This window comes from Lentzea alba, from assembly GCF_047445655.1.
GTDB classification, from domain to species: domain Bacteria; phylum Actinomycetota; class Actinomycetes; order Mycobacteriales; family Pseudonocardiaceae; genus Lentzea; species Lentzea alba_A.
The window spans coordinates 1-56,437 of the sequence record NZ_JAJAEG010000034.1; the positions used below are offsets into that span (position 1 = coordinate 1).

A 56,437-nucleotide genomic window follows, 5' to 3' on the forward strand; every position below is an offset into this window, starting at 1 on the left:
GTCGAGTACGCCCTGCAACACGAACCCCGCTCAGCCAAAGCGTTCTGCAAGGAACTGGCCTACCGCCTGGACCAGGACGGCCCCGAACCCAAAGACCCCGAGCCGGTCCAGCCGCGCAACATCGTGCGACGCAAGTGGGAAGGCGGCCGCTACCTGCTCTCCGCCGACCTGGACGCCGAAACCGGCGCGAAGCTGGACGCGTTGATCGACCCGCTCGCCAAGCCCGAACCCAACGACCTCAGGTTCGCCCCCGAACGCGAGGGCGACGCCCTGTGCGAGATCGTCGACCTGGCAACGCGCGCCGACTCTTACCGCATCCACGGCGGCGAACGCGCCCAGCTCACCATCACCGTGGACTACGACAAACTCCGCACCGCCATCGGCACCGCCCGCCTCGACAACGGCGAACACATCCCGATGGACAAGGTCCGCAAGATCGCCTGCGACGCCGGCGTCATCCCGATGGTGCTGGGCAGCCGCTCCCAGATCCACGACGTGGGCCGCAAAACCAGAGCCCTCAACGCAGGCCTGCGCCGCATGCTCGTCGCAAGAGACAGCGGCTGCGCCTTCCCAGGCTGCACCAGACCACCAAAACACTGCGAAGCCCACCACATCCACCACTGGTCCGACGGCGGCCCCACCAACCTCACCAACCTGGTGCTGCTCTGCCGCCGCCACCACGACCTGATCCACCACTCCGACTGGCAGATCAAAGTGATCGCAGGCGTCCCAACATTCCTGCCGCCAGCCTTCATCGATCCCGCCCGAAGACCCCGACGCAACAAGATCCACGTCGCCTAACCGACCCCGCGGCAGGCAAGCCCACCTCGCCGCCGGCTACCCACGACCATCGGCCGACGACAAAGACCACGCACCAGCCCGATCCACGTCGCCCAACCGGCCTGCGGTGGGGAAGCCAACCTCGTCGCCAGCTCTCCGCGTCCGTCGACCGACGCCGAAGACCACGCACCTGCCCGACCCACGCCGCCTAACGGGGGCACCAGCGGACCGCATCCGCGCTGGACCGGCCTCCTACGCAACCCGCACCCCTGCAACCACGCACGCATCCGGCGCCGACCGCACGCAACAGGACCACGCCCCGCAACCACCGCCGCCCAACCCGCGTTGCAGAGACCGGCCACCCGGCGATAGCAGTAGGTGCCCAGAAGATGCGCGCCGAACATCCTCGCGCCAGTCGGTGGAATCGCGTTGCTGTCCGCGATCGTGTGGTCAGCAGTAGGACTCGCCCTCTACGGCAGCCAGATGACGCCCGACCTGCTGGCCGAGCTCGCCGGCGTCTCGTTCGAGGTCGCAGTCGCCGCGCTCATCGTGGAACGCGTCATGAGCAGGCGGCAGCGACGCGAGTGGGACTTCGCCTACCGCACTCGACTCGAAAACACACGACCAGTACAGACGTGTGGAGCGGAGGCTCGCGTGGTGTCTCAGCAGGCTTCGCGTCCCTCCCCGCGTCGGTGACCACGAGGACCTCCTGCCGTTGTTGCGCGCCACCGCGATCCTCGTCTTCGACCCGCTGGCCAAAGACGGTCACCAAGCTGAACTGGCGGCGGCAGAGGCTTCCCTGAGCGAGGTTCGGGCGTCCGCCCACGCATGAGCCAGGACGTCGACAACGAGCACTCGATCGCATACTTCATGATCGACTACCTGCTTCTCACTGCAGCCGAACCCGCACCACACCCCTAGCAACAGAAGAGCCGCCGAAGCCAAGAAGCTGGCTCCGGCGGCTCAGGAAGCGCGCTAGACGACCTTCAGGCCGTCCGGGGTCTCCTCGTGCCGGGTACCGCACTCAGAGCACGTGAAGGACTCTGAGAGCCGCGCACCACACGCACAGACCCAGCCCTTCACGACCGCCGGGTTGCCCGCGACAAAAGCATGCGCAGGCACCGACCGCGTGACCACCGAGCCCGCCGCCGCGAACGCGTACGAACCGATCTCGATGCCGCACACCACGACCGTGCCGGCGCCAAGCGTGGCACCGCGACGGACCAGCGTGGTCTCCAGCGCGTCGCCGGTCTTCTTCACATGAGCGCGAGGCCGCAGGTCGTTGGTGAACAACACGTTCGGCCCGAGGAACACGTCGTCCTCGCACGTCACGCCGTCGAACACCAGCGTGCCGTTCTTCACCGTCACGTTGTTACCAAGCACCGCGCGGGACTCGACGAACGCGCCGTCGCAGATGTTGCAGTCACGGCCGATGCGCGCGCCCGGCAGCACGTGCGCGAAAGCCCACACGCGCGTGCCGTCGCCGACGTCGGATGACTCGCACAGCCCCTGAGGGTGCACACGCACGCCACTCACCGCAGGGCCTCCGTCAGCGCCTCGACCACGCGTGCCTGCTGCGCCTCGGTGATCTCCGGGAACAGCGGCAGCGACAGCAACTCCGAAGCAGACTGCTCGGCGACCGGGAACGAGCCGGCCAAACCAGCGAACGCGCCGGTCTTGTGCAGCGGCGTCGGGTAGTGGATGCCGGCGCCGATGCCCGCGGCGTGCAGCGCGGACAGCACGCGGTCGCGCTCAGGCACGCGCACGACGTAGAGGTGCCACACGGGAAGGTTGCCGTCCAGAACCACCGGAACCCGAACGCGTGAAACGTCAGCCAGCATCTCGGTGTACCGCAGGGCAGCGGCGCGGCGGGCCTGGTTCCAGCCCTCCAGCCGGCGCAGTTTCGCGGACAGCACCACGGCCTGCAGCGTGTCGAGGCGGCTGTTGAAGCCCAGCACCGGGTGCTCGTACTTGCGCGGCGACCCGTGCTCACGCAGCAACCGAACCGACTCAGCGACGGCGTCTGACGTGGTCAGCACCGCGCCACCGTCGCCGTAGGCGCCGAGGTTCTTACCGGGGTAGAAGGAGGTCGCGGCAGCAACGCCAAGACCACCGACAGCCACCCCGTTGCGACGTGCGCCCTGGGCCTGCGCGGCGTCCTCGACGACCGGCAGACCGGCGGGCAGCAGCTCGACCGGCGCGGCCTGGCCGTAGAGGTGCACGGGCACAACGGCCTTGGTGCGTGAAGTGACCACAGAGGACACCGCGTCGACGTCGATCAGCAGTGTGTCGTCGACGCAGTCCACCAGCACCGGCGTCGCGCCACAACGCGCGACAGCCTCGGCGGTGGCGATGAAGGTGTTGGCGGGCAACACGACCTCGTCGCCATGACCCACACCCAGCGCACGCAGCGCGAGCTCGATCGCGTCGGTGCCGTTGCCAACACCGATGGCGTGCGGAACTTCCTGGTAGGCAGCGAATTCCGACTCGAACCGGGCGACCTGGGGGCCGTTGATGAAGGCTGTCGTCTTGAGCACCTCGGCCCAGCCGTCAGCGACCTCGTCGGCCACCTGCTCGTGCTGGGCACGCAGGTCCACCAGCGGAATCTCGATCACGCGCTCTCCCCACGCAACGGGCGGGCCGGCACGCCGGCCCACGTTTCTCCTGCAGGCACGTCCTGCAGAACCACGGCGCCCATGCCCACCACGGCACCGGCGCCGATCTTCAGACCCTCGCGCACCATCGCTCCCTGCCCGAGGTACGCGGACTCCCCCACGAAAACCGAACCGCCCAAGGACGCGCGGCCGGCGAACGTGACGCCGTCCGAGACAACGTCGTCATGGGTGATCAGCACGTGGGGCATGGCCACCACGTGCCGACCGACGGACAGCGGGGTCGTGATCACGACGCCCGCCAGCAGAACCGTGCCGCAGCCCAGAGAAGCTCCGGACGTGACGGCCGCCGGGTGAACGACGGTCGCCCACCGCTCGTCCGGCAGCCCGAGACGTGACACCAAAGACAGCCGGGACAACGGCCGCCGAGCGTTGGCGATGCACGCCACGACGGCCGCGTCCGGATGTGAGGCCAGCTGATCAAGCCCGCCCAGCACCGGCACCCCGTCGATCAGGGTGCCGTGCAGGGCTGCGGAGTCGTCCAGCGCGCCCACCAGCCGCCAGGACTCCGGGAGGAGGCGGGCCGCCGCGATCACCTCGCGAGCGAGCCCACCTGCCCCGATGAGCAGCAACGGCCGAGAACTCACTGGAAGACCACGTCCACCCAGTAGTTGCCACCGTTGTAGGTCGACGTCGGGAACCCGGACCCGGCGGTGAACACGCCGGCCGACGGGCTCGCGCCCAGCGGCGGTGAGGTCACCGAGCCGAAGTAGCCGGCGTTCATCGAGTAGTGCCCCGTCGTCGTCGTGTACGAGGCCACGTACGTGGTCCCCGCCGTGATCGACACCGGCGTCGTGAACGTCAGCGTCTGCCAGCCCGACTCGGTCTCGTTCGAGAACGTGCCGGTCGCCAGACGGGTGCCGTCCGCTGACCAGAGCGACCCGGTGTGGGTGCCGGTGTTGCCGGCGCCCTTGTAGAACTTCACCGCGGTGACCTGGCCGTTGGCCGTGGACGTGAACTTCACACCCAGCTCGTACGCACCGTTGTCGTCAGCCGAAGTTACCGTCGGCACGGTCGCGGCGCTGAACAGCGAGCACGGGCAGGTCTGCGTCGTCGCCGAGGTGAACGACCACGTGACCGGGTTCGCCATCATGTTGCCGAACGTGTCCGACATCCTGACGCTCACCGAGTACGCGGTGGACGCGGCGAAGCGAGCAGCCGGCGTGAACGTGACCATCCTGCTGTCCGGCGACAGCGACAGCGTGCCGGCGATGCGAGCGCCACCGGGGTCGGTGACGGTGAACTGCGCACCGTTCAGGTCGACCGCCTCGTCGAACGACGCGGTGACCGTCGACGTCAGGTCCACTTCGGACGCACCGGACAGCGGCGTGCGCGACTGCAGGACAGGCGCGACGTTGTCCGCGTTCGGCTGGTAGACGACGTCGACCCAGTAGTTGCCGGAGCCGTACGTCATCGTCGGGAACCCGTTGCCCGGAATGAACACGCCGTTCTGCTCCTGCGGCGCCGACAGCGGCGGCGAGTCCACCGCACCGGTCCCGAAGTACCCGCCGTTCACCGCGTAGTGGCCGGTGGTGGTCGTGTACGACGCGGTGTAGGTCTGCCCGGCGCTGACGATCACGGGCTGCGAGAACGTCAGCGTCTGCCAGCCGGTCGCGGTCTCACCGGTGAACGTGCCGGTCGCCAAGCGCGAACCGGAGGCGTTCCACAGCGAACCCGTGTGCGTGCCGGTGTTGCCCGATCCCTTGTAGAAGCGGACACCGGTGATCTGGCCGGACTGCTGCGGCGTGAACCGCACACCCAGCTCGTACGCGCCGTTGTCGTCAGCGGACGTGATCGCGGGCACCGTCGCCGTGCTGAACAGCGAGCACGGGCAGGTCGGCGTGGTCGTGGTCGTGAAGCCCCACTCCGCGGGCGTCGCCATCGCGATGCCGTTGACGTCCGCGATGCCGACGTGCGCCTGATAACGCGTGCCGGCGACGAGCTTGCCGGACGGCGTGAAGGTGACCGTCTTCTGGTCTGCGGACAGCGACACCGAGCCGACGAGCTTGCCGCCCTTGGGGTCGTTCAGCCAGATCTGCGCCGACGCCGGGTCGACCGGCTCGCTGAACGTCGCCGTCAGCGCGGTCTGCAGGCCCACGTTCGTCGCGTCGACGGCCGGCGTGCGGTTCGTCAGCGTCGGCGGCGTGGTGTCGCCGTTGAGACCGTTGCGGTAGATGACGTCGACCCAGTAGTTCGTCGCGTTGTACGACGAGGTCGGGAAGCCGCCACCACTGCCGTAGCGGTAGACGCCGTTGCCGCCGTCCGTGCCGTTCTGCAGCGCGTGCAGTGACTGGTAGTCCGCGCCCTGGCCGTTGAAGTAGCCGGAGCTGACCGAGTACCGGCCGTTCGGGGCGTAGTACGACACGACGTAGGTCGTGTTCGCCTGCACCGCGACCGGCGAGTTGAACATCAGCTTCTGCCAGCCGGACGTGGTCTCCGCGGTGAACGTGCCCTGAGCCAGCAACTGGCCCGTGGAGGTCCACAGCGAACCGATGTGCGTGCCGGTGTTGCCGGTGCCCTTGTAGAAGCGGACGCCGAGCACCTCGCCCTTGCCGTCGAAGCGGACCTTGGTGCCGAGCTCGACCGCGGTGGTGTCACCGGCGTCGATCACGGCCGGTGCCGCGAAGTCGTCCCAGATCGTGCACGGGCAGGTCGCCGGACGTGGCGAGCCCGTCGTGAACGTCCAGTTCGCCTGCGAGGACAGGTTGTTCGACGCGTCGGCCGCCCTCATGGTCACCGTGTAGGCCGTTGCTGCCGCGAGCGGAGCGGACGGCGTGAAGGTGATCGTGCGGGCGTCGTTCGAGATCGTCTTCGTGCCGGTCACCGCACCGGACGGGCCGGTCACCGTGACCTGGGCCGAGCTGAGCGTGACGTTCTCGTCGAACGTGCCGGACACCGTGGTGTTCAGCGCGACGGAGCCGGCGTTGGACACCGGGTTCATCGCGGTCTGGATCGGCGCGCGGGTGTCGGGACCGGGGTCCGGCGCCCACACGACGTCCACCCAGTAGTTGGTGTGGTCGAACGTGTTGTTCGGGAAGCCGGCGCCGAAGCGGAAGACACCGTTCGGACCGTCCACACCGGACTTCAGGCCGGTGACCGGCTCCATGTACGCCTGCTGGCTGTAGAACCCGCCGGTGTCGTACGCGAAGTGGCCCGTCGGCGTGAAGTACGAGACGACGTAGGTGGTGTTGCCGGTCACCGCGATCGGCGACGGGAAGAGCAGCGTCTGCCAGCCCGTGGCGCTCTCGTTGGTGAACGTGCCGGTCGCGAGCAGGTCACCGTTGGCGGACCACAGCGACCCGGTGTGCGTGCCGGTGTTGCCCGTGCCCTTGTAGAACTTGACGCCGCGGACGTAACCGCTGCTGGCGGCCCTCCACTTCACGCCGAGCTCCAGCTGCGAGCTGTCGTCCGCGGAGGTGACCTTCGGGACCTCCTGGCCGGAGAACATGCCGCACGGGCAGGTGCGGGCGGCCACGTTCGGCGTGGCCTGCACCGGCGTCGACAGGTTCAGCGAGTCGTCGACCGCGCGGACCCGCAGTTGCGCGGCACCGGACTGCGACGGCGTGTACGTGTAGCTCCACGTCGTCTGCCCGGCCTGCCAGTTGGCGTAGTGCCAGCGGTTTCCGCCGTCGGTCGAGACCTCGACGCCCGCCACACGGCCGGACGCGTCGATCACGGTGCCGGAGAACGTGTAGGGCTGGCCGACCGTCGACTGCGAGGGCAGCGTGGTGATCTGCACGCCGGGTGCCGCGTTGTCCGAGATGGCACCGGAGATGGTGAGCTGGTCGGGTCCCCACAGCTGGTAGGGCTGCACGCCCATGTCCGCGAGGAAGTTGACCGTCGCCTGCTTGATCCGCTTGTCCGAGGTCGGGGTGTTGGTGAGGAACGCGTGTTCGTCGTCGACGCCCCACGCCCACTGCACCGTGCCCGCGCCGAACACCAGCGCACCGGACGGCGCGCGGTAGTACGTGATCGCGTGCGTCTCGGTGCTCGAACCGTACTCGTCGCCGTAGTTCTTCAGCGCGTAGTAGCCGTCGAGCTGCACGGTCGTGCGCGACATCTGGGCCACGCCGGCGGGCTGGTAGCCGTTGTCGTACACGGTGTTCCACTCGTAGCCCAGCGTGCCGGGCTCGAAGGTGTACGTGCTGCCGGCGACCATGTTCTGCAGGTCGGTGTTGCGCCAGAGCCGCATCTTGCCGTACGCGGCCGGGACCTGCAGCGAGTCGTCACGACGGCCGTTGACGGTGAACATGTTGCCCAGCAACGCGTTCTCCGGCCTGCCGCCGTCCTGCGGCGGGCTGTAGCGCGGGTCGCGCCACGTGCCGGTCCAGTCGCTCAGGCCGTCGTTCTGGGTGCCCTTGGTCTCCTTGAAGCAGGCGATGGTGCGCCAGTCCGTCTGGGACGAGTCGATGCTCTTCTCGTAACGGGTCTTCCAGAAGATCTCGTTGCCGGTGAGGAATGCCATGTGGACACCCGCGTCGCGGGCCGCCATGACGTTCGCCATCTGCTCGTTCGACCAGTACTCGTCGTGGCCGACGGCCATGAACACCTTGTGGTTCTTGATCAGGTGCCCGCGCCGCGCGGAGTCCACATCGGTCGTGTAGCTGAGGTCGTACCCGTTGCGCTCCAGGAACCTCAGCATCGGGTACTCGGCGTTGAAGATGAAGTTCTCGTCGCCGTCACCACCGGTGTACGGGCGGTTGTAGCTGACCTTGTACGAGCTGCCGCCCTGGCCGGGGCCGTCACCGAAGTAGAGGCTGTTGCCGCCGTAGCGGTTGTACGCGACCCAGGTGGCGTCGGAGGTCTGGAAGAACACCTTGGAGGTCGAGCTGTCGTCGCGGACGACGAACGCCATCTCGTTCTGGGCGCCGGTGTCGTTGCGCGTCATGCGCACGTAGTAGATACCGGAGACCGCGGTGGACGGGATGTTCCAGGTGACCGACACGGCCCAGTTGCCGCAGTCGATGAGGGCGGTCGGCGCGTCCCGCAGACACGGTGGCTGGTTCTGCGGGGTGTTGCGGTTGACGGTCCCCATGTACCGGGCGCCCTTACCGCCGTACCAACCCATTCGGTAGATGTCGAGCTTGTACGACGACGCGGAGGTCAGCATCTTGAAGCTGACCGTCTGACCGACGTTGTAGCTGATGTCGGTCGTGTAACCGAGGATCGCGTCGTCGCGGTACTGCGCCTGCCAGTTGTCGGCACCGGGCTGCGTGTTCTCACACGCGACCTTGTTGGTGACCGGGAAGTCACATGGAGCAGCGTTGGCGTTGGGGGCGTTGAAGACCCCGAGCACGAACATCGTGGATGCCACTAATGCTGTGATCACAAGCACCCGCACGAGACGCGAGTCCTGAGCCACCATTGGGTTTCACCTCTCGGACGGAGTTACCGTGTGTGATCCGCGCACTACGCTGGACAGCACAGGGCTGCTACTCCGAACGTCGGCGATCCGGTTGAAGCTGTTACGTGCCAACACAAAAATGTTCCGGTTCTGGCTCAATCTTTATCTTTCAACCACGTACGGTCAGATGGAATGTGTGGAGAGTTTCCGACAACGCTGACACGACGGTGTCCTGCTCGTCGTACGTCATGTCGTGGAACAGCGGGAGAATCAGCGTCCTGGCGGTGAAAGCCTCCGTCACCGGCAGCGGTGCGCTGGGGTGACCCTCGTAGGCGGGTTCGAGGTGTGACGCCATGATTCCGCGCCGTGCCGAGACTCCGCGTTCGGCAAGGCCCGCAAGGATTTCCTGGCGGTCCGGCGCGCCTTCCGGCAGCCAGACCCAGAATGACTGGTAGTTCGTTGTTCCGTACTCGGGGTCACAAACCGCTGTGACTCCGGTGCCTTCGAGCAACTCGTGGTAGCGCGCGGCCAACTCTCGGCGACGGGCGATGATCGCGTCCAGTTTGGACAGCTGCACCAGGCCGACAGCGGCCTGGATGTCCGTCATCCGGTAGTTGAACGCGGTCTCCAGGTACTGCTCGATGACCGCCGAGCCGCCGTTGTGGCGGTCCGCCGCCGAGACGCTCATCCCGTGTTCCCGCAAGCGCTTGAGCCGAATGGCCCAATCCGCGTCGTCGGTGGTGACCATGCCGCCCTCACCGGTGGTGAGGAGCTTGCGCGGGTGGAACGACCAGGCGGCCAGGACGGCGTTCGTGCCGACCGGCTTGCCCTTGTAGGTGGAGCCGGCCGCGCAGGCCGCGTCCTCGATGACGACGATGCCCTTCGGCTCGCACAACGCCTTCAGCGCGTCGACGTCCGCGGGCACGCCGGCCTGGTGCACGACCATCACCGCGCGGGTCTTTGCCGTGAGGACCGGTTCCACCGTCTCCGCGGTCAGATTGCCGGTTGCGGCGTCGACATCGGCGAACACCGGGGTCGCGCCGGTGTAGCGGACGGCGTTGGCGGTGGCGATGAACGACAGCGACGGCACGACCACCTCGTCACCGGGGCCCACGCCGAGCAGGTGCACGGCGAGGTGCAGGCCGGTGGTGCAGGAGGAGACCGCGACGCCGTGCGCCGCGCCGACTGACGCGGCGAAGGCTTCTTCGAACTGGCGGACCCGCGGGCCCTGCGCCACCCAGCCGGACCGGACGGCCTCGGCGGCGGCGAGCGCTTCTTCTTCGCCGAGCAACGGCCGCATAACCGGAATCAAGGCTCTACTGCCTTTCATTGGCGTGCGCCAGGCCGCACGCGACCTGGCGGTTGGTGGATCTGCCGTCCGCGAGCACCGGCCTGGCGGTGGTGCTCACGAACGTCCTTGTGGTGCTGTCGTCCGCGAGCGCCGACCCGGAGGCGGCGCCCACGAACGTTCCTGCGGTTCTCCCGTCCGCCGGCACCAGCCAGAAGGCGGTGCCGACGAACGTTCGTGCGGTGCAGTTCGTGCTTGGGGTGCGGCTGCAGCGCCGGCCTGGCCTGGGGGTGCCGGCGGGCGCCGCAGCCGCGGTCTGGAGGGTCAGGCGTTCTTCTCTGCGCGCCACCACGCGACCAGGTCGCGCAGCCCGCCGTCCATCTCGATCTCCGGCTTCCACCCGAGGTCGCGCGCGGCGGCGGAGATGTCGGCGAGCCGGCGCGTCACGCCGTTCACCTTCCGCTCCGGGCCGTGCTCCAGCGGCAGGTCGGAGTCCATCGCGGCAAGCAACGCGAGGGCGAGCTCCTTGAGCGATGTCTCCTTGGCGGACGCGATGTTGTAGACCGCGTCCGTGACCGGCGCCTTGGCCGCGAGGATGTTCGCGCGGGCGATGTCGTGCACGTGCACGAAGTCCATCGTCTGCGCGCCGTCGCCGAAGATCAGCGGCGACTTGCCGTCGACGATGCGCTCCATCCACCGGATGAGCACCTCGGTGTACAGACCGTGGACGTCCATCCGCGGGCCGTACACGTTGAAGTAGCGCAGCGCCACGTAGTCCAGGTCGTACATGGCCTTGAAGCTGCGCAGCATGCTCTCGTTGAACGCCTTGGCCGCACCGTAGAACGTGTCGTTGTTGTACGGGTGGTGCCGCTCGTTCGTCGGGAACGACTCCGCGAGGCCGTAGATCGACGCCGAGGACGACGCGATGACCTTCTTCACGCCGGCGGCCGCCGCGGCCTCGATGACCGTGAACGTGCCGTCGACCAGACACTCGAGCGCCAGGCGCGGTTCCTCGGCGCACTGGGTGATGCGGATGGCGGCGAGGTGGAAGACGAGGTCCTTGCCCACGGTGAGGTCGTGGACCAGCGTCTTGTCGTTGATGTCGCCCTCGACGATGCGGACGACACCGGACTCCAGCGCCTGAGCCAGGTTCTCCCGGCGGCCTCGCACGAAGTTGTCCAGCACGACGATCTCGGCGGCGCCCGCCTCGACGAGCTGGTCCACCACCGACGACCCGATCGTGCCCGCGCCACCCGTGACGAGGACGCGCTGACCGGTGATCGGCTGAGCCAGATCATTCTGGGCAGTCACGAACTGACCCTGCTTTCCACTTGTTGAACGGGAACGAAAACTCCGCCGGAGCGCAGCGACTCCGACGCCGCCTCCAGCACCGCCAGCACGCGCAGGCCCGCGCGACCGTCGGTGAGCGGTGGGCGCTTCTCGGTGATGGACGCCGCGAACTCGGCCATCATCGTGCGCAGCGCCTCGCGTTCCACCAGCGCCGGCGCCACCATGTCGCCGGTGCGGTAGGAGATCTTCTGCTGCTCTTCCGAACGGTCGACACCGCGGTCGTAGATGGACAGACGCTGCGCCGGGTTGTTGTCGTCCCACACGACCGTGCGCTGCGAGCCGCCGATGACCATCGTGCGGATCTTCGTGGGCGACAGCCAGTTCACGTGCACGTGCGTGATTGCCCCGTTGGACAGTCGCACGGTCAGGTGGCCGACGCACGCGACGCCCGCGCCGATCGGGTCCGAGCCGTGCGCCGCGACCTCGACCGGGTGCACGTCGTCGGGCAGGATCGCCTCGAAGATCGACAGGTCGTGCGGAGCGAGGTCCCACAGCACGTCCACGTCCGGCTGCACCAGACCGAGGTTGATGCGCACCGAGTCGATGTACTGGATGTCGCCGATCTCGCCACCGCGGATGATCTTCCGCAGGTGCTGCACGGCGGAGGTGTACGCGAACGTGTGATCCAGCATCAGCGTGAGGCCGCGCTGTTCGGCGGTCTCGACGAGCTTCAGGCCGTCCTCGAAGTTGGCCGCGAGCGGCTTCTCGACGAGAACGTGCTTGCCGGCCTCCAGCGCCGCCAGCGCGACGGGCAGGTGCGTGGCAGCGGGTGTGGCGATGGCTACCGCGTGCACCTCGGGGTCGGCGAGCACCTCGTCCAGCGACGCCGTGGCGCGCACGGTCGAGTACTGCCCCAGCACGCGCCGGGCCTTCTCGACGTCGAGGTCGCACAGGTGGCGCAGGTGCAGCGAGGGCGTCGCCTGCGCGTTGCGGACGAGGTTCGGGCCCCAGTACCCGGCACCGATGACAGCGATTCCAACCACAGGAGATTTCTCCATCAGTAGGCCCCCTGACCGCCGAACACGGCGCGGAAGGTCTTCCACAAGATCACGGCGTCGAGGGCGAGCGACCAGTCCTCGACGTAGCGGAGGTCGAGGCGGATCGACTCCTCCCACGAGAGGTCACTGCGTCCGCTGACTTGCCACAAACCGGTCAAACCGGGCTTCACGAGCAGGCGGCGCCGCACGTCCGAGGAGTACTTCGCGGTCTCCTCCGGTAGCGGCGGGCGGGGGCCGACGAGCGACATGCTGCCCGCGAGGACGTTGAACAGCTGCGGCAGCTCGTCGATCGAGTAGCGGCGCAGGAACGTGCCGACCCTGGTGATGCGCGGGTCCTTCTTCATCTTGAAGAGCAGACCGTGACCCTCGTTCGCCGCGGCGAGCCTGGCGCGCAACGCGTCGGCGTTCGTGACCATGGTGCGGAACTTGATGATCGTGAAGGGCTGGCCGCCCTTGCCGACGCGCTTCTGGCGGTAGAACACGGGGCCGCGGCTGTCGATCATCACGAACGCGGCGACGGCGAACATCAGCGGCGACAGCAGGACGAGCAACACGAACGCGCCCACCCTGTCGACGATGTCCTTGACCAGACGGCGGAATCCGCTCAGTGCCGGTTCGCTCACCCGGAGCAGCGGCATGCCGAGCACGGCGCTCATGTGCAGACGAGGACCGGCGACCTCCATGAGGCCCGGCGAGACGACCATCTCGGCACCGGAACCCTCCAGCGCCCACGCGAGCTGCTGGAGACGGCGAGGTGTCCAGTAGGCGTCCGGTGTGACGGCGACGATGCGGTAGCCACCGCGGCGGACGTGCTCGGCGAGCTCGCGCAGCTGTCCGACGACGGGGACACCGTCGACCTGGGTGCCGGAGCGGCCGCGGCCGTCGATCGTGCAGATCGCGTCCACGCGCCAGCCCAGGTGGGCGACGCGCTTGGTGCGGTGGATGAGGTCCTCGACGGTGTCCAGGTTGCCTGCGGCGAGGACGGAGAGCAGGAAGCGGCCTTCACTGCGGCCGCGGTGCAGCGGGCGGCGCAGTAGGTAGCGCATGGGGAACGCGACCAGGGCGATCGCGGGAACTACGACGAATACCCACAGGCGGGCGCCGGGGATGTCGACGGCGAGCGCTCCGAGGCCGAGCGCCACGACGGCACCGAACAAACCCCGGCCGAGTCTTCGGAACTCCTCGGCGCCCTGACCGAGGACGGTCGGCGTCCACACGCGGTTGATCGCGAGGGAGCCGACCACGACAACCACTGTGAGTATGTCCAACAGGGCAAGGGAAAGCGGGCCGAAGGCGGCGTGACGCATGCTCATGAGGGCACCGACGGCGATGACGACCAGGGCAACGGTCAGCACATCGGCGGTGATGACGGCGTAGCGGTAGCGGCTCTCCCAACGGGCAACAGGTGGGTGCGTCTGTCTGTGTTCGGACAGAGGATTGAGCGTGGAGCGCAGCCCATCGACGTCACGGGCAGCGCGGACCTGCTCACTCATCGTTCTGATCTCCCCGGCTCAGCGGCGATTCCGGACGTGCACGTACGCAGGTCACCCCGAGGACCTTGAAACTTCGCTCTCCGGCAAGCCTTCATTCGTGCGCGGCGGCCGAAGCTCGCAACCGGTGATTCGTACGTTCAGGCATCCGCGTTACAGGCCCTGGAAAAAAGTTTCCCCGGTGCCCGAATATCGGACGTGACGCGCGTCTCACCGTCTGGAAACCTCGGCCACGCAAGACGATTCCACGTGTCCACAAGGGACATAATGGTTACGTATGTCGCGGGGGAATCGTTCAGAACAGGTCTTCAGACCCTAGTTCGATCGACTGCTGTTGTGCATGCTCTTACCGCTGAACGGAGTAATGCTCTACGGCCGGACGGAAATGCGCACCTCGTCACCGTTGACCACTACTACGTCGCCGCGGCGCAGCTGTGCCCCGCGGCGCACCTCCACAGAGCCGTTGACGTGGACTTCCCCGTCCTCGATCAGCTCCTTGGCGTGCGCGCCGTCCTCGGCCAACTGAGCCAGCTTGAGGAACTGCCCTAGCCTGATCGGCTCTTCGGAGATCTCGACCGTCCGCATGCGCCCATCTTCCAGTAGGGCGTACCCCACCGCGCGCTCGGGGGCGAACCCCAGCGCGTTCGAGTGAAGTCGTTGACAGGCTTGAGGTTATGAAAACTTCGAGGGGGTACGTCGCCTGGTTGGCGGTGTCGGGACTCGTCTGCGTCGCGATAACGATCTTCGCCGCCAGCGCCTACGTCACACTGGACATGAGCCAGGCCAGGCCGCCGTTGCACGGACCGGTCCACTACGGCCTTCTGGTCGCGCACATCTTCACCGGAACGGTCGCGGTCCTGGCGGGTGTCTCGCAGTTCTGGCCCGGGCTGCGCGCGCGGCATCCGCGGGTGCACCGGGTGATGGGCCGCGTCTACTTCGCGGCGGTGCTGCCGTCGTCGTTGCTCGGCGTCGTGTGCGCCCAGCTGTCGCTCGCCGGGCTGGCGTCACAGGCGCCGCTGACGGTGCTGTCGGCACTTTGGTTCATAAGCGCCGTCTATGGGTTGCGGACCGCACGGCAGCGCAAGTTCGGCGAACACCGCATCTGGATGATCCGCGGGTTCGCGTTGACCAGCGCTGCCGTGACCGGCCGGCTGTGGGGCCTGCTGCTCGGCGCACTGATGCCCGAGGGGGACGGGCTGCTCATCTTCGCCACCGCGAACTGGCTGTCGTTCGTGGTGAACCTGCTGGTGGCCGAGTGGTGGATCGGGTCCCGGGGCTACGCCCGGACCTTGCCCTCCGCAGCGTTGAGACCCAGCATTTCGAGCAGGTCAGCGCAGTCGAGCGCGTCCGTGGCGTGACAGGCCACGGTCCGTGCCGCCTTGCTGTTCTGAATCGTGCTGTGCTCCTTTTCCAGAGCCTTTGCCTCGGCGAAGGTGCCGGTTTCGGGCTCGGCGATCGCGGGACGCGCCCAAGTCATGTCGTGCCTGCTTCCGCATCGGGGGATGTGGTCATCATGGCAACGGGGTGACCGAAACACCAGAACTAGTGCTTTCCGTAATCGATCACCCACAGAGCGTGCAACAGCCACATTCGTGCAGAAAGCGTTTTCCTGGCTCCAATCTTGATCAATTGTTGCCAGGAATTCGCGTCATCGGCCGTACCGCAGCACGGACTCCACTTCGGTCACAAATGCAACGAGCCTTTCTCCGTCCACATCGTCCGGCGTGGGACCGTCCACCGCGAGCCGTTGCAGGGCAACGGAAGTGGTGGCGTTCTCCCGCGCCAGGCGGCGGAACCCGAACGTGGCCTCGTACAGCGACACGGCGGTGGCCAGAGCGGCCAAAGTCGTTGCGGCGAAACCCCAAAGTGCCCGGCGGGGGCCGTCCGCCATCCCCACGGCCGCCGCTGCGGCCGCTGCGATGAACAGACCCGCCGCGATCGCGACCGTCCACGTGCGAGCGCTGGAGTAGCGCTTGCGGCCGCGTTCGAAGTGGTCGAGGCGGTCGGAGAAGCGGTGCCTCAGGTAGGCCTCGACGAACTGGGCCTGCCGTTGCTCGACAGTCACCTTCCTCGCCACCCCGGCGCTCGCGGTGTCGTCCGCGGCCCCGTTCTCGCGCTCCAGATCAGTAGACGCACTCATGTCCTGACCACCTCGTGCTTGCGGTCGCTGACCGCGGCCTCCAGGTCCGCCACCTTGTCCTGGCGTTCCTCTTCCGTCGCGGGCGCGGGGGCCGCGAGATGCGCGAAGTACAGCGCCCTGAGGCGTTCGGCCCGCGACCGCGCGGTGAGGTACTTGTCGAGCGACTCCCGCTTGCGCGCCACGATCGTGATGGCCGCGGCGAAGGCACCGCCTGCCACGACGAGGACTCCGGGCCACGGCGTGTTGTTGAGCCACGTCTGGAGCGCGCCGAACACCGTCGTCGTGAGCCCACCCGCGATCGCCAGCACGGCCATGAGCCGGTAGCGGTTCTGCTCGACGTCGGCCTGCGCGTCGAGCTCGTGGAACGCCGGCGCGACCACCTGGTTCGCGTCGTGGATGGCGTCGGCGAGCAACGGGTACGCGACGACGAAGCCGGGGTCGACGAGCGGCCGGGGTTCCGGTGCCCGGTAGCGGATCTTGGGCAGGATCTTCGGTGGCTTGACGGGCTTTTCCTTGCCCAGCAACCGTTCCAGGGCGGTGACGGTCTTGCCGGGACCCTCGTCGACGTGGACGATGAAGATCTTGCCGCTGCGCACCAGCACCGCGAGGTCGCCGGTGAGGTCGCCCGTCGCGATGCGGTCCGCGAGGCCACCTGTGCCGGCGAGCACCAGGAGTGCGTTGTCACCGCTCAGATGATCGACGACCTCCTTCTCGCTCTCGCCTCCGACGACGAGTGCGATGACCGGCTTCTTGTGCCGGACGGCGTCGATCGTGCGAAACAGCACAGGTGTCGCGTCCGTCCACTCCGAACCGGGGACGATGACGGCGACGCTGTGGTTGGGTTCCAGCGCGATCTGACCGTTGGTGGAGGTTTCGGTGAGGTCGTGCACCTTGCTGCTGGGCGCGACACCGACCACGACGGGCCAGCGTTGCTCGCACGCCTGCAAAGCCATGCCCAGCAAGTGGACAACGCCTCTGTCGGTGCCTTCGGTGACGAACACCGCGCCGTTGCGGGCCGCGGTCACCACGACGGACCTGAGCACCGGCAACAACTTCGCGGCGAGATCCGTCTCGATGTCTTGTGTGGAGCCGAAGACCGAGATCACCGTCCGCCCCCGGGGCAAGCCGAGGGCCTTGGGTTTGATGTCGGCGTCCGGCTGGGACAGCCGTTTGACTGTCGGGCCGCCTGCTGTGGGCATGCCGCGCACCATAACGCCGTGATCGATCGCAGACCAGAGCCGTTCAGACCCCGGACAGCGCCGTCAGGCTTGGTCTTCCTCGTCCAGTGGTACTTCCTGCTGCTGCTCGTAGGCGTCGACCTCGTTCGCCTCGAACGGCGTCGTCAGCGTCTCAGGTGGCTCCTGCGGGACGACTTCCCGCTGCTGCTCCTGCACGTCCGCCTCGGGTGCTTCGGGATTCATGCTGTGCGGTTTCCCTGTGTTCGGGCCGCCCACACCTGCCTGGTCAGCTCTTCCAGGTCGCTCAGGTCGTCGAGGACGGTCTTCGCGCCGACCTGTTCGAGGTCTTCCTTGCTGCTGCGGCCGGTCGCCACCGCCACCAGCCGCGCCCCGGACTTCGTGGCGGCGTAGACGTCGTTCGGGGTGTCGCCGATCAGCACGACCTCGTCATGGGTGAAGGGCCGGATGTGCTGGGCGCGGTGTCTCGCGAGCGTCACGAGCTCGGCCCGGTCGGCGTGGTCGTCGCCGAACGCGCTCACGTCCCAGTCGACGAGATCCGCGAGCCCGAACGCCTCCAGCTTGATCTTCGCGACGCTCTTGAGGTTGGCCGTCAGCACCCCCTGGTGGACGCGCGGGTCGTTCGCGAAGTGGTGCAGCGCCTGCTGGGCACCGGGGAGCACCTCGCCGTGGCCGGGAAGCTCGCTGCGGCGGCTTTCGAAGGAGTCGGCGAGCGCGTTCGCGAGGAGCTGGGACGCCTCCTCGGTGTGCTCGATGCCGTGCTCGCGCAGGGTCACCGCGATGATGTCCAGCTCGGTGCCTCCGCCGAGGTCGACGCGCTGCAGGTCCCTGCCGAACGCCGTCTGGAAGGCGTCGCGGTACATGAGTCCGCCGAAGCCGCGCGCCGCGATGAGCGTGTTGTCGATGTCCCACAGAACCAGCAGTTCGGGCCCGGTCACCGGACCACCACCCCTCACACCGTAAAATGCCTGCTCATGACCTCGATCGACCCCGCAGAGCTGGAAGTCTGCCTGCGCGTGCTTGCCCAGGTCGAGGACCTGCCCGCGGAGCACGAGGACGCGGTGCGCGTCCGCCGGGCCACCGCGAAGATCTTCAAGGCCGCGAAGAAGTTCCGGAAGACCGAGCGCCGGGCCGCCATCACGGCCAACGACCGCGCGGTCACCGCGCTGACCGCCACCGGGTCGCCGGACCGCATCGACGACGAGACGCAGGGCCTGCCCCTGGTGTCGAACGCCGCCGGTGCCACTGCCGGCACGCTGCTGCGCGCACGCTCGTGCTACACGTGCCGCAAGCGGTTTGTCGAGGTAGACGCCTTCTACCACAACCTGTGTCCGGCCTGCGCCGCCTTCAACCACAGCAAGCGTGACGCGCGCACGGACCTGACCGGGCGCAACGCGCTGTTGACCGGTGGTCGCGCGAAGATCGGCATGTACATCGCGCTGCGCCTGCTGCGTGACGGTGCGCACACCACGATCACCACCCGGTTCCCCAAGGACGCCGCGCGCCGGTTCGCGTCGATGCCCGACTCCGCCGAGTGGATCGACCGGCTCAAGATCGTGGGCATCGACCTGCGCGACCCGGCCCAGGTGCTGGCGCTGGCAGACGAGGTGGCTGCGCACGGCCCGTTGGACGTGCTCATCAACAACGCCGCGCAGACCGTGCGCCGGTCTGCTGGTGCTTACGCTCCGCTGGCTGCCGCCGAGCACGAGGCGTTGACCGGGGACGCTCGGCGGCCCGAGCTGATCTCGTTCGGTGGGCACGGGCAGCTGGCGTTGCCCGGGACCGCCGTGCCCGAGGCGCACTCGGTGACGACTTTGGCATTGATGGCCGGGTCCAAGGACATCGACGCCGGTGGGTTGGTGCCGGACACCGCCGCGGTGAACTCGTGGATCCAGAACGTCGACGAGGTCGATCCGGTGGAGCTGCTCGAGGTGCAGCTGTGCAACTCGACGGCGCCGTTCCTGCTCATCTCGCGGCTGCGGTCGTCGATGGCCAAGTCGGCTTTCCGTCGTAAGTACGTGGTGAACGTGTCCGCCATGGAGGGGCAGTTCTCGCGTGCCTACAAGGGTTCCGGGCATCCGCACACGAACATGGCCAAGGCCGCGTTGAACATGTTGACCCGGACCAGTGCCGAGGAGATGTTGCAGGCGGACGGGATCTTGATGACCGCCGTCGACACCGGGTGGATCACCGACGAGCGGCCGCACCCGATGAAGATGCGGCTCGCCGATGAGGGGTTCCACGCGCCGTTGGACCTGGTGGACGGGGCCGCGCGGGTGTACGACCCGATCGTGCGCGGTGAGGCCGGGGAGGACCTGTACGGGTGCTTCCTGAAGGACTACGCGACTGCGCCCTGGTAGCTGTGTTCATTTCCCCCGCCCACCACCCCCGCCTCCGGCGGCTCTGAAGAACGGCGCAGCCTCCGGCCGCGCCGCCAAAGAAGCCGCAGCCTTCGGCCGCGTCGTGTGGGTCTGACCGGCACCCACAGGCGCCACCATCAGCGCACCGGCACCACCTCTAACAGCGGCGTTGGTGGCGCACGTGTCCGGGGTACCCGTCGGACGCACCCGAACGAGCCCTTTCGTCAGGCCAGGGGCATATTCGACCACGTGTTCGAGTACCCATTTGTCATGAGAACTGTGTGGCGGGGAGCACTTCGGTTCGGGATGACGACGATGGCGGTGCGGCTGGTCTCGGCCGCCACCGAGCACCGCAGCAGGGTGCATCTGGTGCACCGCGAGGACAGCGGGCGCGTGCGGCACCAGCAGGTGTGCGGTGAGTGCTCGCTGCGGCTGACGCCGGAGGACATCGGGCGGGGGTACGAGCTCGACGACGGGCGCATCGTGCAGATCGATCCGGGTGAGCTGCCGGAGCCGGAGCCGAGTGTCATCGACGTGCAGCAGTTCACGCCGCAGACCGATGTCGACCCGATCGCGTTGCACCGCAGCTACTACGTCGAGCCGGACGATCTGTCGGTCCGCTCGTACGTGCTGCTGAGGGAGACCCTGGAGCGCACCAAGACCGCGGCCATCGTGAAGTTCGGGTTGCGCGGCAAGGAGACTCTCGCCGCGATCCGGCCACAGCAAGGCGTGCTGGTGCTGCACACGTTGCTGTGGCCGGACGAGGTGCGCGAGCCGCACTTCGCGTTCCTGCACCGGGACACCGAGGTGCGCACCGGTGAACTGGCTGCCGCGGCGGCGCTGGTGCGGGCGCAGACACGGCCGTTCCGGCCGCACGACTACCCGAACCAGCACCACGAGGCGCTGCTGCAGCTGGTGGACTACCAGTTGGCGGGCTCTGCCAACGCGTAGCTCGTCGCGATGCGGTGGTGGTCGTGGTAGATGGACAGGGTGGACTGTCCCGCCGGCTTCCCGGTGCGCCACGCCGTGCAGTAGATGCCGGAGGACCACCGCATCGTCTTCGACGTCTTGGGCAGCACGGTCTGGGTGCGGGAGACGACGCGGGTGCCGTTGATCCAGACCTCGAACTTGCCGGTGTCGCGCGCCAGCTTGAAGCGCGTGACGATGCGGGTCCACTCGCCGCGCTTGATCTTGCCTGCGGTTCCGGAGATGCCGCCGGAGCCGCCGAAGCGGATCTCGTCGTTCTGCACGAACATCAGCAGCCACGGGCCTTCGGGGTCTTCCGGTGACCACTGCTGGAACGTGACGTTCTGGTTGTGGAACTGCCAGTTCGCCGGGAGCATGATCGCCTGGCCGTAGTAGCGGTCCTCCCCGACCGACTGCGCGCCGCGGTCGATGGTCTCCGAGTGGTAGCCGCCGGTCTCGCCGATGTAGGTCTGCCGCGCCTCGATGGCCGTGGAGCCCTTGTACTTCACGTTCGTGACGTCGCGGATGACGCCGTTCTTCTGGGTGTAGTGGTAGTCCCAGCCGTTCAGGGTGCCTTCGTTCTGGAAGTCCACACCGGGCAGGGGCTGTGCCGCGAGCAGTGCCGCCATGAGCAGGGGGAGCATGAAAACGCGCCTTCCACGGGTGCCGGGTGGCGGCGGCGCAGCACACTAACATCAGTGCCCATGCTCGCCAGCCCGTCCGATCTCGTCGACCTGCTCGAGTGCGAGCACCGCAGCTACCTGGGACGCAACGACCGGCAGGGCGAGCCGGACCGACTCCAGGCCGAGGCCGACCGGACCGCCGCTGAGATGCGCGCCGGCCGGGACATCATCGAGAACCCCGTCTTCTTCGACGGCGAGTTCCACTGCACGGCGCAGACGCTCATCAGGACCCCGGACGGCTACGAACCCGTCGCCGAGGCCCAGGAAGCCACGCCGTTGGCGGTCCTGAGCCTGACCGCGGTCGCACAGGCACTCCAAGCCTCAACCGCTCACCTGGTCGTCGACGGCCGGCGCAGCTCGTTCCGGGTCGCCGACTTCATCCCGCTGCTCAACCGCCTCAAGGCCCGGCTCCCGGCACCGGTGCCGAAACGGTCGTGGGGCGACGTCCGGGCCGCGTGCAACGGCTGCCGGTTCGCCTGTCACTGCGCGACCGGGCGTGAAGAGGCACGTGACCTGTCGCTCGTGGCCGGGTTGCGGGCGGACCAGCGCAGGAAACTGGTTTCGGCCGGCATTGAAACGATCGACGAGCTTGCACGGACCGAGGAACGGCCCGCCACCCTGTCGCCCGCGAGCTTCACCGCGTTGACCGCGCAGGCGAGGCTGCAGGTGCAGCAGGAACGCACCGGCGTCACCACGTACGAGGTCGTCGCGCCGGAAGCGCTGCAGAACCTGCCCGAACCGCAAGAGGACGACGTGTTCCTCGAAGTGGACGGCGACACGTTCCGCACGCCCGGCTGGGAAGGCACTTTCGCCGAGTTCGTCGACCGCACACCGGCCGGCACGGTCTACCACTTCACGCCGCACGACCTCGCCGCGCGAGCCGCCCGCAGCGCGACCAAAGAGTCCGAAGTGGACGAACTCGTCAAGCGCTGCGTGGACCTCGGTGCGCTCACCCGCCGGGTGCTGCGGATCTCCACCCGCGAGTACACGCTCGCAGCGCTGAAACCGTTGGTGCAGGACGAGATCCCCACTCGGGGCCTGCGCGACCTGCTCGAAAGGATCAAGCGCGAGCACGGCGTCGAGACCGCGCCACCGCAGGAGCAGGACGAGGCCGCACGAGAGAAGGCGGCAGAGCGCGCGAGAAGAATGGCTGCGCTCACCGAGCCGTTGATCGCAGAAGGCCACACGTTGTTCGCGGCCACGGTCGGCTACCACCGGCGCGAGTCAAGTCCCGCCTGGGGGGACTTCTTCCGGCAGGCCGCAGCACCGATCTCCGATCTGGAGACCGACTCCAACTGCGCGGTCCCGATCACGCTGCGAGCTGAGGACTGGGTGCCGCCGAGCGGGCGGATCCGCACCCACAAACGTCAGGTGCACGCGCGGATCGACCCGGAGCGCCCTCATCCGTTCGGGCAGGGCGAGCAGGTCCGGCTCCTCTACCCCGGCAACGTCACGCGCAACGCCGCCGTGGCGGACGACAACCCGTACGAGCTCGTGATCACTGAGAGCGCTTCCGCGGAGCACGCCGAACTGCCGATCGCCGTCCTCCCCGGTAGTCCCGTTCCCGCGTCACCGAAGGACGAAGCCGTCGCGGAACTGGCCGAGCAGGCGATCCACCTGCTGCCGCTGCTCCCCCGCAACCCCGGCATCGACCTGCTGCTGCGCACCCCACCGGGCCAGCTGCCGCAGCACCCCGACGTCGTGCAGGCCGTGATCAAGGCGGTGGACCAGCTCGACGGTGGCACGCTCGCCGTGCAGGGCCCGCCCGGTGCCGGCAAGACGTACCTGGCGACCAAGCTCGTCAAGCACCTCATCGACCAGGGCAAGACCGTCGCGGTGACCTCCACGTCGCACAAGGCCGTCGAGAACGTGCTCGGATCAGCTGACCCGAGCATTCCGATGGCCAAGCGCCCCAAGGGAAAGCCCGAGGAGGACGTTCCCTGGGACCAACCGAAGGACAACGGCGCGCTCGCGAGGTGGCGTGAGGAACACCCGCAGGGACACCTCGTCGGCGGCACCGCGTGGACGTTCTCGAACGCCGTGATCAAGGCGCAGCCGTTCGACGTGATGATCATCGACGAGGCCGGCCAGTTCGCGCTCGCCGACGCGGTGGCGGTGGGCACGGCGGCCAAGAACCTCGTGCTGCTGGGAGATCCGCAGCAGCTGCCCCAGGTCGTGCAGGGCGTGCACCCGCCCGGCAGTGACGCCTCCGCGCTCGGGCACCTGCTCGGCGACGCCGACGTCATCCCTGACCATTTGGGCTATTTCCTCGCCGAGACGCGGAGGATGCACCCCGCGGTGTGCAAGCCGGTGTCCGAATTGTCCTACGCGGGACTGCTCCATTCGCACGAAACTGCCCACAACCGCGGCATTGAAGGCATCGAGCCCGGCATCTACCTGCGTGAGGTCGACCACCAGCACAACATCACGTCGTCGACCGAGGAAGCCGACGCCGTGGTGGACACCGTGCGGCGCATAGTCGGTCGTACGTGGACTGACAATGGCCGAACGCGCGAACTCACGTGTGCGGACGTGCTTGTCGTCGCGCCCTACAACCTGCAGGTCAGGATCATCCGCAGACGGTTGGCAGATGCGGGTTTCGACGAAACGCGGGTGGGCACAGTGGACCGGTTCCAGGGGCAGGAGGCACCTGCGGTCATCATGTCCATGACGTCGTCGTCCACCGTGGACCTGCCGCGTGGCCTGGACTTTCTTTTGTCACGTAACAGATTGAACGTAGCACTCTCCCGTGCCCAGGCGCTCGCCGTGATGATCTGCTCGCCACAGCTGCTGGACGCGGACGTCCGGGGCGTGGAACAGATGCGACTTGTGGCCGGTGCCATCGGCCTAACAGAAAACATGAGGATCTATCCGTGGTGACACCTTAGCGTTGTCATACGGTGACCTTTCGAGCGCTCTCTGTTGCTAGCGTGGCGCGGTTCACCCGGTCGGGTGATTCAGTTATCTGATGTGCTCGATCCGCCAACGCACCAACCAGAGCAGGAGATTCCATGGCAAGCAGAGTTCTCGGCGCGTTCGCGGTGGCGGCCACCGCGGCCCTGGCTTCGCTGGCACTGGCCACCCCGGCCAGCGCACACACCCCGGTGTCCTCAGCGGAGTGCGTCAAGGACAAGGCTGTGCTGAAGGTCAAGCTGACCCAGTACGCGGGCGGCAACAAGAACACCGTGCTGATCAAGGACGGTGACAAGGTCCTGGTCGACGAGACGTTCGGCCAGAGCTGGGGCGAGAAGAAGTTCGAGGCCGACGGCACGGTCGCGCACACCTTCACCATCACGGTGAAGGCTTCGGACGGCGACAAGTACAACTACGAGAAGACGCACAAGACTCCGCCGTGCGTCAAGCCGGAGCAGCCGAAGCCGAGCGAGCCGTCCAAGCCGCAGGAGCCGAAGCCGAGCACGCCGTCGGAGGCGCCCTCGTCCTCCGTGACGCCGCCGTCGTCGTCGACTCCGGTTGCACCGGCTCCCGGTGGCAGCACGCCGGAACCGCCGCTCGCGGCGACCGGTGCGTCGCCGATGTGGCTGCTGCTCTCGGGTCTGGGGCTCGTGGGCGCCGGTGCCGGCACCCTGCTGTTCCTGCGCCGTCGTCGCGCGTGAACTAGCTGATCGACGAACGGGGGCGGTCCTGCGGGCCGCCCCCGTTTCTGCTTGCTAGAGGTCCAAAGTGGTCTCCGGGCCGTGGCCCTCGCGGATGAACCACTCGGTGCCGAACGGGATCGCGAACGTCTCGTCGTCCAGCGCCAGGAAGAAGGACTGCTCGGGGATCTGCGAGGCGTGAGCGCGCATCGCCGCCCGCTTCACGTCCAGGTACTTCGAGACGTCAACGCCGACGTTGATCTCCGACTCGGGCACGGCGCCGTCCATGTCGATGCCCGGGGGGGTTCTCCATCCCCACGCGCCGCATGGCTTCCTCGAACTCCGACTCGCGCATCATCGCCTGGTACACGGCGCGCGTTCCGGCGATCTCCGCCGCACGCTTGCCCACGCGGTGCACCTGGATGTGGTCCGGGTGGCCGTAGCCGCCGAAACTGTCGTAGATCGTCAAAGCGGAAGCGTCTTCTTCCACCAGGATCGCGGCGAGCTTCTGCGCGGCCTCCTCGACGTCCGCCGTCCAGAACGAGCCCGGTCGCGAGTTCAGCTCGTCGCCCATCATCCCGGAGTCCAGGTAGCCCAGGAACTCCACGCGCGCCACGCCCAGCAGGTCGGCCGCCGCGTGTGTCTCCGCCACCCGGCGCTCCCACAGCTCCTCGCCGTCCTCCAGGAAGTCCGGGATCTCGCCGACCTCGCCGCGCGTCGCCACGACGAGCACGACCCGGTGTCCCTCCTCGTACGCCTTCCGCATCACCCCGCCCGTGACGATGCACTCGTCGTCCGGATGCGCGTGGAACGTCACCAGTGTTGCCATGTCCGCGACGTTACCCGCGAATGGAACTTCCCAATTCCCGCAGGCCCGCGCGGCTCCCTACCGTGGGGATCAGACCCCAGGCCGTGTCCTGCAAGCCCGTCCGCGATAGTCGAACTGCCTTGCAGGACACGGCCTTGGCCGCAGGGAGGTTCGCCGTGCGCGTGCTGTGCACAGTCGCGTTCTCGGCTGCCCACGCGCGCGCCGCTCTCCCCCTCGTCTCGATGCTCACCGAGCTGGGGCACGAGGTGTTGGTGGCGGGCCCGGCCAGCGTCCTGGAGGGCTTCGTGGGCGAGCCCGTGCGCACGGTCGCCGCGCTGCCCGAGGTGTGCGACCAGCTCGCGGACCTGTTGCAGGGCGAGGTGCTCGCGCTCCCACCGGACTACGACCCGTTCGCCGACGAGATGCTCGTCGAGTTCGCCGCCGGGCCGCACATCACGCCGACCGCGCGGGCGTTGCTGCCGGTCGCCGCCGACTTCCGGCCGCATCTGGTACTGCGGGCCGGAATCGAGTTCTCCGGCGTGCTGGTCGCGGAACGGCTCGGGGTGCCGCACGTCGCCGCGCCGACCGGTGTCGGGCAGTACATGGACCGCCTGACCCTGTTGAACGCGCTCAACGAACGGCGTGCGGAGCTCCGGCTGCCGCTGCACGAGTCGCTCGACTCGGCGCACCGGTACGGCCGGTTGGACGCCGTCCCACCGGCCTACTCCTTTGCCCGCCAACGGATGCCCGCCGCGTTCGCCTACCAGCAGCCCTCCCACCACAGCGACGGCGAGCGCCTCCCGCAGTGGATCGCGGATCTGGATCCGGGCAAACCGCTGGTCGTCGCGTCGACGAGCACGTCCGGCGGGGTGTTCGCGACCGAATCCGCGTTGCGGCTCTTCGACTTCGACGCCATCCCGGACCAGGCGCTGCGGCACTCCCCCTTGGCACACCTGGAAACGCTGATCACGGGACTGGCCGCGGTCGACTGCGAGGCGGTGGTGCTGACCGGCAGCCTGCCGGTCGAGGCGCACGCCGCCCCGAACGTCCACCTCGTCGAGTCGGTGCCCCAGGCGTTGTTGCTGCAGGCGGCCGACCTGCTGGTGTCGCACGGCGGCTACAACTCGATCCGCGAGGCCATGCGCGCCGGCGTGCCCGTCGCGGTGCTTCCCGTGCTGCACGACCAGATGCACAACGCACACCGCGTCACCGAACTGAAGCTGGGCGTGCGGGTGCCCGACTTCCAGCCGGACGCGGTGGCGAAAGCCTGCCGCCACGCCCTCGCGAACATGGAGATCCGCCACGCCGTCCGCAAGGCTCAGCGGCACGTGCTCGGGTTGCCGCCGATCCGTGCGGTGGCCGGCTATCTGGAACGGATCGTGCTGCGCAACAGAAAGCTTGTGAGCATGTGAAAGGGCGGTGCCTCCTCCCCCAAAGATCTAATGGAGCAGGCAGGCACCGCCCTCGGCGAACTCGTGGAGCTATCGCAGGGTCAGGTTCCAGGCGTTGATGTACCCGGTGTCACCGGAGTACACGTCCTGGACCCGCAGCTTCCACGTGCCCGCCGCGACCTCGGACGAGGCGTTGACCGTGTAGGTCGCCACCACGTTGTCGGCGCTGTCCGAAGAGGACGAGTTCTTCAGCCGGTAGGCGGTGCCGTCCGGCGCGATCAGGTCGATCACCAGGTCACCGCGGTAGGTGTGGACGATGTCCACGCCGACCTTGGTGGTCGAGGAGGCGTTGCCCGTCACCGAGGAGCTGATCGAGGACTCGACGGTGCCCCGGTCGATGATCGTGACGTCGGTCGTGTTCTCCAGACCACCGCTGGGAGGCGGCGTGGTGTCCAGAGCGTTCACGGTCTTCGTCGCGTCGGCGAGGCCGGCGCCGCAGCCGCCGGAGCAGGTGCCCGGCAGCGGCCGGACGTTCGCCTTGATCAGGCTCTTGACGTCCGCCGGGGTGATCGACGGCTTCTTCGCCACGAGCAGTGCCGCGAGGCCCGCGATGTGCGGGGCGGCCATCGACGTGCCCTGGTACGGCTTGTAGTTCTCGGCACCGGGGGTGGTCGTGCCGGCGTTCAGCGTGGACCAGATGCCGTTCTCCGGCGTGGTGATGGTGCCGGGGGTGTCGGTGCCGCGACGGGTCTCGCCGCCGGGCGCCGCCACGTCGATGCGCGTGCCGAAGTTCGAGTAGAACGCCTTGTTGCCCTCACGGGACGACGCGGCCACGGTGATCACGCCGTTGCAGTTCGCGGGCGTGAAGTTCGCGACGTTGGCGTTGGAGTTGCCCGCCGCCACGACCACGGTGGTGCCGCGGTTGATGGCGCCGTTGATCGCGTTCTGGTAGGTCGTCGAGCAGGACGACTGACCGCCCAGCGACATGTTGATGACCTTGGCGGGCGTGGCGTTCGCGGGAACACCGCTCACCGTGCCACCCGACGCCCAGGTGATCGCGTCGGCGATGTCCGAGGTCGCGCCACCGCACTTGGCGAGCACGCGCAACGGCTGGATCTTGGCGTCGTAGGCGATGCCCGCGACACCCTTGCCGTTGTTCGTGGACGCGGCGATCGTGCCGGCGACGTGCGTGCCGTGCCAGGACGAACCCTGGTCCTGCGCGGGCACCGGGTTGCCGAGGGCGTCGGTGCCGCACTCACCGCGAGCGACCCAGTCGCCCTCGTCGGCCGGGTTGCTGTCACGGCCGTTGTTGTCACGGGCACGGGCCGAGTCCGACACGAAGTCGTACCCCGCGACGACTCGGGCCGAGAGGTCGCTGTGCGCGACGTAACCGGTGTCGATCACGGCGACGGTCACACCGGCGCCGGTGGTGCTGGCCCACGCGCCGGGCACGTTCATGCCCGCGGTGGCCTCGAACAGGTCCCACTGCCGGGAGTACTCGGTGTCGTTCGGGTCCGCGAACGGCTGCATCAGCAGGTCCGGCTCGACGAACGCGACATCGGGGTCGGCCTTGAAGGCCTGGATGGTCGACTCGGCGTTGGAGGTCTTCTCACCGAGGTTGACGACCACGGCACCGCTGGACATGCGGCGGTGCACGGACTTGCCCTTGTTCTTCGCATCGTCCGAGGCAGCGGTGTCGGACGAGGCTTCGGCGGTGCCCGGCTTGTAGCCGACGATCAACCGTTCGAAGGGGCGGTTCACCTGGGTCGAGTCCGGCTGGGACTGAACCGGGGAGGGAGCGGCGGCGCTGACTGGTGAGACAACGCTGAGCACGGCGGCGGAGACAGCCGCGGCGCACAGGCTCGTGCGTCGCAATCCGTTCACGAGACAGGGTCCTTCCACACAGGGCCTTCGCGTGCCGTTGAGGGCGTCAGGGATCTGAACCGGCTGCGGAGGTGGGCAGGACCGTAAGCAGCGCCACACCTGCGAAAACAGGTCTAGCGGAGTCCGATTTCCGACACTGACGTGTTCACGACAGGCCGACTGCGCTGAATGGCGCACAATATGGCCGTGTTCGGACACCTGGGCGTCTCGCCGGAGCTAACGGCCGTTTACGAGCTTCTGGTATCGGGAGGCAGCCGCACGACCGCTGAGATCGGTGTTTCTTCCGGCTCGCTGGAACGGATGCGGGAGCTCGGCATGGTCCGGCACCTGCCGGGGGACGTGTGGCAGGCCGTCGCGCCCGACCTCGCCGTGGAAGGCCTGATCGCGGCCCGCGAGGAGGAACACCGCAAGGCCCGCGCGGACGTCGGCCCGCTGATGGAGCTCTACCTGCGCAACCGCGACGAGGAACAGGCCGACAACGCGTTCGTCGAGGTCGTGTCCGGTGTGGGCGCGGTGCGCGAGCTGTGGCACACGCTGCTGCGCGGCGCCCGCGAAGAGGTCTGCGTGCTCGACCAGCCACCGTACGTGACGCCGCTGGGCGAGCACGTCGCTCTGGAGGACGAGACACGGCTGCGCGACGTGGTGTGGCGCGTGGTCTACGACCGGTCCGCTGTGGACCTGCCGGGCCGCGTCACCGAGATCATCGAACTGGTCGCGGCCGGCGAACGGGCCCGCGTGACGCCGACGCTGCCGTTCAAACTCGCCGTGATCGACACGCACGCCGCCGTGCTGCCGGTGGCGAACGGCGACGTGATCGAGAAGGTGCTGCTGATCCGGCCGTCGGCGTTGCTGGACGTGCTGCGGTCGACGTTCGAGCTGTACTGGGACAAGGGAATCCCGTTCAGTCCGGGTGGGATCTACGCGGCGGCGGCCGATGTGGACCCGAACCTGCTCGGGTTGCTCGCGGCCGGGCTGACCGACGAGTCGATCGCACGGCAGATGGGTCTGGCGCCGCGGACGGTGCAGCGGCGGGTGCGGCAGCTGATGGACCGGTGCGGGGCGCAGACCCGGTTCCAGGCCGGCGTGCAGGCGATGCGCAGGGGCTGGTTGTAAAAACGATCTTGCACGCAACCCCGGTGATCTTGCGTACGTCTTCCCCTGTGCAAGCACACGATCACCAGGGGGACACATGCGCATGCGCAAGGTGACGGCGGCCGCCCTGACGGGCCTCGCGCTCGTCGGTCTGGCGGGTACGGCAACGGCTTCGGCCTCTGCCGCTGGGGACTACCCGTGGCCGCCGAAGGACATCACGCCGGTCCACAAGACCAAGGCGGAGCTGCAGAAGCAGGCGGACGGGTTCTCCGCGCACCAGCAGCGGAGCTACCCGAAGGTCTTCCGCGGCGCGCAGAACGTCGTGCCCGGTCCGTGGGGCGGTGAGGCGCCGGGCGTGTTCGACGACATGCAGTACATGGCGAACTCGGTCTCGTTCACCTACCAGGGCCGCGAGTTCAACGTGATCACGCAGGTCAACGCGCCGGGCTTCTACACCGCCTCGCCCAAGCAGCTCTGCGAGCGGGAGAAGTGCACCGGCACGGTCAGCGACAGGCGGGGTGGCGTGATCGTCTTCAGTGAGCTCGACCAGTTCAACATGAGCCTGGCGACGAACTTCCGCCCGAACGGCGAGGTCGTCTGGACCCAGGGCTCCAAGCAGGACGACCGGGCGCAGCTGGCGGCGGTGGCCTCCGACCGCGCCTACACGTTCACCAAGTAGCAATCGTTCCGGGTAACACCAACAGGAGCGGGGGGTGCCGGTCATGGAGTCACCGGCAGCGCCCGCTCAGTCAACTGGCGACCTTGCGCGCGGCCACCAGTTGCCCGTCCGCGAACCCTTCGACGCGCACCTCGGAGCCGGTCGCGGTCAACGTCGCGGTGTGCGCGCCGTCGGTCACGTCCAGCGAGGTGGCCGGGCGGCCATCCACGTAGATGTCCACCCGGTCGAGGTTCACGGTGTCCAGTGAGACGGTCGAGCCTTCGACCGCCACCCCGAGCCGGCGCACGGGCATCGCCGCGAGCAGCGATCCGGCTCGCGCCAGCAGATCCACGTTGCCCTGCAACAGGTCTGCCCGCGTCAGCTTGTGCTGGTGCGTCGGGCGCACGCCGAGGTCCTCCACGGGCGTGCCGGCGAGCTTGCCGACGCGCAACGTGCGGCGGATCGACACGCGCATGTTCGCCTTGTTGGGCAGCGGCTTGTACGGCGACTCGGGGTCGCCCGGCGCCGGGATCCTCAGCAGCGTCGAGAGCAGCCCGTGCGTCCACACGTTCGCGCCGCCCGCACCGGTGTTGTCGTCCACGCCGAGGATCGGGCCGAGCTCGTGGTCGGCCCAGCCCGCCGCGAAGATGTCGGTGGCCGAGTAGCAGCGCGCGTCGGTGATCAGCACGACCGGGCCGTGGTAGGTCTGGCCCACGGCGTTCGCGCCCGCGACCGGCGTGATCGTGTGCGAGCAGGAGAACGCCTGGCCGGTCTCGGTCGACGAGTCCAGCGACGGGAACCACGGGCCGAGGTCGATCTGGCCGGTCGGGTCGTCCGCGTGGCGGCGGCAGATCCGCAGGTTCAGCGGCGTGCTCAGGAACTGCACGGGTTCCGGGTCGATGCGCCGCGGCGTCATCGTCTGCAGCAGGAACTCCGACGCGAAGATGTGGCCGCCGCCGTTGTCGCGCACGTCGACGACGAGTCCGTTCTGCGGCAACAAGGCCGCGAGCCGGACGAACTCCTTCAGGAACGCGTCGGGGTCGTCCACGCTGAACGTGAAGATCCGCAGGTGGCCGAACTCGCCGGACGGCGTGGTGATCGGCCGCGCCCGGAACACGCCGGGCATGGTGGTCGGGACGTCCTGCGCGGCCATCGCGACGGTGCCACCGGCGGCCTCGGCCTGCACGACCTTGGGGGCGTGCAACAACTTCTTGGCGCGCGCCTTCTCGTCGGAGTCCAGGTCGACACCCTGCGCGGCCGCGGCGGGCGACAGCGAGTCGACGTCCGTCATCGGAGGCAGGTTGTCGGTCACCTGCCAGTCGACGCGGAGGTCCTCGGAACCGGCCTCGCCGCGGTAGGTCACGACGACCCAGTCCTCGTCGGGCGGGAGCTGGATCACCAAGGGGCGCAACGTGAGCGACTCCAGGCCGCGGGCGAGGTTCGCGGCCGTGTTGCTGCCGCAGAAGTCCGCGCCGTTCAACGCCACCGCGCGGGCGATCGGCGTGCCGTTCCAGTGCGTCACCTCGGTGCCGATGGCCAGCCCGTCGAAGCCCGCGACCGTGCGCGCGACGATGTACTCCTCGGTGCCGTCCGCGTCGAAGCAGCGCTCCAGCTGGAACGGCAGGAAGGCGATCTTGCCCGCGAACGGGGCCGGCAGCAGGTAGTTGGTGTGCAGGTCGCGCACCGAGTGGAAGGTGCTCGACAGCTCGCGGTGGAACTGCCACTCGGGCTCGGCCGTGGCGTCGGTCTGCCGTTCGAGTCTGGCACGTAAGACCCTGAGTCTTTGCACAGGATTCACCGCGTGCATCGCGACTTTCAGCGGCAGATGCGCGTAGTTCTGTTCCAGCATGATCAGGGCCTGGTCGACGATCAGCTTGCGCTGCGCCAGCGTGAGACTCCCGGCGGTGGCGAGGAACTCGGCGAGTCCGACGGAGTTTGCGACGTTCGGGTGAGCGGTTGCGGTCATGGTGGGGCCTCCTTGCCAAGTAGAGGCTTTCCAGGGCGGCTGGATACACCTTTTTCACCCGTTCGGCCGCTAACTGGAGCAGTTTTGGCACCGACAACTGGAGTAAAGGGAGGCCGGCGATGAGTCCGAGAGCCCTGGAACTGCGCATCCACGGGGTGAACAACACGCCCCCGTACGCGATGCTGGCGCTCCCCGACCACGCCGTCGAGCAGTTCCGCGGCGATCGCTTCGGCAGCTTCTGGCGGCCGAACCCGGACAGACTGGCCGACCTGCCACCGGATCACGCCGGGCAGGTGCCCGCGGACGTGCGGCGCGAGGCGTACTCGTGGGGCGGCATGGCGCGCAGCAGCCCCGGGGTGCCGGGCAGCGGGGTGCCGTCGGTGCTCGCGAACGTGCTGGGGCGCATCGGATGGGCGTTGCTGCTGCCGTTCGGGCTGGCGAACGTCGCCTACTGGTCCCGCAAGCTCCCGGACGACTCGGTCCCGTCCACGAAGCGGATGGTGTGGTGGAACGCCGGGCGCGGCGCTGCTTCGACGCGGCTGTTCGGGCTCGGGCTCACCGTGCTGCTGGTGCTCGCCGTGTGCGAGGTGGCGATCGACGTCTACGCGATCCAGTGCTCGTTGCCGGGCACGACCTGCAAGCGGCTGCCGGAGTTCCTGGACCTGCTCGGTGATCCCGCGCGGCACGTCCGGGTGCTCACCGCGTCCGCCGTGCCGGTGCTGTTGTTGCTCGGGTTGCTGGCGCTGACCTCGTTGTCGCGCAGCAGGTACGAGCAGGCGGCGATGCGCGAGGACCCCGTGCGGCGGCCCGGCGTGATGCTCAGCCGGAAGTCGATGTGGGAGGGCAGCCCGCGGATCCGCCGGCTCACCCGCCTGCACCTCGCCGCCGGGTGCAGCGTGGTGACGCTCGTGACGAGCGCCGAGCTGGTGCACCACTGGTTCTTCGTGGTGATCACCGTGCTGGCGGCCGCTGTGCTGGCGGTCGTCATGGCGCGGGTCGTCGTGACCGCGACCGACTGCCCGGACGTGCCGCTGACCGAGCAGGGCGGGCTGTGGTCGTGGCTGCTGATGATCTCCGCCGTGATCGTGCTGGTGGCGCACGGGTTCGGGCTCTACTCGATCGCGCCGGCCTTTACCGGGCCGCTGTGGCTGACGTCGTGGGGACCGCCGGTCGTCGCGGTGGCGTTGCTCGGTTCCGTGCTGGCGGCGTGGTCGTGGCGGCGCAACGACGCCAAGGGGCCTTTGGTCCTGCTGGTGCTGTTCGTGGCTTTCATGGTTGCCACGTACTGGGTGTCGCTCGCCTGGATCGGTGCGGCGGTGTTCGGCGGGGTGCTCGCGTGGCGGGCGCGACCTCGGGCCGGTGACGAGTGGCAGGCGTGGCGTGGCGCGGGACCCGGCGTGCTGCTGGGGTTGTCGCTGACCACGTCGGTGATGCTGGCGACGGTGCTGGTGCTGACGTTCCGCGGCTGGGTCGGCACCGGGCTGCGGGCGCCGTCGTTCTACTCGTGGTTCAGCGCGGCCTTCGCCGTGGCGCTGGTTCCGTTGGTGCTGCTGGTGATCGCTCAAGCCCTGATGTTGTTGTCGCGCATCACCAAGCCGGCGGCGCTCGGTGGCGAGGGCCAGGTGCTGGTGGTGCGGGTGCGGCACGTGGTCGCCGTCACGCACCGGGCCGAGAACGTCATCGGTGTGCTGTCGACGTTGGGCGTGCTCGCGTTGCTGCTGACGGTCTACCTGACGTTCGACTCTCCAGCCTGGAGCCAGTGGGAGGGCGTCACGTGGGTGGTGGGCAAGGGCGACTGGGTCACCGGGCTGGCCGGCGTCGCGGTCATCGGGTCGTTCGTCGGCGCAGGGATGCTGACGAACCGGCGGCCGCTGGGTTTGTTGTGGGATCTGATGTGTTTCCTGCCGCGCACCGCGCACCCGTTCGCGCCGCCGTGCTACGCGGAGCGCGCGGTGCCGGAGATCGCCGACCGGACCCGCGAGTTCCTGGACGAGTCGCCTGATCATCGCGTCGTGCTGTCCGCGCACAGCTTGGGCGCCGTGCTGGCCGTGGCGGCGCTGTACGCGTTGCCAGAAGGGTATTTGCCGAGGGTGCAGCTGCTGACGTACGGCGTGCAGCTGCGGCCGTACTTCGGGCGGATCTTCCCCGAGCTGCTCGGGCCTGTGGTGCTCGGCACACCGGAAGTCCGCGCCGGCGCGATGTTCTCGTGCGACCCGTGGCGCCGCGAAGCCGGTACGACGCCAGACCGCGGACTCACGGTGCTGCTCGGTCCGAACTGGATAAACCTGTGGCGCCGCACCGACTACCTGGGCTTCCCCGTGCACGGCTGGACGACGAACTCCGTTGACAGGCTGGCAAATGAGACGGACGGGTCTCCGGACACAGTGGAGACTCACGGCGGGTACCACCTGTGCGGCGAGTACCGGCAGGCGTTCGCGGACCTCGTCTCAATTGATCTGAACCGGTCACCCGATGGTGAACGTGGAGGGGGTGGGAACCTGGAACGCAGTTGACTCAAGGAGAGACATGCGCACGACTGTGGCGACCCTCGTGGGTGCCGTACTGCTCACCGGTGGACTGGCCGCCTGTTCGAGCGAGGCCCCGTCCTCCTCGGCACCGGCCCCGACGGCGCCCGCCATCAAGCCGGTGGCGGAGACCGAGGTCGCGGGCCCTGCGGCGAACGGTGACCAGCCGAAGGGCATCACCTACGACGTCAAGCGGATCCCGGTGGGCGCCAAGCTCTCCACCGGCTCGTCCGTCGAGAATGGACAGACGACGGTCGAGCTGAAGGTGTCCGGCCTGCTGCCGAACACGAAGTACGGCTCGCACGTGCACACCAAGCCGTGCGGCGCCAAGCCCGCGGACTCGGGCCCGCACTACCAGAACGAGAAGGACCCGGTCACGCCGAGCGTCGACCCCAAGTACGCCAACGCCCAGAACGAGATCTGGCTCGACTTCACCACCGACGACAAGGGTGCCGCGACCGGCACGGCGACGGTGAAGTGGGAGTTCCGCAAGGGCGAGGCGAACGCGGTCATCGTGCACGCCACGCACTCCAGCACCGAGCACGGCAAGGCGGGCACCGCGGGCGACCGCCTCGCCTGCCTCACCGCCCAGTTCTGATTGATGAAGGGAACCTTCATCCACGTGAGGTGGATGAAGGTTCCCTTCATCGGTTGCTCAGCAGGGCCAGGTCAGGGCTACGTCGCCGGCCAGGTGTGGACCAGAGACGGGTTCCAGCACCGCCGCGCGCACGAGGTTGAGCACCTCGTATCGGGGTCCCGCGCGGCGAACCAGCCCGCGCACGCTCAACGCTTGCAGGACATCGTCGTTCTCCCAGCACCCCTGCTCGGCCATGCGCACGAGCGCGGCCCGCTCCCGGACGTTCAACGTGGACAGCGAGCGGCGCAGCGAGTCGCGCAGGTGCGCCGAGGTCGGGTCGAGCGGCGTGGACCGCAGCTTCTCCAGCAGGTGCTGCGGCGAGTAGACCATGAACCACCCGGCCGCGAACTCCAGTGCCGACGGCAGGCCGTCCAGCACGTGCACGAGACCGACCAGCGCGGCCTCGTTCGCGGGCTCCGGCCGGAACGCGGGCCGCACCCGGTGCACCTGCGTCACGAGCATCTTCACGGCGGCGTCGTCGTCGAGAGCCTCCAACGGGAACACGTGCTCGCCGTCGAACTCGGTCGGCGCCAGCGCGGTGACGACGATCCGCAGCCGCGGGTGCACCTCCAGCAGCCGCGGGTCCGGCCGGTGATCGGTGACCAGGACGGTGTTCAGGTTGTCGTCGATCGCGGGTGTCCGGCTCCCCGGCGACCACAGCACCGACCAGCCGTGCCGGAAGTGCAGCTCCCCCACCACCTCCAGCGCGAGCCGTGTCTTGCCGACGCCGCTGACCCCGGTGATGGTGACCAGCCGCTCCCCCTCGACCAGCAGATCGACCAGTGCGGCGGTCTCCGCCTCGCGTCCCACGATCGCCGACGCCGGCGCCGGTGGGGCCGTCGACACCCTCCCCGCGAACCGGCCACCGGCCTGCTGCAGGTGCGCACGGCTGCTGTCGTCCAGTCGCAGCCCCTCCGCGAGCAACCGCACCGTCTCGGCGCGTGGCGACCGCGTCCGGCCGCACTCCAGGTCGCGGATGGCTCGCACGCTCAGCATCGCGAAGTCGGCCAGCTGTTGCTGCGTCAGGCCGGCGTCCAGGCGATGCGTCCGCAGTAGTTCCCCGAACTCCTTCATGTTCGTTCCCTCCTCACCCCGAGTCTCAGGGTCTGGGAACGGAAGAACATGGGTGGTGGACCCCCATATTTCACGTTCGCGGCAAATCTGGGGGCCACGCCCCCATGTGTCAGGCGTGCGCGCGTGCGAGATTCACGCTCGTGACCTCAGCGGCGGAGACCAGCACGGGCGAGAGCTGGACAGCGGCGTTCGCCCACGCGCTGCGCCCGTTGATCGACGCCGCCCGCACCGAGGTCGCGCCGCCGTTCGACGCGTCGTTCGCCGAGCAGCTCGGCCGACGGCTGGTGGCGATCGCGGCACGCACGCTGGTGCTGGAGCTGCACAACGCGCGCGGCACGCTGGCCGGATCGACCGGGACCGAGCGGTTCACCGAGTTCACCCGGAACCTGGACCTGGCGGAGTTGTTCACGCGCTACCCGGTACTGGCGAAACTGCTCGCGCAGGCCTGTGAGCTGGCTGTTTCCACGCACCACGAGTTGTCGTCGCGGTTCACCAGGGACCGCGCGGAGATCGTCCGGATCGTTTTCAGAGGGGTCGATCCGGGCGCTCTCACGTCCATCGAGACGGGGCGGGGAGATCCGCACCAGCAGGGCCGCACGGTCGCGGTGCTGACCTTCGAGTCCGGGGCGCGGCTGATCTACCGGCCGCGCCCGGTCGGGCTGCACGTGCGGTTCGTCGACCAGCTGGAGTGGCTTTCCAAGCGAACTGGAATCGAGCTCCGGTCGCCACGGCTGGTGGAGCGCGACGGGTACGGGTGGCTCGAGTTCGTCGATCAGGAACCGTGCGCGGACGTGGCCGGGGTGGCCGAGTTCTACCGGCGGCTCGGCGCGTTGCTGGCGCTGCTCTACGCGGTCGACGGCACGGACATGCACTACGAGAACCTGATCGCGTGCGGCGACCAGCCGGTGCTGGTGGACGTGGAGACGTTGTTCCACCCGACGCTGACGCCAGGCTCGGATCCCGCGGCTCTCGCGCTGGCGCGGTCCGTGCACCGCACCGCCCTGCTCCCCCACGTGCTGCTGGGCGACAACGGGGTCGTGGACGTGTCCGGTGTCGGTGGCGACCAGGGAGTGCCATCGCCGCTGGACGTCGTCGACTGGGCCGACGCCGGCACGGACCGGATGCGGCTGGTGCGACGACCGCTGGAGACGCCAGGGGCGTTCAACCGGCCGTTGCTCAGCGGGGTGCCCACCGAGCCGGCCGACTACCAGGACTCGCTGCTGGCCGGGTTCCGTGCGGGCTACGACGCGATCCTGGCGCATCGGGACGAGCTGCTGCGGCTCGTTCGTGCGTGCGCGTCCGAAGAGGTGCGGTTCGTGGCACGTGCGACGCGTCAGTACGCCGTGTTGTTGGACGAGTCGACGCACCCGTCGGTGTTGGTCGACGCGTTGGACCGCGACCTGGCGTTCGGCGTGTTGGTGGTCGACGATCCGTTGCTCGACCGGCTGGTCCCCTTCGAGGTCGCCGACCTGTGGCGGGGCGACGTGCCACTGTTCACGTGCCGTCCGGGGTCGCGTGACCTGTGGACCGCGTCCGGGCTCCGGCTGCCGGGGATGCTGCCGGAGCCCGGGCTGCACGCGGTCGAACGCAAGATCACCGGGATGAACGAGGTCGACCGGCACGACCAGCAGTGGGTGATCACGGCATCGCTGGCGTCGCGGCCGCGGCCGGTCTCACACCGCTCCGGCGCCTCGCTGCCCGGTCACGTCGCCGCGGTCGACCCCGACCCGGCCCGGCTGCTGGTGGCCGCGTGCGGGATCGCCGACCAGATCCTCGCGCACGCCGTGACCGGCGAGGACCGCGTCAACTGGCTCGGGCTGGAGCTGGTCGACGACCGGCACTGGGCCGTGCAGCCGCTCGGCGCTGGTTTGTCCACCGGCTACACAGGTGTCGCGCTCTTCCTGGCGGAGCTGGGCGCGCTGACCGGCGCCGCCCGGTACGTCGACTTCGCGGCGGCGGCGATGCGTCCGCTTCCCGGCTTGCTGGAGCTGTTCGGCTCGGAGCCGGAACTGGCCGCGGCGGCCGGTGGCGGGATCCACGGTCTGGCCGGGATCTGTTACGGACTGGCGCGGATGACCCCGTTGCTCGGCCTGGACCCGTCGTGGCTGAAGTCGGCCGTGTCGCTGATGCCGCGGGAGGACACCTCGGTCAGCGTTGTGGACGGTGTAGCAGGGTCTTTGGCGGCGATGATCGCCATCGGCACGCCGGAGTCGCTCGCGCTGGCCGGTCACTACGCGACGGAGCTCCGTGCCGCCGTTTGCCGGGAGAACGGGTTCGCGCGTGGCCTGGCCGGAATCGGATGGGCGCTGCGGCGTTACGCGGCAGCGGTTTCGGACGAGTTATCTCATGTGGCAGGACGAGCCTTCCTGGAGAGCGACGCGATCGACCCCGCGGACACCGGCTGGTGTTCGGGGCTCGCCGGCGCCGCTCTGGCACGTGACGACGAACGTCTGGTGTGCCTGCTCGCGGCCAGGGAACCGTTGCGGGACATGAGTCTCTGCCACGGCGAACTGGGCGTGATCGAGGCGCTGTCCGCCCACCACCCCGGCGCGGCGACCCGTCGCACGGCGCTGCTGCTGGGGGCACTGGACGAACACGGCGCCCGGTGCGCGGCTCCTGGCGGCGTCGCGTCGCCGGGGCTGCTGACCGGGCTCGCCGGCATCGGCCACGGCCTGCTGCGCCGCGGATTTCCGGTGCCATCGGTCCTGCTGCTGGATTCCCTGTAACCAACACACCGAGGAGTGCTCCCGATGAACGAGTCCCTGCACCGCCCGACCGACCAGACCGAGCCGGCCGAGCACGTGATCGGGGAGATGCAGCTCGCGCCGAAGTCCCTGGCCGGTGCACGGGCACGGGCCCTGGCGGGCCTCACCCTCGCGGCAGGCGCCTTCGCGTCGATCACACCCACGCTGTCGGACACGACCGTCAGCGTTCGATGAGGTCACGCTGCTGAACGAGGGGCCGGGTCCGCCCGGCCCCTTCCGCGTTTCAGGGGCGTGAATACGCCTGAGAAGCCGATACGGACGGCACCACGCTGCCGTTAAGGTCCAGGCCATGCAGACCCGAGCGCCCCACGTGGTCGGCCGAGACCGGGAGGTCGAGGCCCTCACACAGGCACTCGAACGCACGCGCACGAGCCGCGGTGGTGCGCTCTTCCTGACCGGCGAGGCCGGTATCGGCAAGTCGCGGCTCGCCCGGTACGCGGCGGGCCAGGCGTACGACGCGGGCATGCGGGTGCTCAAAGGACGCGGTACGTCGATCGGGCCGATGGTGCCGTTCCGGCCGATCGCCGAGGCCCTGCTCGGGCTGTTCCGCGGTGAGCCGCCGGACGACTCCGCGCTCGGACCGTACAAACCGGTGCTGGGCACGTTGATCCCGGACTGGCACGACCACCGGTCCACGACGGAGTCCGTCGTGGTGCTGGCGGAGGCGGTGCTGCGGCTGCTGGCCAGTGTCGCGCGGAAGACGCCGTGCCTGCTCGTGCTCGAAGACCTGCACGACGCGGACGCCGAGACGCTCGCGGTGATCGAGTACCTGGCGGACAACCTGGAGGACCAGCCGGTTCTGCTGCTCGCCACGATCCGCAACGAGCCGGGCAACGCGCTGGAGCTGATCCGGCAGATCGTGCAGCGCGGTGTTGCGGCCCAGCTCGAGCTGCGCCGGTTGACACAGCTGGAAGTCCAGCGGATGGCCGCCTCCTGCCTGGACAGCGAGGAGGTGCCGGCCGAGCTGTGCGATCGCTTGTGGACGGACAGCGCCGGGAACCCGTTCGTCATCGAGGAACTGCTGCACGGCATGGTCAGCGGCGGGTTGCTGGTGGCGGGGTCGAAGGGCTGGCAGGTGCTCGGCGAGCTCAAACTGCCGGTGCCCGCCGCGTTCGTGCGCAGTGTCGCCCACCGCACCGAACGGCTGGGGCCGCAGGGGCGGGAGGTGCTGTCGATCGCCGCCGTGCTGGGGCACCGGTTCCCGCTTTCGGTGGTGCAGAAGGTGACCTGCACGGACGACCGGCAGTTGCTCAGCCACCTGCACGCCGGGGTGGCCGCGCAGCTCGTGACACCCGACGAGCCCGCCCCCGACTGGTACGCCTTCCGCCACCCGCTCACCGCGGATGCGTTGCTCGCGCAGTTGACGCCGAACGAACGTGCCTCGCTCTCCAGGCGGACGGCCGACGCGATCGAGGACCTGCACCCCGGTCTGCCCGGCGACTGGTGCCCGCTCGTGGCGAAGCTCAGGTTCGACGCCGGCTCACCGGCCGAGGCGGGCAAGTTGTTCGCGGAGGCCGGCAAACGGGCGTTGGGCAACGGCGCGGCGGGGTCGGCGGTCACGTTGCTGGACCGCGCGCAACTGTTGCTGGTCAACGAGATCACCGCACGCGCGGACGTGCTCGACACGCTGCTGCCGGCCCTCGCGGAGACGGGCGAGTTCGAGCGCGCCTTCAAGCTCGAAAAGGACGTCGCCGAACTGGGCGGGCTCGACGGGCCGCGCCGGGTGAAGCTCCACACGCGACTCGCCCGCGTCGCCTACCTGGCCGGGTGGTACCCCGAAGGCGTGGAGCAGGTGCGGATCGCCCGCGCGTTGCTCGGTTCGGACGCGCCGGACGCGTTGACCGCGCAGCTGGACGTCAACGACGCCTATCTCGCGCTGAACATCCCGAGCTCGGACCGCATCTCGTCGGCGGAGAGCCTGGCCCGGCAGGCGGCGGAGGCGGCGGCACGGGCCGAGCTGCCGATGGTCGGGTGTGAGGCGTGGCAGCTGCTCGGGATCATCACGCGCGAGCACGATCTCGGCGCGGCCAACGCGTACTTCGACAAGGCGCGGGCGCTCGCGGAAGCACATCAGTTGCCCATTCAGCACATCTACGCGCTGGTGCGGATGGCGGGCAACGACTGGCTCGCGTCCGGCAGCACTTCGACGTTCGACCGGGCGCACGAGGCGGCGTACCGGGCCGGGGCGATCACGGTGGCGTACAACGTGGACGCCATCATGGCGCTGCAGTCCGTCCTCGTCGGCAACTACACCGAGGCGTCCGGGCAGATCGACCGGTGCCTGGAAGCCACGACACGGCTGCACCTGCGCGCGCTCACCCGCTATCTGTTGATGGTGAAGGCGACGCTGGCCGGGCACCGCGGCCTCCGCCAGGAGACCGACGACGCCACAAGGGACTTCGAGGCCGTGGCCAAGGGCGGCGCGCAGGAGATCCCGCTCTGCTACGGACTCGCCCGCGCGTTCTGCGCGTTGCTCGAGGAGAACCACGCGCTGGCGATCTTCGAGCTCGACCGGGCGATGGAGCAGGAGTCGCAGAACCCCACGACGTTCCACCTCTCCGGCACACACGGCGTGCGCGTGCTCCTCGGCGTGCTCGACGGCCGTTCCGGCTGGCCCGAGTACGACGCCCTGGCCACGTCGTCGGCCGCCGGCATGCGCTGGAACCGGCAGTTCGCGGATCTCGCGCACGCCGTCCTGCTGGGCCGCGCTGGGCGCCCTGACGAGGCTCGTGCCGCGTTCTGCCGCGCTCAGGAGGCGGCGGCGATCTACCCGATGGCTCGGCACCTGGGGCTGCGGCTGGTCGCGGCGGAGGCTTCGGCGTGGGGTGATCCGGTGACCTGGCTGCGGGCCGCCGAGGAGTACTTCCACCAGGCCGGCAACGCGGCGGTGGCGTCGGCGTGCCGCGGGTTGCTGCGGCAGGCCGGTGCGCCGGTGCAGCAACGGCGCAGCGGCACGGACCAGGTGCCGAAGCAGCTGCGCGGGCACGGGGTGACCGCCCGCGAGTTCGAGGTCTTCGGGCTGCTCGCCGACCGGCTGGGCAACAAGGCGATCGCGACCCGCCTGCACATCTCGCCGCGCACGGTGGAGAAGCACGTCGCGTCACTGATCGCGAAGACCGGTCAGCCCGATCGGGAGTCCCTGTCGGCGTACGCCGCGGCACTGAGCCGCTGACGGTCCCGCTTCAGCCGCGCTTCGAGCTCGTGCCTGCGCCCGCCCGCCAAGTCGTTCCTGGCGGCGCGTTCGACGTCACGGAAAGCCTCGTAGTAGATGTCGTCGTACTGCTCGACGATCTCGAACGACCACTTTCCCGGCAGCACGTTGCGGCCCAGCAACTCCCGCTGCACCCGGTCCGCGTGCTCGTGGTGACCCGCCAGGCGCAGCAACGCGATCGCCTCGTCGAGCATGAAGTCCGCGGTGCCGGTGAGCTGGTGGAACGAGTAGAGGTGGCCGCGGGCCCGTTCGGTGGTCTCGAGCGCCGCGCTGAGCTTGCCGAGCGCTTCGATCGTCTGGTCGTCCATCACAGAACCCGTCATTTGCTGTCGTCGTCCCGCACGCGCTTGCGGTGACTGGTGTCGCAGAACGGATAACGCTTGCTGCGGCGGCAGGCGCACACCGCGACCACGAACCGGTCGCTGGTGTGCGTCACGCCGTCCTCGGTGACCAGCTCCACCGGTCCCTCAACGAGCACCGGCCCGTTCGGGACCACCGTCACCCTGCGCCGGTTCGGCTCGGTCACCACGGATCACCACCAGTTCCTCGTCTCGCCGGCCGGGCTCGATCCGGCGCTGCACGACCGCGGCCTTCAAGCCGTTGTCCCGCAACTGCCGCAAGGTCGTGTCCACTCCGCACAGTGCGGAGTGGACCATCAGCACCACCCCGCCCGGCACCAGCAGGTCGAACATCTTGGCGCACAACGGGTCCAGCAGCCGGCGCCCGTCCCACGCCCGTTCGGCACCGCGAGCGGCACACGAGCGGGCGGCGGGAACGTACGGCGGATTGACGAGCACCAGGTCGAACCGCTCGTCCGAGATGACCTGGAGCGCGCTGCCCAGCCGGATCCGCAGCGGGACCCGGCGCAGGGCCGCGTTGGCCCGCGCGGTCCACACGGCACGCCGGAAAACGTCCACACCGGTCACCTCGGCGGCTCCGGCGTGGATCGCCGCGACGGCCAGCGCACCTGTGCCGGTACCGACGTCCAGCACGCGAGCACCCGCCGGAATCGCGGCCCCGTGCAACGCCTCCACGAGAAGCGCGGTGTCGTCCTGAGACGTGTGCGCGCCTGGTGCCCTGAGCAGCCTCACAAACGGAGAATCCCCCGCGCGAAGACGTTGAAACGCCGCGTTTTCCGGCGATCTGCGCGGGGTACTCCTGCTGGCACCGGTCTCATGACTTCAGCTTGTCGTACACCAGGTTCAGCGAGTCCGAGGCCGCGACGACCGTGAGCACTGTGGACACCAGCCTGGTGAGCCGCGGCGCGAGCACCAAGCCCGCGGTGAGCCCGCTCGCGATCCACACGCCCGCGCAGAACGGGCACGTGAGCAGCTCACCGATCGCGTGCCGCGCCGGGTGGTCCGACCGCGGGGACTCCTTGAGCTCCGCGTGGCCCGCCGGTTGTTCGTAGCGGGTGAAGGGCGCTCGCAACGGGCTGGTCACCGCCTCCTTCGTGAGCAACCGGCTCGCTTTGTGCGTTGCCACGGACACTAGTGCGGTGTCGGCGAGCGAGAACCGCTCCGGCAACCGGGCACCGGCGAGGCGCCCGGTCGCCGAGACAACGCCGGCGAGTGCCGCGTAGCTGCCGATGGCCAGGAGATAGCCCGGCAACGGCCTGTCCTCGCCGTACACCTGCCAGATCCGCCTCACGCTCCGGAGCCTTCCGCCGAACCCGGCTCCGTCATCGTGCGCACGAGCTTCGCCTTGACCGGATCCGGCGCCACCTTCCCGGCGACGGCCTGGACCTTGTTCTTCAACGAGCCCGCGACCACGTGGTCGTCGCCCTTCATCAGCGCGTCGAAACCCTGCCGCGCCACCTGTTCCGGATCGTCCTTCTCCCCCGCCCCGACCTTCGTGTCCAGCATGCCGGCGCGTTCGAAGAACTCCGTGTCGGTCGGCCCCGGCATCAGCGTCGTCACCGAGACGCCGGTGTCGCGCAACTCCTCCCGCAACCCCTGTGCGAACGAGGCCAGGAACGCTTTCGAGGCCGCGTAAACGGAGTGGAACGGGCAGGGAGCGGTGGCGGCGATCGACGACGTGAAGAGGACCTTGCCCTGCTTGCGGTCCACCATGTCGCTGATCACGCGGTGCGCGAGGTGCACCGATGACCGGACGTTCAGGTCCACGATCTCCAGGTTGTCGTCGAGCGAGGTGTCGCGCACGAAGTCGCCGCCGACGCCGACGCCCGCGTTCACCGCGAGCACGTCGACCGGGCGTCCCGCGGCGCGCAGGCCCGCGACGACGGACTCGACGTCCTCGTACTTCGTGAGATCGGCCCGCACCGCGTCGACGTTCACTCCCCCGCCCCGCAAGGCGATCTGCGTGGCCGCCTCGTCAATCCTTTCGTCCTCGGCCACGACGACGAGGTCGAAGCCGTTGTCCGCGAGGACTTTCGCGAGTTCGTAACCTATTCCGCTCGAAGCACCGGTTACCACGGCAAGCGCATTCACAGGTCTTCTCCTTCCGGTCAACACCCGGATACCCGTGGCCACGCGGTCGATGCGGCATCGGCCGAAAGTCCGATGCAACCTCCCGGACGTGTGCGGTGTCCTTATCGGTAGGTTGGTCGAAACGACATGGGGGACATTCGTGCGCAATATTGTTCTCGCGCCGCTGTGCGCGCTGGTCACGGTCGCCGTGGCGGCGTGCAGTCCGTCAGGTCCGGAGCAGACCAACCCGGAGCTGGCGCCACGCGGTACCGCGATGACGAAGGTCAAGCCGACCAGGCAGGACCTGACCACCAAGCTGAGCATCTCCGGCAAGGTCGAGATGAACCCGACGTTCGGGCTCGTCGCGCCGACCGAGGGCCAGGTGCGGTACTTCGACATCCCGACGCCCAACGGCACGCCGACCAGGCCTACGCGGGTCGCGACGGTGTGGAAGGGCAACACGCCGAACTACGTGGAGATCCCGGCGGGCGCCACGTTCGGCGGCCGGCTGGTCGACGACAAGGCGACGGTCACGGCAGGCATGCCGATCGCGTCCGCCAAGCACGTCGGCTACGCGATCGTCGGCGACATCGACGGCCAGCAGGCGTACAAGATCAGCGGCGCGCTCACCGACGTGACGGTGCAGATCAAGAACGGGCCGGGCCCGTTCCCGTGCACCGTGCTCGGCACGATCGCCGCGCTGCCGCAGGGCACCATCCCGGAGAAGCCCACGCAGACGCCGGATCCCAAGAACCCGCCGACGACCGGCCAGCAGCAGCCCAAGACGCCGGAGCAGCCGCAGCAGCCCAGCACGTCGACGGGCCTGCGCATCGTGTGCACCGCCCCGGCGGACGTGCAGATGATCAACGGCGCCAGCGCGTCGATCGAGGTCACGACGGGCAAGGCGACGCAGGCGCTGGTGGTGCCGGTCGAGGCCGTCGCGGGCCAGCAGGGCAAGGGCAAGGTCGACGTGATCCAGCCGGACGGTTCGCGCCGCACCACCGAGGTGACGCTCGGCCTCACCGACGGCAAGGTCATCGAGGTCAAGTCCGGTCTCACCGGTGACGAGGAGCTCGGTGTGCCCGGCCCGAACCTGCCGGAGGGCCAGCAGCAGGGCGGCGACCCGCAGCAGAAGCCGACGGGACCGTGATGACCCAGCCTCAGGTTCAGGTGCAAGCACCGCTGCTTCAGCTCAACGGCATCACGAAAGTCTTGAAGGGCCAGGAAGAACCGCGCACGATCCTGTCCGGCGTGGACCTCACCGTCCACCCTGGACAGAGCGTCGCGATCCTCGGCCGGTCCGGCTCCGGCAAGTCGACGCTGCTTTCGTTGATCGGGCTCTTCGACCGTGCCGACGAGGGCCAGTACTTCCTGCACGGCAACGACATCACGAAGCTGCCCGAGCGCAGGGCCGCGGCGTTGCGCAGCGCGGAGTTCGGGTTCGTGTTCCAGCGCTTCTTCCTGCTCAAGCACCTCACCGCGGCGCAGAACGTGGCGATGGCGCTGGTGAACGGCCAGGGCTGGTCCGCGCGCCGCAAGCGCAAGCAGCAGGTGATGGAGGCGTTGGAGCAGGTCGGCATCGCACATCTCGCGAAGTCGAAGCCCTCCAGGCTTTCCGGTGGTGAGCAGCAGCGCGTCGCGATCGCCCGCGCCCTCGTGCGGCAGCCGCGCGTGATCCTGGCCGACGAGCCGACGGGTGCGCTCGACACCGAGACGGGCAACCTCGTCGTCGAGGTGCTGCTCAACACGACCAGGCAGGGCTGCGGCCTCGTGCTGGTGACGCACGACCACGACCACGCGCGCAAGATGGGCCGCGTGCTGGAGCTGCGCGACGGGCGGTTCAACTGATGTTCTCCGGCAAGCTGCGGTCCGCCCTGATCATCGGCGGACAGGGCATCCGCGCCCGAAAACTGCGCACGTTCCTCTCGATGGTCTCGTTGTTCCTCGGTGTTCTCGCGGTCGTGGCCGTGCAGGCGGGCGCCGAGATCGCCGAACGCGCGATGCTCACCGACGTCGAGCTGCAGTCCGGCAAGGACGGCACGCTGATGGGCTACATCCCCGGCGAGAAGGGCGCGCCGGGGATCGTCGAGGCGATGATGAAGGGCCGTTCCGACGCGGTCGCGATGATCAGCTCGCAGGCGATCATCGGCGAGCCCGGCGTGAAGCCGATCAACGAGGGCGGCATGCCGTTCGAGTACGCGGGCCGCGGCGGCGACTACAACGGCCCGATGATGTACTGCGACTCCAGTGGTGTGTGCCAGGAGCAGAAGCCGCAGGAGAAGAAGCCGGACGGCCAGGCCATCGAGGTCAGCATGGTCGCGCTGACCGGTGACATCCGGACGTTCAAGCCGTTCCGCCCGGTCTCCGGCAGCTGGCTCGACTTCGGCACGGCGCCTTCACTGGCACCGCGCATCGTGCTGAACGAGGAGGCCGCGAAGGGCCTGCGGATGTTCCGCATCCCCGGCGAGATGACGATCGAGGGCGCCTCGCACCACCTGACACCGCAGATCATCGGCGTCGTGCAGGACGGCAACTCGTCACCGCGGATCTACATGCGTCTCGACGAGCTGCGCACGTGGATGCCGTCGGCGGCGGAGTCCAACGACGCCAACAGGTTCCGCGGCGGTGGCACCAACCTCGAGGTCTACCTGCAGCCGGGGTCCGACGACCTCCAGAAGCTGCTGCAGGCCAAGCTCGCCGGTGCCGGCGTCGACCCGAACCAGGTGCACTTCCAGACGGTGAACTCCAAGGAGCGCATGGAGTCCGAGCTGAAGATCATGCGGTTGATCTTCCTCGGCATGGCGTTCCTGGTGCTGCTGATCGGTGTCGCCGGCATCCTGAACGTCGGTCTCGCCACGGTCGGCGAACGCGTCGAGGAGTTCGCTCTGCGCCGCGCGGTGGGCATGTCGCGGATGTTGCTCGCGGGCATCGTGCTCGCCGAGACGCTGCTGACCGGTCTGCTCACCGCAGCGCTCGCGATCGGCGCCGGGGCGGCGGGGTTGCAGGTCGCCCTGATGCTGTTCGGCGGCCGGTTCCCGTCGTTGCAGGGCACCGTCTTCCCCTGGGAGGCGGGGATGGCCGGAGTCATCGCCGGTCTCATCGCGGGTGTGCTGGGCGGGTTGATCCCGGCGATCCGGGCGGCACGAATTCCGATCGCCACAGTCATGCGGGCCTGAGCAGGAGGCACAGCGCCCGTTGCCGGCGAAGCCCCGGACCGCGAGAGAGGCGGCCCGGGGTTTCGTATTTCTCGGAGTATTTCTCAGGCCTCGTTGAAGGTGTCCGGGTTCGGGCCGATGCGACCGCCACGGTCCAGAGTGGACAGAGCGGCGATCTCCTCGTCCGAGAGCTCGAAGTCGAACACCGCGATGTTCTCCCGGATCCGGGACGGCGTCACGGACTTCGGGATCACGACGTTGCCGATCTGCAGGTGCCAGCGCAGCACGACCTGAGCCGCCGAACGGCCGTGGTCTGCCGCGATCTTCGCGACGACCGGGTCGCTGAGCAGCTCGCCGCCCTGGCCGAGCGGTGACCAGGCCTCGGTCTGGATGCCGTGTTCGGCGTGGAATGCGCGCAGCTCGGCCTGCTGCAGGTACGGGTGCAGCTCGATCTGGTTGACCGCAGGCACGACGCCGGTCTCGTCGAGCAGGCGCTGCAGGTGCGCGGGCTGGAAGTTGGACGCGCCGATCGCGCGGACGCGGCCGTCCTTGTGCAGCTCGGCGAACGCCTTCCAGGTGTCGACGTACAGCTCGCGAGCCGGAGTCGGCCAGTGGATCAGGTACAGGTCCAGGGTGTCGAGCTTGAGCTTCTTCAGGGACTCGTCGAACGCGCGCAGCGTCGAGTCGTAGCCCTGGTCGGCGTTCCACAGCTTCGTCGTGATGAAGAGCTCTTCACGGTCGTGGCCCGCGATGGCCTCGCCGACGCCGCCCTCGTTGCCGTAGATGGCGGCGGTGTCGATGCTGCGGTAGCCCGCCTTCAACGCCTCCGCGACAGCGGGCGTGGCCTCCGCGTCCGGCACCTGCCAGACGCCGAAGCCGAGCTGAGGCATGGACACACCGTTGTTGAGCTTGAGAGTAGTCAAAACCGAATCCTTACTAGTGCTTACGGGATCAGCGTCGGAGCGGTGCCGCCGTCGACGCGCAAGGCGGCTCCGGTCGTCGCGGATGACAGGTCCGACGCGACGTAGGTGATGAGGTTCGCGACCTCGTGCGGACGGATCAGGCGGCCGAGCAACAGAGTCGGGCGTTCGGTGCGGACGAACTCCGCCTCGCCGCCCTCCCCCACGCGGTCGCGGATGAACTCCTCGACGCCCGGCGTGAGGGTCGGGCCGGGCAGCACCGAGTTCACCGTGACGCCGGTACCGGCGACGGCCTGGGCCATCCCGCGCGCGATGGCGAGCTGGGCGGTCTTCGTCATGCCGTAGTGGACCATCTCAGTGGGCGTGAAGACGGACGACTCACTGCTCACGAAGATCACCCGGCCCCAGCCACGTTCGACCATGCGCGGCGTGTAGTGCCGCGAGAGCCGTACGCCGGACATGACGTTCGTGTCGAAGTATCGCTGCCACTCGACGTCCTCGATCTCGAACACCGGCTGCGCGCCGTAGATCCCCATGTTGTTCACCAACACGTCCACGTCGGGCAGCTGGTTCACCAGCTCGGCCGCGCCTTCGGCGGTCGCGATGTCAGCCGCGATGCCTCGCACGTCTCCGTTGCCGCTGAGCTTGCCGACCGCCTCGGCGACGCGCTCCTCGCTGCGGCCGCTGACGACGACCGTCGCCCCCGCCTTGAGCAGCGCCTCCGCCGTGGCGAAGCCGATGCCGGAGGTGGAGCCCGTCACAAGAGCCGTGCGTCCCGACAGATCCATGTCTCTCCCCGGTAGACTTGTTGAAGACGATAACAAGCGTACGCAATAGTTGCACACGCTGTCTATTCGAGAAGGGTTGACCTTATGTCACTGGACGACGACGCCGTCCAGGCGCGCGCTCAGGGCTGGCGCACGCTCGCGGCGTTGCACGCGCGCATCGAGGACCGCCTCGAGAGAGCACTGCAGAAGGCGCACGAACTCTCCGTCAGCGAGTACACCGTTCTGGACGTCCTCAACCGCCAGGACGGCTTCCACCTTCGGATGAACCAGCTGTCCAACGCCGTGGTGCTCAGCCAGTCGGCGACAACGCGCCTGGTCACGCGCCTGGAAGACCGCGGTCTGCTCGCCCGCTACCTCTGCCCCACGGATCGGCGCGGCATCTACACCGAGGTCACCGAGAAGGGCCACGAACTGCTCGCTCTGGCTCGTCCCACACACGACGAGGTCCTCTCCGACTCTCTTGAGGAGGCTGGCGGCGTTCCTGAGCTGAAGCCACTCGTTGAGGCGCTCGCCAAGCTCTGATCCGCTGGGCAAGATCAGCCGCATGTCTCTGCACGCCCTGATCCGCGCGGAAGCCGACACGGCCGAACGCGACCGCCGGTTGACCGACCCGGTCGTGGCCGCGCTCGTCGACCACGGCGTGCACCGGCTGATCGCGCCGAAGCGCTACGCCGGCGCCGAGCTGGACCTCCCGTCGTGGAGCCGCGAGATCCAGGAACTCTCGCGGTCCGACACCTCGACGGGCTGGACCGCCATGACCTGCACCATCTCGTCGTCGCTGGCCTGGTACCTGCCGGTGGAAGCCGCCGACGAGGTCTTCGGCGACCCGCGCGCGTTGATCGCCGGCACCGCGGCACCGTTGGGCAGGGCCGTGGCTGCGGAGGACGGCTACCGCGTCACCGGCCGTTGGGGCTGGGGCAGCGCCGTCACGCACGCCTCGTGGGTCATCGGCGGCACTCTCACGCCCGCAGGCCCACGTCTGGCCGTGTACCCGCGAGCGGACGTGACGATCCACGACACCTGGCACGCCGCCGGACTGCGCGCCACGAGTTCGCACGAGTTCTCTCTCACGGACGCCTTCCTGCCGTTTCGCCGCGCGGTGTGGCCCATCGGCTGCACGCCCGGCATCGAGGGACCGGTCACGGTCTTCCCCTACTTCAGCTTCCTGGCGGCGGGCGTGGCCTCGGTGTGCCTGGGAGTGGCGCGGCGCGCGATCGACGAGATCGAGGCGCTGGCTCAGGCGAAAACCCCGCAACACGCCACCACCCGGCTGGCAGAACAGACCGGTGTGCAGATCGAGCTCGCGCTGATGGAGGCCCGCTTGTCGGCCGCGACGGCGTTCCTGGACGAGGCGCTGAGCACCGCCTGGGAGTTCGCGTCGAACGGCACGCCGGCGCCGGACCCGGTGAAGGCCCGGCTGCGGCTGGCCTGTTCGTTCGCCTCGGGCGAGGCCACCGAGGTGACGCAGAAGGCGTTCGCGGCGGGCGGCGGCAGCTCGGTGTTCGAGTCGTCGGCTCTGCAGCGGTGCTTCAGAGACGTGCACGTTGCTGCCCAGCACACCGTGGTGTCGCGCCGGATGCTGGAGACGTACTCGATGCTGCGGCTCGGCCTTGGGCCGGACATGTCCCGCTTCTAGTGCCGTGGCCGCTGGCCTTTGCCCCGTGTTCGGCGGTCACGGCACTAGGTAGGCTCACCCGTATGGCCGACACGCAGTACGAAGACCTGCTCCGCCACGTCCTGAAAGAGGGTGTGCGCAAGGAGGACCGCACCGGCACCGGCACGCGGTCGATCTTCGGCCATCAGCTGCGCTACCCGCTCGCCGCGGGCTTCCCGCTGATCACGACCAAGAAGGTGCACTTCAAGTCGATCGCGTACGAGCTGCTGTGGTTCCTGCGCGGCGACAGCAACGTCGCCTGGCTCCAGGAGCACGGCGTGACGATCTGGGACGAGTGGGCGGGCGCTGACGGCGAGCTCGGCCCGGTCTACGGCGTGCAGTGGCGTTCGTGGCCGACCCCGGACGGCGGTCACATCGACCAGATCGCCGAGGTTCTGCGCACGTTGCGGGAGAACCCGGACTCGCGGCGGATCATCGTGTCCGCCTGGAACGTCGGCGAGATCGCGCAGATGGCGCTGCCGCCGTGCCACGCGTTCTTCCAGTTCTACGTGGCCGACGGCAAGCTCTCGTGCCAGCTCTACCAGCGCAGCGCGGACCTGTTCCTCGGGGTGCCGTTCAACATCGCCTCCTACGCGCTGCTGACGCACATGATCGCCGCGCAGACCGGCCTCGGCGTCGGCGACTTCATCTGGACCGGCGGCGACTGCCACATCTACGACAACCACGTCGAGCAGGTCGAGCTCCAGCTGAGCCGTGAGGCCCGCGAGTTCCCGACGCTGCAGATGGCTTCTGTCCCGTCGTTGTTCGACTACTCCTACGAGGACTTCGAGATCGTGGGCTACGACCCGCACCCCGGCATCAAGGCTCCGGTGGCGGTGTGATCGGCCTGATCTGGGCCCAGGCCCCGAACGGCGTGATCGGCCGCGACAACGCCATCCCGTGGCGCGTCCCCGAGGACATGAAGCACTTCCGGGAGACCACCGCGGGCGCGGCCGTACTGATGGGCCGCCGCACCTGGGAGTCCCTGCCCGCACGCTTCCGCCCGCTGCCCGGCCGCCGCAACCTGGTGCTGTCCCGCACGCCGCAGGAAGGCGCCGAGACGTTCGACAGCCTGGAGAAGGCGCTCGCGGACGTGACCGGTGACCTGTGGGTGATGGGCGGCTCGGCGGTCTACGCGGCGACGCTGCCGTTCGCGGACCGGATCGAGGTGACCGAGATCCGCGAGGTCTTCGAGGGCGACACGTACGCGCCGAAGATCGACCGCGAGCCGGTCAGCGTCGGCGAGTGGCAGGAGTCCAGCTCGGGCCTGCACTACCGGTTCGTCAGCTACTGATCTCCACCGCCCACACCGGAAGCACGAACTCCACCTCGGGCAAAGGTTCTTCCTGGAGCTCTTCCCACGAGATGAAGCCGCCGGGGTGCCTGAGAAACCCTTCCACGATGGCGGCCAACGGCACCGTGAGATCGAGCTTCGCCCCGAACGGCAGCTGATCGCGTGGCGACGACGAGGTCGAACACTTCAGCTGCCCGGCCTGCACGTCGTGCCACACGTAGAACGTCGCGGTTCGGCCCATCGCAGCGGCCCGCTCCCCCTGCAACCGGGCGGTCTCCTCAAAGGCGGCCACGACGTCGGCCACAACCGGTGACTCACCCGAAGCCGGCCCGAGACTCCAGGTGTTCGCGTCGGCCTCGGCGTAGGTGTCGCCGTTGAGCAGCAACGGCTCGTCCGCGACCTCGCGAACCCACGTCACCAGCATCAGCGGCGCCGTGCGCGTGCGTGCCAGGCCTCGACGATCAACTCTTCCAGCTCCCCCACCTCGATGTGCTCCAGCCGCACCAGAATCGCCGGATACCCGTGGAAGTGCGGCGTCGTGAAGTACACCGACTCGTCGGAGGCCAGCAAAGCCTCCTTCGCCCCCAGGTCCGGCACCCGCGCGGCCAGGATCGGCCCGGAGGGCGCCGAAGCGCCCATCGCCGCCAGGTCCGTCTTGCGCAGGGGCCGTTCCCACACGAAGAGCTTGTCCTTGACCCTCCAGTCGACGACGCCCTCCCGCACCCGCTCCGTCACGTCGGGCATGGAGGTGGCGATCCGGCGCACGTCGTTCCAGGTGGCCATCACAAGCTCCTACAGGTGGTCCGGCGGACGCTGCTGCTCGGCCAGGAACCGTTCGAACTCGGCCCCCAGTTCGTCCGCGCTGGGGAGATCGGTGTTCCCGACAGTCTGGATGAAGGCGTCGTACTGCCGCTCGAGCGCTTCCACCACCTGGGCTACTTCTTCCGACTCCGCCACCTGGCGGTGGATCTCGGCGTCAGCGGCCTGAGCTGCGTCGATCAGGGAACCGATCGGGAGCGCGAGCCCGGTCGCACGCGCGACAGCATCCAGCAAGGTCACCGCGGCGGTCGGGTACTGCGACTGCGCCAGGTAGTGCGGCACCTGGGCGGCGAAACCCATCGCGTCGTGGCCCGCCTGGCCTAGCCGGAACTCCAGCAGGCCCGACACGTTGCCCGGCACCTGCACGCGGTTGAAGAACGGCTGGTAGTCGGACACGAGCTCGGGGCGCGTCGCGTGACCGATGACGTTCAACGGCCTGGTGTGCGGCACGCCCATCGGGATGCCGTGGAAGCCGACGGTCAGGCGCACGCCCCAGCGGTCGATCAGCGAGCGCACCGCGAGGATGAACGCCTCCCAGCCGCGGTCCGGTTCCGGACCGGTGAGCAGCAGGAACGGGTGGCCGGCGCTGTCGTGCAGCAGGTGCACGACCAGTTCAGGCGCGGCGTAGTCCTCCCAGTGGTCGGTCGCGTAGGTCATCAGCGGCCGGCGGGAGCGGTAGTCGATCAGGCCGTCGAGGTCGAACCGGGCGACGATCCGGCTTTCGAGGGTCTCCAGCAGGTGCTCGGTGAGCAGACGGCCCGCGGCGCCGGCGTCCATGAAGCCCTCGAAGTGGTGCAGCAGCACCGCACCTGTCAGGTCCGGCACCTCCGAGTCCACCTCGTACAGGTTCTCCGGGTCCACCGCACGCCTCCAAAAGCTTGATTTCGGTCTCGTCCAAAGCCAACCAGATGGACACGTGGCTGATTCCGCACGGGTCGATTAGCCCATACGGACCGAGTGAGCGCATCACCTCACGGGTACTCCACCGCGGTGGACAAGCGCTGGGTGACGCGTGGAGCTCTGGTCGCGGTCGTGTTCATTCTCCTCGGCGCGGCGGTCTACGTCTTCGGCCAGTTCAGGCCGTTCGGTGACGAGTCGATCGATCGCAGCCAGCCCGCGATGCTCAAGGCGGTGCGGGACCTCAGCCAGTACCACGCGGCGGCGGGCGAGTTCCAGGTCGTGCTGGACATCGAGAACGACGTGAAGTGGGTGCCCGCGGCGCTCGCCGGTGAACGCACGCTGTTCGTCGCGGCCGGGGCGGTCAACGCCTACGTCGACTTCGGTTCGCTCGCCGAGGACGGGCTCGTCCTGTCAGCGGACGGAAAGACCGTCGAACTGAGACTGCCGCAACCGCAGCTGGACAAGCCGAACCTCCACCACGACCGCTCGTACGTCTACAGCCAGAAGCGCGGCCTGATCGACGACTTCCGCGCGCTCGTGGAGACGCCTGACCAGCAACGCTTCTACATCGCGGCGGAGGCGAAGCTCGCGGAGGCGGCGAAGGAGTCGGAGATCCTGCAGCGGGCCGAGGACAACACCCGAGTGATGCTCACAGGAATGCTGCAGGCGTTGGGATTCCAGGTGAAGGTCGTTCCTGACTAGTCTCGGGGCGCATGGACCGTCTCGTTGGTGTCAAGGCATATGGCTACGACTGGTGCGACGAACTGACGGTCCCGGAGGCCGCCGAACGCATGGTGCGCCAGGGCGTCGACTGGGCGCTCGTGCAGAACCAGCTGGACCCGTTGCCCGGCAGTGCCGTCGACCAGCAGCCGCCTGCCGGCGGGTACACCGACCTGGCGTTCCGCGAGGCGTTGGGCGACAAGGACATCCGGGTGTTCCAGTCGACGTCGGTGTTCTTCGACCCCGCCGACTTCGCCGCACACCCGGCGCTTCGGCCGGTCGATCAGCACGGCCGCACTTTCGAACCTTTCGGGTGGTATGTCGGAGTGTGTCCGTCGGATCCGAAACGGCTGGAGCGCAAGGCCTCCAGGATCGCCGAGGTCACGTCGTCGCTGCGCCCGGACGGGATCTTCCTGTCGTTCATCAGGTTTCCGGGCTTCTGGGAGCTCTGGATGCCCGAGACGGCACGGGCCGGCATCGCCGAGTACTGCTTCTGCGCTCGCTGCCTGGACCGCTTCACTGCCGAGACCGGCCACGAGACGCGTGATCCCCGGACGATCCTGCACGATCTGCGCGCCGAGTGGACCGCCTGGAAGTGCGCGGTCATCGCGGAGACCGCGGGCGTGCTGCGCGCGGCCGCGATGGAGGCCGACCCCACGATCACCGTGCTGCTCAACGGGTTCGGACTCGGACGGCCCGACTTCGGCAACGCGGTCGAGGAGGTGCTCGCCCAGCGGTTCGCCGACCTCGACCCGTACGTCGACCACTACGAGTTGATGTTCTACTTCCAGATCCAGCGCCGCGAACCAGGTGAGTACATCCGGCGGCGCATCGCGGAAGCCCGGCAGCAGACGTCCCGGACGTTGCTGGCGTGTTTGCAGGGCGGC

General features: G+C 68.7%; 52 protein-coding genes and 1 pseudogene (1 of these 53 cut by a window edge). 24 read left to right on the top strand and 29 right to left on the bottom strand.

All coding sequences use genetic code 11. The features are described 5' to 3' along the window. Together LFM09_RS40185 and LFM09_RS40190 are read left to right on the top strand one after the other, a co-directional pair. Window positions 1-801: DUF222 domain-containing protein (locus LFM09_RS40185; RefSeq protein WP_414101884.1), on the top strand; the 801-nt coding region annotated here is incomplete at its 5' end. 357 nt (window positions 802-1,158) lie between these two features. Continuing rightward, window positions 1,159-1,476, top strand: coding sequence for a hypothetical protein (locus tag LFM09_RS40190; RefSeq protein WP_414101885.1), 318 nt, complete (start codon window positions 1,159-1,161; stop codon window positions 1,474-1,476). Window positions 1,477-1,755: 279 nt separating this feature from the next. On the opposite strand, the gene LFM09_RS40195 is transcribed toward LFM09_RS40190, so the two are convergent. The 10 genes from LFM09_RS40195 to LFM09_RS40240 form a co-directional block, all read right to left on the bottom strand. Then, window positions 1,756-2,307 (bottom strand): acyltransferase, encoded by a 552-nt coding sequence (locus LFM09_RS40195; protein ID WP_414101886.1) that lies wholly within the window; start codon window positions 2,305-2,307, stop codon window positions 1,756-1,758. A 5-nt stretch (window positions 2,308-2,312) separates the two neighbouring features. Next, entirely contained in the window at window positions 2,313-3,395 is a 1,083-nt protein-coding gene (locus tag LFM09_RS40200) for a DegT/DnrJ/EryC1/StrS family aminotransferase (RefSeq protein ID WP_414101887.1), read from the bottom strand. Beyond that, window positions 3,392-4,039: an acetyltransferase gene (locus tag LFM09_RS40205; RefSeq protein WP_414101888.1), complete on the bottom strand. Its 648-nt coding sequence runs from the start codon at window positions 4,037-4,039 to the stop codon at window positions 3,392-3,394. Before LFM09_RS40205 ends, LFM09_RS40200 begins: the two co-directional genes overlap by 4 nt. After that, window positions 4,036-8,817, bottom strand: coding sequence for a DUF4082 domain-containing protein (locus LFM09_RS40210; RefSeq protein WP_414101889.1), 4,782 nt, complete (start codon window positions 8,815-8,817; stop codon window positions 4,036-4,038). Before LFM09_RS40210 ends, LFM09_RS40205 begins: the two co-directional genes overlap by 4 nt. A gap of 148 nt (window positions 8,818-8,965) precedes the next feature. After that, on the bottom strand, window positions 8,966-10,096 hold the full coding sequence (locus tag LFM09_RS40215; protein ID WP_414101890.1) for a DegT/DnrJ/EryC1/StrS family aminotransferase: 1,131 nt from the start codon (window positions 10,094-10,096) through the stop codon (window positions 8,966-8,968). Between the two features lie 16 nt (window positions 10,097-10,112). After that, window positions 10,113-10,433: a hypothetical protein gene (locus LFM09_RS40220; RefSeq protein WP_414101891.1), complete on the bottom strand. Its 321-nt coding sequence runs from the start codon at window positions 10,431-10,433 to the stop codon at window positions 10,113-10,115. Next, window positions 10,409-11,395 carry an NAD-dependent epimerase/dehydratase family protein gene (locus tag LFM09_RS40225; RefSeq protein ID WP_414101893.1) on the bottom strand — a complete coding sequence of 329 codons (987 nt, stop codon included), beginning with the start codon at window positions 11,393-11,395 and terminating at the stop codon, window positions 10,409-10,411. Before LFM09_RS40225 ends, LFM09_RS40220 begins: the two co-directional genes overlap by 25 nt. Continuing rightward, the gene (locus LFM09_RS40230) at window positions 11,392-12,417 is read right to left on the bottom strand and encodes a Gfo/Idh/MocA family protein (protein ID WP_414101894.1); all 1,026 of its coding nucleotides are present in this window, start codon (window positions 12,415-12,417) and stop codon (window positions 11,392-11,394) included. Before LFM09_RS40230 ends, LFM09_RS40225 begins: the two co-directional genes overlap by 4 nt. 14 nt (window positions 12,418-12,431) lie before the next feature. Continuing rightward, a complete protein-coding gene (locus tag LFM09_RS40235; RefSeq protein WP_414101895.1) occupies window positions 12,432-13,925 on the bottom strand; it encodes a sugar transferase in 1,494 nt (497 codons plus the stop codon). 366 nt (window positions 13,926-14,291) lie between these two features. Beyond that, complete coding sequence (locus tag LFM09_RS40240; protein ID WP_414101896.1) at window positions 14,292-14,507, bottom strand: RNA-binding S4 domain-containing protein; 216 nt, start codon at window positions 14,505-14,507, stop codon at window positions 14,292-14,294. Between the two features lie 89 nt (window positions 14,508-14,596). Between LFM09_RS40240 and LFM09_RS40245 the strand changes: the two genes are divergently transcribed. Continuing rightward, window positions 14,597-15,280: a DUF2306 domain-containing protein gene (locus tag LFM09_RS40245; protein WP_414101897.1), complete on the top strand. Its 684-nt coding sequence runs from the start codon at window positions 14,597-14,599 to the stop codon at window positions 15,278-15,280. A 290-nt stretch (window positions 15,281-15,570) separates the two neighbouring features. On the opposite strand, the gene LFM09_RS40250 is transcribed toward LFM09_RS40245, so the two are convergent. From LFM09_RS40250 to LFM09_RS40265, 4 genes are all read right to left on the bottom strand, one after another. Further along, window positions 15,571-16,062, bottom strand: a complete 492-nt coding sequence (locus LFM09_RS40250) for an SLATT domain-containing protein (RefSeq protein ID WP_414101898.1) — start codon at window positions 16,060-16,062, stop codon at window positions 15,571-15,573. Beyond that, window positions 16,059-17,261 carry a hypothetical protein gene (locus LFM09_RS40255; protein ID WP_414101899.1) on the bottom strand — a complete coding sequence of 401 codons (1,203 nt, stop codon included), beginning with the start codon at window positions 17,259-17,261 and terminating at the stop codon, window positions 16,059-16,061. The genes LFM09_RS40250 and LFM09_RS40255 overlap by 4 nt, the downstream gene beginning before the upstream one ends. 63 nt (window positions 17,262-17,324) lie before the next feature. After that, window positions 17,325-17,483 (bottom strand): hypothetical protein, encoded by a 159-nt coding sequence (locus LFM09_RS40260; RefSeq protein ID WP_414101900.1) that lies wholly within the window; start codon window positions 17,481-17,483, stop codon window positions 17,325-17,327. Continuing rightward, window positions 17,480-18,196 (bottom strand): HAD family hydrolase, encoded by a 717-nt coding sequence (locus LFM09_RS40265; protein ID WP_414101901.1) that lies wholly within the window; start codon window positions 18,194-18,196, stop codon window positions 17,480-17,482. Before LFM09_RS40265 ends, LFM09_RS40260 begins: the two co-directional genes overlap by 4 nt. A gap of 36 nt (window positions 18,197-18,232) precedes the next feature. Between LFM09_RS40265 and LFM09_RS40270 the strand changes: the two genes are divergently transcribed. Both LFM09_RS40270 and LFM09_RS40275 read left to right on the top strand, forming a co-directional pair. After that, entirely contained in the window at window positions 18,233-19,618 is a 1,386-nt protein-coding gene (locus LFM09_RS40270) for an SDR family NAD(P)-dependent oxidoreductase (RefSeq protein WP_414101902.1), read from the top strand. A gap of 270 nt (window positions 19,619-19,888) precedes the next feature. Continuing rightward, a complete protein-coding gene (locus tag LFM09_RS40275) occupies window positions 19,889-20,569 on the top strand; it encodes a Ku protein (protein WP_414101903.1) in 681 nt (226 codons plus the stop codon). Here LFM09_RS40275 and LFM09_RS40280 read toward each other — a convergent pair. Beyond that, window positions 20,539-21,228 carry a heparin lyase I family protein gene (locus LFM09_RS40280; protein ID WP_414101904.1) on the bottom strand — a complete coding sequence of 230 codons (690 nt, stop codon included), beginning with the start codon at window positions 21,226-21,228 and terminating at the stop codon, window positions 20,539-20,541. The two genes, LFM09_RS40275 and LFM09_RS40280, sit on opposite strands and share 31 nt — an antisense overlap. 60 nt (window positions 21,229-21,288) lie before the next feature. Here LFM09_RS40280 and LFM09_RS40285 point away from each other — a divergent pair, with 60 nt between their 5' ends. Continuing rightward, window positions 21,289-24,147 (top strand): DEAD/DEAH box helicase, encoded by a 2,859-nt coding sequence (locus tag LFM09_RS40285; RefSeq protein WP_414101905.1) that lies wholly within the window; start codon window positions 21,289-21,291, stop codon window positions 24,145-24,147. 131 nt (window positions 24,148-24,278) lie between these two features. Next, window positions 24,279-24,881: an LPXTG cell wall anchor domain-containing protein gene (locus LFM09_RS40290; protein ID WP_414101906.1), complete on the top strand. Its 603-nt coding sequence runs from the start codon at window positions 24,279-24,281 to the stop codon at window positions 24,879-24,881. Window positions 24,882-24,935: 54 nt separating this feature from the next. On the opposite strand, the pseudogene LFM09_RS40295 reads toward LFM09_RS40290, so the two are convergent. After that, window positions 24,936-25,689: pseudogene (locus LFM09_RS40295) on the bottom strand (PIG-L family deacetylase). Between the two features lie 134 nt (window positions 25,690-25,823). Between LFM09_RS40295 and LFM09_RS40300 the strand changes: the two are divergent. After that, entirely contained in the window at window positions 25,824-27,080 is a 1,257-nt protein-coding gene (locus LFM09_RS40300; protein WP_414101907.1) for a glycosyltransferase, read from the top strand. Between the two features lie 69 nt (window positions 27,081-27,149). Here the strand turns inward: LFM09_RS40300 and LFM09_RS40305 are convergent, their stop codons facing one another. After that, entirely contained in the window at window positions 27,150-28,943 is a 1,794-nt protein-coding gene (locus LFM09_RS40305; protein WP_414101908.1) for a S8 family peptidase, read from the bottom strand. A 186-nt stretch (window positions 28,944-29,129) separates the two neighbouring features. On the opposite strand from LFM09_RS40305, the gene LFM09_RS40310 reads away from it, so the two are divergent. Next, window positions 29,130-30,056 carry a hypothetical protein gene (locus LFM09_RS40310; RefSeq protein ID WP_414101909.1) on the top strand — a complete coding sequence of 309 codons (927 nt, stop codon included), beginning with the start codon at window positions 29,130-29,132 and terminating at the stop codon, window positions 30,054-30,056. 76 nt (window positions 30,057-30,132) lie between these two features. After that, window positions 30,133-30,714: a hypothetical protein gene (locus tag LFM09_RS40315; RefSeq protein WP_414101910.1), complete on the top strand. Its 582-nt coding sequence runs from the start codon at window positions 30,133-30,135 to the stop codon at window positions 30,712-30,714. A 70-nt stretch (window positions 30,715-30,784) separates the two neighbouring features. Here LFM09_RS40315 and LFM09_RS40320 read toward each other — a convergent pair whose 3' ends face one another. Continuing rightward, a complete protein-coding gene (locus tag LFM09_RS40320; protein ID WP_414101911.1) occupies window positions 30,785-32,659 on the bottom strand; it encodes a S41 family peptidase in 1,875 nt (624 codons plus the stop codon). A gap of 119 nt (window positions 32,660-32,778) precedes the next feature. On the opposite strand from LFM09_RS40320, the gene LFM09_RS40325 reads away from it, so the two are divergent. Then, window positions 32,779-35,172: a hypothetical protein gene (locus tag LFM09_RS40325; RefSeq protein WP_414101912.1), complete on the top strand. Its 2,394-nt coding sequence runs from the start codon at window positions 32,779-32,781 to the stop codon at window positions 35,170-35,172. A 13-nt stretch (window positions 35,173-35,185) separates the two neighbouring features. Then, window positions 35,186-35,782: a superoxide dismutase family protein gene (locus LFM09_RS40330; protein ID WP_414101913.1), complete on the top strand. Its 597-nt coding sequence runs from the start codon at window positions 35,186-35,188 to the stop codon at window positions 35,780-35,782. Between the two features lie 57 nt (window positions 35,783-35,839). On the opposite strand, the gene LFM09_RS40335 is transcribed toward LFM09_RS40330, so the two are convergent. After that, the gene (locus tag LFM09_RS40335) at window positions 35,840-36,895 is read right to left on the bottom strand and encodes a helix-turn-helix domain-containing protein (protein WP_414101914.1); all 1,056 of its coding nucleotides are present in this window, start codon (window positions 36,893-36,895) and stop codon (window positions 35,840-35,842) included. A 140-nt stretch (window positions 36,896-37,035) separates the two neighbouring features. Here LFM09_RS40335 and LFM09_RS40340 point away from each other — a divergent pair, with 140 nt between their 5' ends. The 3 genes from LFM09_RS40340 to LFM09_RS40350 all read left to right on the top strand — a co-directional run bounded on the left by LFM09_RS40340 (window position 37,036) and on the right by LFM09_RS40350 (window position 42,832). Continuing rightward, a complete protein-coding gene (locus LFM09_RS40340; protein ID WP_414101915.1) occupies window positions 37,036-39,621 on the top strand; it encodes a type 2 lanthipeptide synthetase LanM family protein in 2,586 nt (861 codons plus the stop codon). 24 nt (window positions 39,622-39,645) lie between these two features. Then, window positions 39,646-39,834, top strand: coding sequence for a hypothetical protein (locus tag LFM09_RS40345; RefSeq protein ID WP_414101916.1), 189 nt, complete (start codon window positions 39,646-39,648; stop codon window positions 39,832-39,834). Between the two features lie 115 nt (window positions 39,835-39,949). After that, window positions 39,950-42,832, top strand: a complete 2,883-nt coding sequence (locus LFM09_RS40350; protein WP_414101917.1) for an ATP-binding protein — start codon at window positions 39,950-39,952, stop codon at window positions 42,830-42,832. On the opposite strand, the gene LFM09_RS40355 is transcribed toward LFM09_RS40350, so the two are convergent. The 5 genes from LFM09_RS40355 to LFM09_RS40375 form a co-directional block, all read right to left on the bottom strand. Next, on the bottom strand, window positions 42,781-43,194 hold the full coding sequence (locus LFM09_RS40355) for a hypothetical protein (protein WP_414101918.1): 414 nt from the start codon (window positions 43,192-43,194) through the stop codon (window positions 42,781-42,783). The genes LFM09_RS40350 and LFM09_RS40355 overlap by 52 nt on opposite strands. Next, window positions 43,191-43,397: a CDGSH iron-sulfur domain-containing protein gene (locus LFM09_RS40360; protein ID WP_414101919.1), complete on the bottom strand. Its 207-nt coding sequence runs from the start codon at window positions 43,395-43,397 to the stop codon at window positions 43,191-43,193. The genes LFM09_RS40355 and LFM09_RS40360 overlap by 4 nt, the downstream gene beginning before the upstream one ends. Then, window positions 43,339-43,962, bottom strand: coding sequence for a methyltransferase (locus LFM09_RS40365; protein WP_414101920.1), 624 nt, complete (start codon window positions 43,960-43,962; stop codon window positions 43,339-43,341). Before LFM09_RS40365 ends, LFM09_RS40360 begins: the two co-directional genes overlap by 59 nt. A gap of 82 nt (window positions 43,963-44,044) precedes the next feature. Next, window positions 44,045-44,521, bottom strand: coding sequence for a DUF1360 domain-containing protein (locus tag LFM09_RS40370; RefSeq protein WP_414101921.1), 477 nt, complete (start codon window positions 44,519-44,521; stop codon window positions 44,045-44,047). Further along, window positions 44,518-45,321, bottom strand: a complete 804-nt coding sequence (locus LFM09_RS40375) for an SDR family NAD(P)-dependent oxidoreductase (RefSeq protein ID WP_414101922.1) — start codon at window positions 45,319-45,321, stop codon at window positions 44,518-44,520. Before LFM09_RS40375 ends, LFM09_RS40370 begins: the two co-directional genes overlap by 4 nt. Before the next feature lie 139 nt (window positions 45,322-45,460). Here LFM09_RS40375 and LFM09_RS40380 point away from each other — a divergent pair, with 139 nt between their 5' ends. The 3 genes from LFM09_RS40380 to LFM09_RS40390 are packed head-to-tail and all read left to right on the top strand — an operon-like array spanning window position 45,461 to window position 48,476. Further along, window positions 45,461-46,450 carry an efflux RND transporter periplasmic adaptor subunit gene (locus LFM09_RS40380; RefSeq protein ID WP_414101923.1) on the top strand — a complete coding sequence of 330 codons (990 nt, stop codon included), beginning with the start codon at window positions 45,461-45,463 and terminating at the stop codon, window positions 46,448-46,450. Then, entirely contained in the window at window positions 46,450-47,148 is a 699-nt protein-coding gene (locus tag LFM09_RS40385) for an ABC transporter ATP-binding protein (protein WP_414101924.1), read from the top strand. Before LFM09_RS40380 ends, LFM09_RS40385 begins: the two co-directional genes overlap by 1 nt. After that, window positions 47,148-48,476: an ABC transporter permease gene (locus tag LFM09_RS40390; RefSeq protein WP_414101925.1), complete on the top strand. Its 1,329-nt coding sequence runs from the start codon at window positions 47,148-47,150 to the stop codon at window positions 48,474-48,476. The genes LFM09_RS40385 and LFM09_RS40390 overlap by 1 nt, the downstream gene beginning before the upstream one ends. Window positions 48,477-48,559: 83 nt before the next feature. Here the strand turns inward: LFM09_RS40390 and LFM09_RS40395 are convergent, their stop codons facing one another. After that, window positions 48,560-49,345 (bottom strand): aldo/keto reductase, encoded by a 786-nt coding sequence (locus tag LFM09_RS40395; protein ID WP_414101974.1) that lies wholly within the window; start codon window positions 49,343-49,345, stop codon window positions 48,560-48,562. Between the two features lie 53 nt (window positions 49,346-49,398). Then, the gene (locus LFM09_RS40400) at window positions 49,399-50,163 is read right to left on the bottom strand and encodes an SDR family NAD(P)-dependent oxidoreductase (protein ID WP_414101926.1); all 765 of its coding nucleotides are present in this window, start codon (window positions 50,161-50,163) and stop codon (window positions 49,399-49,401) included. A gap of 84 nt (window positions 50,164-50,247) precedes the next feature. Here LFM09_RS40400 and LFM09_RS40405 point away from each other — a divergent pair, with 84 nt between their 5' ends. The 4 genes from LFM09_RS40405 to LFM09_RS40420 all read left to right on the top strand — a co-directional run bounded on the left by LFM09_RS40405 (window position 50,248) and on the right by LFM09_RS40420 (window position 53,111). Continuing rightward, entirely contained in the window at window positions 50,248-50,685 is a 438-nt protein-coding gene (locus LFM09_RS40405; protein ID WP_414101927.1) for a MarR family winged helix-turn-helix transcriptional regulator, read from the top strand. A gap of 22 nt (window positions 50,686-50,707) precedes the next feature. Further along, window positions 50,708-51,799 (top strand): acyl-CoA dehydrogenase family protein, encoded by a 1,092-nt coding sequence (locus tag LFM09_RS40410; RefSeq protein ID WP_414101928.1) that lies wholly within the window; start codon window positions 50,708-50,710, stop codon window positions 51,797-51,799. A 62-nt stretch (window positions 51,800-51,861) separates the two neighbouring features. Beyond that, complete coding sequence (locus LFM09_RS40415; RefSeq protein WP_414101929.1) at window positions 51,862-52,659, top strand: thymidylate synthase; 798 nt, start codon at window positions 51,862-51,864, stop codon at window positions 52,657-52,659. Then, the gene (locus tag LFM09_RS40420; RefSeq protein ID WP_414101930.1) at window positions 52,656-53,111 is read left to right on the top strand and encodes a dihydrofolate reductase; all 456 of its coding nucleotides are present in this window, start codon (window positions 52,656-52,658) and stop codon (window positions 53,109-53,111) included. The genes LFM09_RS40415 and LFM09_RS40420 overlap by 4 nt, the downstream gene beginning before the upstream one ends. Here LFM09_RS40420 and LFM09_RS40425 read toward each other — a convergent pair. From LFM09_RS40425 to LFM09_RS40435, 3 genes are read right to left on the bottom strand one after another with little or no spacing between them, the layout of a single operon-like run. Next, window positions 53,101-53,535, bottom strand: coding sequence for a hypothetical protein (locus LFM09_RS40425; RefSeq protein WP_414101931.1), 435 nt, complete (start codon window positions 53,533-53,535; stop codon window positions 53,101-53,103). The two genes, LFM09_RS40420 and LFM09_RS40425, sit on opposite strands and share 11 nt — an antisense overlap. Continuing rightward, window positions 53,535-53,894: an MmcQ/YjbR family DNA-binding protein gene (locus tag LFM09_RS40430; RefSeq protein ID WP_414101932.1), complete on the bottom strand. Its 360-nt coding sequence runs from the start codon at window positions 53,892-53,894 to the stop codon at window positions 53,535-53,537. The genes LFM09_RS40425 and LFM09_RS40430 overlap by 1 nt, the downstream gene beginning before the upstream one ends. A gap of 9 nt (window positions 53,895-53,903) precedes the next feature. Beyond that, on the bottom strand, window positions 53,904-54,791 hold the full coding sequence (locus tag LFM09_RS40435; protein WP_414101933.1) for a proteasome assembly chaperone family protein: 888 nt from the start codon (window positions 54,789-54,791) through the stop codon (window positions 53,904-53,906). Between the two features lie 96 nt (window positions 54,792-54,887). Here LFM09_RS40435 and LFM09_RS40440 point away from each other — a divergent pair, with 96 nt between their 5' ends. Together LFM09_RS40440 and LFM09_RS40445 are read left to right on the top strand one after the other, a co-directional pair. Then, window positions 54,888-55,532, top strand: coding sequence for a DUF4230 domain-containing protein (locus tag LFM09_RS40440; RefSeq protein WP_414101934.1), 645 nt, complete (start codon window positions 54,888-54,890; stop codon window positions 55,530-55,532). 11 nt (window positions 55,533-55,543) lie between these two features. Continuing rightward, window positions 55,544-56,437 carry the 5' portion of a hypothetical protein gene (locus LFM09_RS40445; protein WP_414101935.1) on the top strand. 186 nt of this gene lie beyond the right edge of the window, so 894 of the gene's 1,080 nt are visible here — the first part of the coding sequence; the start codon lies at window positions 55,544-55,546; its stop codon lies beyond the right edge, outside the window.

What these genes read in the sequence shown, in the direction of transcription:
- LFM09_RS40210 (WP_414101889.1), bottom strand. Translation starts at nt 8,817, where the DNA reads ATGGTGGCTCAGGACTCGCGTCTCGTGCGGGTGCTTGTGATCACAGCA.
- LFM09_RS40320 (WP_414101911.1), bottom strand. Translation starts at nt 32,659, where the DNA reads ATGACCGCAACCGCTCACCCGAACGTCGCAAACTCCGTCGGACTCGCC.
- LFM09_RS40350 (WP_414101917.1), top strand. Translation starts at nt 39,950, where the DNA reads ATGCAGACCCGAGCGCCCCACGTGGTCGGCCGAGACCGGGAGGTCGAG.
- LFM09_RS40290 (WP_414101906.1), top strand. Translation starts at nt 24,279, where the DNA reads ATGGCAAGCAGAGTTCTCGGCGCGTTCGCGGTGGCGGCCACCGCGGCC.
- LFM09_RS40285 (WP_414101905.1), top strand. Translation starts at nt 21,289, where the DNA reads ATGCTCGCCAGCCCGTCCGATCTCGTCGACCTGCTCGAGTGCGAGCAC.
- LFM09_RS40280 (WP_414101904.1), bottom strand. Translation starts at nt 21,228, where the DNA reads ATGCTCCCCCTGCTCATGGCGGCACTGCTCGCGGCACAGCCCCTGCCC.
- LFM09_RS40275 (WP_414101903.1), top strand. Translation starts at nt 19,889, where the DNA reads ATGAGAACTGTGTGGCGGGGAGCACTTCGGTTCGGGATGACGACGATG.
- LFM09_RS40215 (WP_414101890.1), bottom strand. Translation starts at nt 10,096, where the DNA reads ATGCGGCCGTTGCTCGGCGAAGAAGAAGCGCTCGCCGCCGCCGAGGCC.
- LFM09_RS40415 (WP_414101929.1), top strand. Translation starts at nt 51,862, where the DNA reads ATGGCCGACACGCAGTACGAAGACCTGCTCCGCCACGTCCTGAAAGAG.
- LFM09_RS40240 (WP_414101896.1), bottom strand. Translation starts at nt 14,507, where the DNA reads ATGCGGACGGTCGAGATCTCCGAAGAGCCGATCAGGCTAGGGCAGTTC.
- LFM09_RS40425 (WP_414101931.1), bottom strand. Translation starts at nt 53,535, where the DNA reads ATGCTGGTGACGTGGGTTCGCGAGGTCGCGGACGAGCCGTTGCTGCTC.
- LFM09_RS40335 (WP_414101914.1), bottom strand. Translation starts at nt 36,895, where the DNA reads ATGAAGGAGTTCGGGGAACTACTGCGGACGCATCGCCTGGACGCCGGC.
- LFM09_RS40355 (WP_414101918.1), bottom strand. Translation starts at nt 43,194, where the DNA reads ATGACGGGTTCTGTGATGGACGACCAGACGATCGAAGCGCTCGGCAAG.
- LFM09_RS40260 (WP_414101900.1), bottom strand. Translation starts at nt 17,483, where the DNA reads ATGAATCCCGAAGCACCCGAGGCGGACGTGCAGGAGCAGCAGCGGGAA.
- LFM09_RS40245 (WP_414101897.1), top strand. Translation starts at nt 14,597, where the DNA reads ATGAAAACTTCGAGGGGGTACGTCGCCTGGTTGGCGGTGTCGGGACTC.
- LFM09_RS40235 (WP_414101895.1), bottom strand. Translation starts at nt 13,925, where the DNA reads ATGAGTGAGCAGGTCCGCGCTGCCCGTGACGTCGATGGGCTGCGCTCC.
- LFM09_RS40325 (WP_414101912.1), top strand. Translation starts at nt 32,779, where the DNA reads ATGAGTCCGAGAGCCCTGGAACTGCGCATCCACGGGGTGAACAACACG.
- LFM09_RS40255 (WP_414101899.1), bottom strand. Translation starts at nt 17,261, where the DNA reads ATGCCCACAGCAGGCGGCCCGACAGTCAAACGGCTGTCCCAGCCGGAC.
- LFM09_RS40345 (WP_414101916.1), top strand. Translation starts at nt 39,646, where the DNA reads ATGAACGAGTCCCTGCACCGCCCGACCGACCAGACCGAGCCGGCCGAG.
- LFM09_RS40330 (WP_414101913.1), top strand. Translation starts at nt 35,186, where the DNA reads ATGCGCACGACTGTGGCGACCCTCGTGGGTGCCGTACTGCTCACCGGT.
- LFM09_RS40390 (WP_414101925.1), top strand. Translation starts at nt 47,148, where the DNA reads ATGTTCTCCGGCAAGCTGCGGTCCGCCCTGATCATCGGCGGACAGGGC.
- LFM09_RS40430 (WP_414101932.1), bottom strand. Translation starts at nt 53,894, where the DNA reads ATGGCCACCTGGAACGACGTGCGCCGGATCGCCACCTCCATGCCCGAC.
- LFM09_RS40410 (WP_414101928.1), top strand. Translation starts at nt 50,708, where the DNA reads ATGTCTCTGCACGCCCTGATCCGCGCGGAAGCCGACACGGCCGAACGC.
- LFM09_RS40315 (WP_414101910.1), top strand. Translation starts at nt 30,133, where the DNA reads ATGCGCATGCGCAAGGTGACGGCGGCCGCCCTGACGGGCCTCGCGCTC.
- LFM09_RS40400 (WP_414101926.1), bottom strand. Translation starts at nt 50,163, where the DNA reads ATGGATCTGTCGGGACGCACGGCTCTTGTGACGGGCTCCACCTCCGGC.
- LFM09_RS40250 (WP_414101898.1), bottom strand. Translation starts at nt 16,062, where the DNA reads ATGAGTGCGTCTACTGATCTGGAGCGCGAGAACGGGGCCGCGGACGAC.
- LFM09_RS40270 (WP_414101902.1), top strand. Translation starts at nt 18,233, where the DNA reads ATGACCTCGATCGACCCCGCAGAGCTGGAAGTCTGCCTGCGCGTGCTT.
- LFM09_RS40405 (WP_414101927.1), top strand. Translation starts at nt 50,248, where the DNA reads ATGTCACTGGACGACGACGCCGTCCAGGCGCGCGCTCAGGGCTGGCGC.
- LFM09_RS40385 (WP_414101924.1), top strand. Translation starts at nt 46,450, where the DNA reads ATGACCCAGCCTCAGGTTCAGGTGCAAGCACCGCTGCTTCAGCTCAAC.
- LFM09_RS40395 (WP_414101974.1), bottom strand. Translation starts at nt 49,345, where the DNA reads ATGCCTCAGCTCGGCTTCGGCGTCTGGCAGGTGCCGGACGCGGAGGCC.